Source organism: Lentilactobacillus parafarraginis DSM 18390 = JCM 14109 (assembly GCF_001435895.1).
Classification (GTDB): domain Bacteria; phylum Bacillota; class Bacilli; order Lactobacillales; family Lactobacillaceae; genus Lentilactobacillus; species Lentilactobacillus parafarraginis.
The window spans coordinates 1-42,707 of the sequence record NZ_AZFZ01000021.1 but is presented as its reverse complement, the minus strand read 5'-3'; the positions used below and the strand labels follow the sequence as shown (position 1 = coordinate 42,707).

Annotated in this window: 36 protein-coding genes; 16 read left to right on the top strand and 20 right to left on the bottom strand. The window is 46.5% G+C overall.

The genetic code is table 11. The features are described 5' to 3' along the window. The coding region (locus tag FD47_RS06650; RefSeq protein WP_056980298.1) for an aldo/keto reductase at positions 1-797 on the top strand (797 nt) is incomplete at its 5' end. Between the two features lie 193 nt (positions 798-990). Here FD47_RS06650 and FD47_RS06645 read toward each other — a convergent pair. Genes FD47_RS06645 through FD47_RS06635 form a run of 3 tightly spaced genes read right to left on the bottom strand, consistent with a single transcriptional unit; the run spans position 991 to position 3,730 of the window. After that, entirely contained in the window at positions 991-1,542 is a 552-nt protein-coding gene (locus FD47_RS06645; RefSeq protein ID WP_054734106.1) for a ferritin-like domain-containing protein, read from the bottom strand. 12 nt (positions 1,543-1,554) lie between these two features. Next, positions 1,555-1,779 carry a heavy-metal-associated domain-containing protein gene (locus FD47_RS06640; protein WP_054734103.1) on the bottom strand — a complete coding sequence of 75 codons (225 nt, stop codon included), beginning with the start codon at positions 1,777-1,779 and terminating at the stop codon, positions 1,555-1,557. A 40-nt stretch (positions 1,780-1,819) separates the two neighbouring features. Then, a complete protein-coding gene (locus FD47_RS06635; RefSeq protein WP_054734100.1) occupies positions 1,820-3,730 on the bottom strand; it encodes a heavy metal translocating P-type ATPase in 1,911 nt (636 codons plus the stop codon). Between the two features lie 167 nt (positions 3,731-3,897). Here FD47_RS06635 and FD47_RS06630 point away from each other — a divergent pair, with 167 nt between their 5' ends. From FD47_RS06630 to FD47_RS06615, 4 genes are all read left to right on the top strand, one after another. Then, entirely contained in the window at positions 3,898-4,539 is a 642-nt protein-coding gene (locus tag FD47_RS06630; RefSeq protein WP_008215485.1) for an NAD(P)H-binding protein, read from the top strand. A gap of 259 nt (positions 4,540-4,798) precedes the next feature. Beyond that, positions 4,799-6,139 (top strand): ammonium transporter, encoded by a 1,341-nt coding sequence (locus FD47_RS06625; RefSeq protein WP_054734097.1) that lies wholly within the window; start codon positions 4,799-4,801, stop codon positions 6,137-6,139. Between the two features lie 103 nt (positions 6,140-6,242). Further along, positions 6,243-6,725 (top strand): 8-oxo-dGTP diphosphatase, encoded by a 483-nt coding sequence (locus FD47_RS06620; RefSeq protein ID WP_056980297.1) that lies wholly within the window; start codon positions 6,243-6,245, stop codon positions 6,723-6,725. A gap of 54 nt (positions 6,726-6,779) precedes the next feature. Next, complete coding sequence (locus FD47_RS06615; protein WP_054734090.1) at positions 6,780-7,670, top strand: diacylglycerol/lipid kinase family protein; 891 nt, start codon at positions 6,780-6,782, stop codon at positions 7,668-7,670. A gap of 225 nt (positions 7,671-7,895) precedes the next feature. On the opposite strand, the gene FD47_RS06610 is transcribed toward FD47_RS06615, so the two are convergent. The 9 genes from FD47_RS06610 to FD47_RS06570 form a co-directional block, all read right to left on the bottom strand. Beyond that, positions 7,896-9,323 (bottom strand): NAD-dependent succinate-semialdehyde dehydrogenase, encoded by a 1,428-nt coding sequence (locus FD47_RS06610; RefSeq protein ID WP_056980295.1) that lies wholly within the window; start codon positions 9,321-9,323, stop codon positions 7,896-7,898. Positions 9,324-9,628: 305 nt separating this feature from the next. Beyond that, complete coding sequence (locus FD47_RS06605; protein WP_054734087.1) at positions 9,629-10,990, bottom strand: MFS transporter; 1,362 nt, start codon at positions 10,988-10,990, stop codon at positions 9,629-9,631. Between the two features lie 92 nt (positions 10,991-11,082). Next, complete coding sequence (locus tag FD47_RS06600) at positions 11,083-11,532, bottom strand: universal stress protein (RefSeq protein ID WP_008215476.1); 450 nt, start codon at positions 11,530-11,532, stop codon at positions 11,083-11,085. 35 nt (positions 11,533-11,567) lie between these two features. Next, the gene (locus FD47_RS06595; RefSeq protein ID WP_054734084.1) at positions 11,568-13,163 is read right to left on the bottom strand and encodes an Nramp family divalent metal transporter; all 1,596 of its coding nucleotides are present in this window, start codon (positions 13,161-13,163) and stop codon (positions 11,568-11,570) included. 333 nt (positions 13,164-13,496) lie between these two features. Next, positions 13,497-13,946, bottom strand: a complete 450-nt coding sequence (locus tag FD47_RS06590) for a MarR family winged helix-turn-helix transcriptional regulator (protein WP_054734081.1) — start codon at positions 13,944-13,946, stop codon at positions 13,497-13,499. Between the two features lie 15 nt (positions 13,947-13,961). Beyond that, a complete protein-coding gene (locus FD47_RS06585; protein WP_054734078.1) occupies positions 13,962-15,713 on the bottom strand; it encodes an ABC transporter ATP-binding protein in 1,752 nt (583 codons plus the stop codon). Then, on the bottom strand, positions 15,710-17,476 hold the full coding sequence (locus tag FD47_RS06580; protein ID WP_056980293.1) for an ABC transporter ATP-binding protein: 1,767 nt from the start codon (positions 17,474-17,476) through the stop codon (positions 15,710-15,712). Before FD47_RS06580 ends, FD47_RS06585 begins: the two co-directional genes overlap by 4 nt. 285 nt (positions 17,477-17,761) lie before the next feature. Next, positions 17,762-18,319: a hypothetical protein gene (locus tag FD47_RS06575; RefSeq protein ID WP_054734075.1), complete on the bottom strand. Its 558-nt coding sequence runs from the start codon at positions 18,317-18,319 to the stop codon at positions 17,762-17,764. 89 nt (positions 18,320-18,408) lie between these two features. Further along, positions 18,409-19,260, bottom strand: a complete 852-nt coding sequence (locus FD47_RS06570; protein WP_056980291.1) for a helix-turn-helix domain-containing protein — start codon at positions 19,258-19,260, stop codon at positions 18,409-18,411. Between the two features lie 559 nt (positions 19,261-19,819). Here FD47_RS06570 and FD47_RS06565 point away from each other — a divergent pair. From FD47_RS06565 to epsC, 3 genes are read left to right on the top strand one after another with little or no spacing between them, the layout of a single operon-like run. Further along, positions 19,820-20,731, top strand: coding sequence for a PLP-dependent cysteine synthase family protein (locus FD47_RS06565; RefSeq protein WP_054734072.1), 912 nt, complete (start codon positions 19,820-19,822; stop codon positions 20,729-20,731). Between the two features lie 41 nt (positions 20,732-20,772). Further along, positions 20,773-21,957: a trans-sulfuration enzyme family protein gene (locus tag FD47_RS06560; protein WP_056980289.1), complete on the top strand. Its 1,185-nt coding sequence runs from the start codon at positions 20,773-20,775 to the stop codon at positions 21,955-21,957. Continuing rightward, positions 21,923-22,480 carry a serine O-acetyltransferase EpsC gene (epsC, locus tag FD47_RS06555; protein ID WP_056980287.1) on the top strand — a complete coding sequence of 186 codons (558 nt, stop codon included), beginning with the start codon at positions 21,923-21,925 and terminating at the stop codon, positions 22,478-22,480. The genes FD47_RS06560 and epsC overlap by 35 nt, the downstream gene beginning before the upstream one ends. A gap of 180 nt (positions 22,481-22,660) precedes the next feature. On the opposite strand, the gene uxaC is transcribed toward epsC, so the two are convergent. The 8 genes from uxaC to FD47_RS06515 all read right to left on the bottom strand — a co-directional run bounded on the left by uxaC (position 22,661) and on the right by FD47_RS06515 (position 33,440). Beyond that, positions 22,661-24,073 (bottom strand): glucuronate isomerase, encoded by a 1,413-nt coding sequence (uxaC, locus tag FD47_RS06550; RefSeq protein WP_054734070.1) that lies wholly within the window; start codon positions 24,071-24,073, stop codon positions 22,661-22,663. Continuing rightward, positions 24,073-24,444, bottom strand: coding sequence for a hypothetical protein (locus FD47_RS06545; protein ID WP_054734067.1), 372 nt, complete (start codon positions 24,442-24,444; stop codon positions 24,073-24,075). The genes uxaC and FD47_RS06545 overlap by 1 nt, the downstream gene beginning before the upstream one ends. A 26-nt stretch (positions 24,445-24,470) precedes the next feature. After that, a complete protein-coding gene (locus tag FD47_RS06540) occupies positions 24,471-26,042 on the bottom strand; it encodes an MFS transporter (protein ID WP_404820089.1) in 1,572 nt (523 codons plus the stop codon). 361 nt (positions 26,043-26,403) lie between these two features. Continuing rightward, entirely contained in the window at positions 26,404-27,687 is a 1,284-nt protein-coding gene (gene icd, locus FD47_RS06535) for an NADP-dependent isocitrate dehydrogenase (RefSeq protein WP_082402609.1), read from the bottom strand. Next, complete coding sequence (locus FD47_RS06530; protein WP_054734064.1) at positions 27,680-28,783, bottom strand: citrate/2-methylcitrate synthase; 1,104 nt, start codon at positions 28,781-28,783, stop codon at positions 27,680-27,682. Before FD47_RS06530 ends, icd begins: the two co-directional genes overlap by 8 nt. A 22-nt stretch (positions 28,784-28,805) precedes the next feature. Further along, on the bottom strand, positions 28,806-31,418 hold the full coding sequence (gene acnA, locus FD47_RS06525) for an aconitate hydratase AcnA (protein WP_054734061.1): 2,613 nt from the start codon (positions 31,416-31,418) through the stop codon (positions 28,806-28,808). A gap of 427 nt (positions 31,419-31,845) precedes the next feature. After that, positions 31,846-32,445, bottom strand: a complete 600-nt coding sequence (locus FD47_RS06520; RefSeq protein WP_054734058.1) for a pentapeptide repeat-containing protein — start codon at positions 32,443-32,445, stop codon at positions 31,846-31,848. 236 nt (positions 32,446-32,681) lie between these two features. Then, positions 32,682-33,440: an NADP-dependent (R)-specific alcohol dehydrogenase gene (locus tag FD47_RS06515; RefSeq protein ID WP_008215462.1), complete on the bottom strand. Its 759-nt coding sequence runs from the start codon at positions 33,438-33,440 to the stop codon at positions 32,682-32,684. Positions 33,441-34,122: 682 nt separating this feature from the next. Between FD47_RS06515 and FD47_RS06510 the strand changes: the two genes are divergently transcribed. From FD47_RS06510 to FD47_RS15345, 8 genes are all read left to right on the top strand, one after another. Then, a complete protein-coding gene (locus FD47_RS06510; protein ID WP_054734055.1) occupies positions 34,123-35,238 on the top strand; it encodes a 5-methyltetrahydropteroyltriglutamate--homocysteine S-methyltransferase in 1,116 nt (371 codons plus the stop codon). Between the two features lie 483 nt (positions 35,239-35,721). Next, on the top strand, positions 35,722-36,195 hold the full coding sequence (locus tag FD47_RS06505) for an S-ribosylhomocysteine lyase (protein WP_008215455.1): 474 nt from the start codon (positions 35,722-35,724) through the stop codon (positions 36,193-36,195). A gap of 168 nt (positions 36,196-36,363) precedes the next feature. Continuing rightward, the gene (metE, locus tag FD47_RS06500) at positions 36,364-38,649 is read left to right on the top strand and encodes a 5-methyltetrahydropteroyltriglutamate--homocysteine S-methyltransferase (RefSeq protein ID WP_056980283.1); all 2,286 of its coding nucleotides are present in this window, start codon (positions 36,364-36,366) and stop codon (positions 38,647-38,649) included. Further along, entirely contained in the window at positions 38,627-39,529 is a 903-nt protein-coding gene (gene metF / locus FD47_RS06495) for a methylenetetrahydrofolate reductase [NAD(P)H] (RefSeq protein ID WP_054734052.1), read from the top strand. The genes metE and metF overlap by 23 nt, the downstream gene beginning before the upstream one ends. A gap of 608 nt (positions 39,530-40,137) precedes the next feature. Then, positions 40,138-40,959 (top strand): helix-turn-helix domain-containing protein, encoded by an 822-nt coding sequence (locus FD47_RS06490; RefSeq protein ID WP_056980281.1) that lies wholly within the window; start codon positions 40,138-40,140, stop codon positions 40,957-40,959. A 76-nt stretch (positions 40,960-41,035) separates the two neighbouring features. Then, positions 41,036-41,464, top strand: coding sequence for a hypothetical protein (locus FD47_RS06485; RefSeq protein ID WP_054734048.1), 429 nt, complete (start codon positions 41,036-41,038; stop codon positions 41,462-41,464). Between the two features lie 5 nt (positions 41,465-41,469). After that, complete coding sequence (locus FD47_RS06480) at positions 41,470-42,390, top strand: quinone oxidoreductase family protein (RefSeq protein WP_056980279.1); 921 nt, start codon at positions 41,470-41,472, stop codon at positions 42,388-42,390. 13 nt (positions 42,391-42,403) lie between these two features. Further along, entirely contained in the window at positions 42,404-42,553 is a 150-nt protein-coding gene (locus FD47_RS15345) for a hypothetical protein (RefSeq protein WP_008215447.1), read from the top strand. The last annotated feature ends 154 nt before the right edge of the window (positions 42,554-42,707 follow it).

The following is a 42,707-nucleotide window of genomic DNA, read 5'->3' as shown; positions in this document are numbered from 1 at the left end:
AACTCAATTTAGATCTCAAACAGTTTCTTAGATCCCATCCCGACGTTCATTTCACCACTAAGATCGGTCGGAAAGAAGAACCTCTCTCCATTGAACACTTCAATCCTGCCAATCTGACCCGCTACGTTGAAGAATCGCTTAAGAACATGCAGGTTGATGCTTTGGACATGGTGCTGCTGCACTGCCCGCCGATGCCAACCTACTACATGCCCGAAACCTTCTTTACAATGGATAAACTCAAAAAGGAAGGTAAAATTAAAAACTATGGTGTCAGCGTTGAACGAGTTGAAGAAGGCATCAAGGCCCTCTCATACGACATTTCTGCCGTTGAGATTATCTTCAATATGTTCCGGCTACGCCCTGCCGATCTCTTTTTCAACCTGGCAAAGCATGCCAACGTTGGCATTTTGGCCCGGGTACCGCTAGCAAGTGGTCTGTTGACCGGTAAGTACACCAAGGACACCAAATTTGCGCCGGAAGATCACCGGACAACCAACCGAAATGGTCAGCTCTTCGATAAGGGTGAAACCTTCTCCGGAGTGGATTATTTAACCGGCGTTAAGGCGGCTGATGAACTCAAACGCCGCTTGGGCACCGATAACCTCGCCGCCATGGCGCTGCGCTTCATCCTCATGTACGACGCCGTTTCTGCCGTCATCCCCGGTGCCAGCAACCCAACCCAAATCGATCGCAACACCACGGCTGCCGACTTGCCAGCATTAACTGATGAACAACTGGATATTGTTCGCGATGTTTACGATAAGTACATTAAGAATCCGGTTGAATATTTGTGGTAGTTTAAGATCTATCAAAATAAGGATAATTGGCAATCCACCTAGGGTTGTCAATTATCCTTATTTGTTAATGCCATCGTTTCCATTTCAAACAGTCAATAAAAACATAAAGCAAGCCTCATGATCGTTAGCATAGTGATCATGAAACTTGCTTTAATTTTCCGCTTACAGAGATTCAGTTATCCTTAGAAAAATCTTAGTCATCCTCGTCCTCATCTTCATCCAGTCCTTCCCGCGGCGTCTTGCCGAGAAGTCCCTGGAGGGTGGCGATTTCATGGTTGTTACTGGCAAGCAAAGTCGTCAGGTAGGTGGCCAACACTGGTCGGTCTTCCTTTTCGGCCAACTTGATTGCCCGGGTCACGAACATATTGTCCGTGTCGTAATCGTGCGCGAAATCATTAATCAGCCATTCAGCGTCTTCGTACTTATTCTGGCCGTTTTCCTGGAGCATTGCGTATTCGCCAAACTCTTTTTGCGTCGACGGCGTGATCAGGTTCTCATCCACTAAGACCTGTCCCAAAGCATCCCGCTGCTGCTGGGCTTTGGTTAGCAAGTCGCCAAAGTAACGCTTCAAACTAATGGCGTTTATGCCCTTCACGTACCACTTAGCCTGCTGCAGTTTATCTGCTAGGACTACCAAGTTTGAGACAATGTGGCCGGTCATGGCCCCAGCTGTTGGTGTGTGGTGATCGATATCGGCTTGCTTAACTTCTGCTGCGAATAATTTTTCTGGCGTTGCTGTTGTCATTTTTCCACCCCGTTATGATTTAACTTTGACTGACTTAACTTCGTATCCAAGATCGCTAACCACATTTGATAACTGGTCTGCTGAGACCTGATCGGCATCGAATTCGGTTTTAACCTTTGCGGCGTTAAAGAGAACCTTGACGGTATCAACACCGGCTTGTTTTTCCAGTGCGCCCTGAATTTTTTGCATGCATGACGGGCAGGACAATGCATCCAGTTGTAAGATTGCTTTACTCATATTGAATTCCTCCAATTTCTAAGTTCCTTAACTTCACTTATTAGGATAACTTAACTTCAGTTGCGGATAATTGATCTGAATCAAGTTTTGGGGTTTTAATTCTAAATTTGATCAATCGCATGGCATTGAAAATAACGACCAGGATGCTGGCTTCGTGGACAAACATCCCGCTGGCCATGTAGATAACGCCGACTAGCAAGCCAAGTAACAGGAAGGCCACCGTTCCAACGGCGATCACGATATTTTCCTTGGTGTTCAAAACCGTCTTGCGGGCCAATCCAAACGCATGAACCAATTCGTCAAATCCGGAGGACATCAGCACCACATCAGAAGTTTCAACCGCAACGTCGGTCCCGCTGCCCATGGCAATCCCAATATTGGCAGTTGCCAGCGACGGACTATCGTTAATCCCGTCACCAACAAACGCAACCGTGTGACCGCTCTTCTGGAAATCCTTTACAAAATTAACCTTGTCTTCAGGCATCAATTCAGCGTGAACCTCATCGATTCCGAGCTGACCAGCAACTGACTGCGCCGTGAGCTGGTTATCCCCCGTTAGCATCACCGTTTTCTTGACGCCGGCCTTCTTCAATAACTGAAGACTTTCCTTGACGCCTGGGCGAATCACGTCCGAAATTCCGATAATCGCCTGAACCTTGCCGGCAATCGCAATAATGACTGACGAACTTCCCTGGTGTTGAATTTCCTGTAAATCACTACTTTGGGTTGCGGTTAACTCAATTTGATGGTCAGTCATCAACTGACGATTGCCGATTAACACATCCTGCCCATTAACCTGAGCTAAAATCCCGCGGCCCTTAATGGTATCACTAGCGGTCACTTCAAGCTGATCAAAATCACTACCGTGGGTTTTGGCATATGCCACAACCGCCTTTGCCAACGGGTGATCAGATTCCTTTTCAACGGCGGCGGCATAGGCTAATACGCCATCGTTATCAGAACTGTTCTTGAAATGGGTAACGGCGGTTTTGCCTTCCGTGAGGGTTCCCGTCTTATCAAAGACAATCGTATCAACTTTGCTCAACGTATTCATAACGTCGCCGCCCTTAATCAGGACCCCGTTCTTCGCCCCATTGCCAATTCCGGCAACGTTGGAGACCGGCGCCCCAATCACCAAGGCCCCTGGGCATCCAAGAACCAGAACGGTGATCGCTAAGCGAAAGTCTTGAAAGATTAGGCCAACGAGTAAGGCAATGACTAATACAGCCGGTGTATAGTAAGTTGCAAATTTATCAATAAACTTTTCTGCCGGTGACTTGGTATCCTGAGCATCTTCAACCAGCTCAACGATCTTGCCAAACGTGGTGTCATCGCCAACTTTAGTAGCCCGAACTTGAACGGTTCCGTTGTCCAGCATGGTCCCGGCGTATACCGGATCCCCAGTTGTTTTGGCAGCGAGCTTCGATTCACCATTAATGCTGGCTTCGTTCAAATGACCGGATCCGGAAACAATTTCACCATCAACCGGAACTTGAGCCCCGGTCTTGACTAAAACGACGTCGCCAACATCGACAAAGTCCACGTCGGTTTCTTCAGTCGACCCGTCGTCTTGAACAACATCAGCCGTTGTGGGGGCCATTTCCGTTAAATCCTTAATGGCGTGGCGGGTCTTAGCCAACGTTTTGTCTTCCAAAAACGTTCCGAAGAGAAACAGAAAGGTAACGATTGCCGACTCATTATATTCGCCAATCAGAAAGGCCCCAATAACGGCGATACTCACCAGCAGTTCAATACTGATGGTCCTAAATCGCAGGGCTGAGAAAGCCCGCATCATGATTGGCACCGCTGAGATTACCGACGCGACGATGAAACTGACCGTGTAGATGATATTTGAGCCAATTAGCTTGCCGGCAAAGCCCACGCCGATTAAAATGGCGGTAGCCAACGTAATTTGATTGAGATGTTGATTAATGAATTTTTGGAATTTCATGATTGGTTTACTCCTATCTCTTGATGATGACTCTAGTATAGGAAAGATCCACCAAGAAATAATTGATCGATATCAAGAAAACCGTCATGATTTCAAAAACTTTTCCTTTCATTTAATGGGGAAGAACCGATATACTTAGATTTAGAATACTCACAAGGAGGAATACCATGAAAATTATCGTTATTGGTGCAACCGGTCGGGTTGGTTCCCAAGTTGTCACCAAACTCGCTGCCGACAAGGATAACCTAATTTTTGCCGGCGCCCGCAAGCCGGAAAACATCCATGCACCATCAAACGTGAAACCATTTAAGCTTGATCTGTATGACACTAAGGATGACATTCTGAAGGCACTGCCAGAAGCTGATGCGATTGTCTTCACCGCCGGGTCAGGCGGCAAGGATCTCCTTCAAGTTGACTTAAACGGCGCTGTGAAAGTGATGATTGAAGCTGCCAAACGCGGCATCGATCGCTTCGTCATGCTGAGTTCCCGGGATTCACTAACGCCGGATTCATTTAGCGGCGCCAATCCGTCACCACTGGCTAACTATCTGATTGCCAAGCATTTCGCCGACCTCTGGCTGATTAAGAACACGTCGCTGGATTACACAATCCTGCAACCCACTGCTTTAGTTGAAAAACCAGGATCGGGCAAAGTTTCGCTGGGTGAATTTACCAACTCGGAAAACAGCATCGAAAACGTTGCAGCGGTGCTGGCTAAGATTACGGTATCCAACAACACAATCGGCAAAATCATTGAAATGAGCGATGGCGAAAGCCCAATTGATGATGCAGTCGCTGAAGTTAAATAGTTAATCAAGCAGTTATCCAAATTACGTTGGATAATCGCTTTTTGTTATATTTGTCAGGAGTTCTAACATCTACCGGTTAGCGGTAAAAATATTTTTTAATTGATGACTCAAAGATCAATGATTTAATTTTAAAGCTTTTGGCATCGTTTCCATTTTTTCAACTCTTAAAATATACTAAGAACGTTTCTAACAAAGTCTGGACGAGCCCCAATGATGATGTTAGAATTTATGACATTAAAGAAAAAGGGAAGCGATGCTATTGAATGCTGCAAACACATCTTTTATTATTTTATCCAGTATCCTCGTCCTATTCATGACACCGGGGCTGGCCTTCTTCTACGGGGGCTTGGTGTCGAAGCGCAACGTTGTCAATACCATGTTATCGGTATTCGTCATGACCGGCGTCGCCATTGTCCTCTGGGTCATGGTTGGCTACAGTCTCTCCTTTGAGGGCGACATTCACGGAATTGTCGGGACCCTCCACAACTTCTTCATGAACGGTGTCAAATTAGGAGCGTTAACCGCCACCAAGATTCCGACCGGGATCTATTCGATATTTGAAATGATGTTCGCCATTATTACCCCGGCCCTGTTCGTCGGCGCGGTTGTTGGCCGGATCAAGTTCAACTTTCTGTTGGTCTTCTTAATCCTCTGGTCAATCTTAATCTACTACCCAATGGTCCACTTGGTTTGGAGCGCCCACGGTCTCTTAGCTGGCCTGGGCACGCTGGACTTCGCCGGTGGAACGGTTGTCCATATTAACGCCGGGATTACCGCGTTTGTCTTGTCCGCCTTCTTAGGTAAGCGAATCAAGTTTGGCGATAAGCCACACACCCACTACAACCTGCCATGGGTTCTGTTAGGGGCCACCATTCTTTGGATTGGCTGGTATGGGTTTAACGCCGGGTCCGCCCTGGCCGTTAACAACATTGCCGCTCAGGCAACCATCACCACAACCATGTCAACTGGGACCGCAATGGTTACCTGGATGATTTTGGACATGATTATCTCAGGTAAACCAACTTTGGTTGGGGTATGTACCGGGACATTGTGTGGCCTGGTTGGGATTACCCCTGCCTGTGGCTTTGTCACCATCGCCGGCTCGTTTTGGATCGGCATGTTCTCAACATTCGCCAGTTACTTCTTCGTTAACTACCTCAAAGATCGAATCGGGGTTGATGACGCTTTGGATGCCTTTGGCTGTCACGGTGTCAGTGGGATTGTCGGAAGTATTTTCACCGGCCTGTTCGCTACTAAAGCTGTTAACCCCATCGTCACCCACAACGGTCTCTTCTATGGCGGCGGCTTCCACCAGTTAGGGGTTCAGATCATCGCCACCCTTGCCACCATTATCTTCGTTTCAATTGCGGCATCCATTATTATCAAGCTCCTCGGCCTCGTAATGCCAATGCGGGTTGACCGTAAGGAAGAGGAACTTGGATTGGATAAAGGGGAACACGGTGAGGAAGCTGACTACACCGTTGATATGAGTAACGATGTTGCTGCTTACCAATCTGACTTGAATCTCTATTCCAAGGAGTTCCGGGGGCAGCTGGGAAGTTTGCAGTCGCCGCATGATCCTGGAAATAACCCTCATTAACACACATTCAATAGTATCGTCAAAGTAACCACATCAAAACTGCCTCTGAAGTTTGCTATACTGACTTCAGAGGCAGTTTTAATTTTAAAATGAGGTGATCGAGATGACCTATTCACGTTCAGAACACGTTGAAATGGTGAATATGTGCATGATTTATAACCCGACGACCAAAGAAGTTCTGGTCGAAGATAAAACCGATGTCGCTTGGAAATTTGGCCACACCTTTCCTGGCGGCCATATCGAGAAAAACGAGGGGCTCTATGACGCGATGGTCCGCGAAGTGTATGAAGAAACCGGCTTGCACGTCAGTCACCTAGAATCTTGCGGAACCGTTGAATGGTTCAACCAGGACCCCCTGTATCGCCGATTAGGGTTTCTTTACCGGACGTCTACGTATTCCGGAGCCCTCAAGCAGAGCGACGAAGGCAAGATTTACTGGATGCCGCTGGCTGATCTAAATGAACAGAATACCGCCGAAAGTTTCATGAAGTTTCTCAGGATCTTTACCGATCCCCACGCCGTTGATGCCACATCGCCGGTCATGAATGGATCACTGACCATAATCCCCAAGGAAGCGCCAAAGTAATTTTCACCTTATAATATAGGTACAGGCACCACTTCGATGAAGGAGGCGATTCATGTGGAAAAGAATCTGATTATCTTTAATGCCCAGGCTGGTAAATCTGATAACAACGAAATTGCCAAGAAAGCCAAGGCCGTCCTTGAACGCCATGGCCAAACCGCCGTTCTTAAAGCAACCGATTCGGAGAGTGACGCCATTCATGCGGCTGCGACAGCAACCGATCAATACGACCGCCTTATCACAATCGGCGGAGACGGCTCCATCAACACCGCCTGTGCAGGTTTTTTGCAGGCCGGTAAAGCCATCCCCCTTGGAATTATTCCTGGCGGGACGGTCAATAACTTTGCCAGGGCGCTTAAAATCCCCCTCAATGTTGATCAGGCCATTGATAACCTGGTTTCCGGCATGCCCAAACTCGTCGATTTAGCCACGGTGGGCGACCAGCCCATGGTCAGCAGCCTCACTCTGGGAAAGCTGGCCGATATTTCCCGGGACGTCAAACAATCAGAAAAGCGCCGGTTTGGACCGATTATTTACCTGTTCAAGGGGGTCAAAGCGCTGTTTAAGGATCGCTCCTATAAACTCCGAATAACGGCAAACGGCAAGACGCGGGTTCTAAAAGCACAAATCCTATTAATCACGACCACTAATTCGGTGGGCGGTAACGTTGCCTTTAACCCCGACGCCACCTACGACGATGACTTACTGCAAGTTTTCATCCTGAAGCGGTTCACCCTGCCAAAAATTATCACGTATGGGACGTTCTTTTTAACGGGTAATTTGAAACGGGCCCGCGGCGTTATTTATCTAAAGTGTCGCGAAATTCAGATTGAAAATTTGTCGGCGCAAAAAGTCGAAACCCGCATTGACGGTGATCCCGCCATGAAACTGCCGATTACCGTGAAGGTGAAGCCAAACTTCTTAAGGATCATCCTGCCAAAATCATAGGGTTCTTTGCGTGCCATGCCTTTGAATCAGCACAAGAAATGAAAAAATCGACTAACAGGTTAAACTGTCAGTCGATTTTTCGTTAAGGAGAATGAGAATATCACTTGTAAAGATTGGTATCGCAACACTGGTAAAGAGTCCTCGTGGTCACCCTTGAATATGAGAGCCCAGTGTTACCGACGAGCTGCTCTCAATGAAACAGTTGATAGAATTGGTTATCGAAATTTACTGGTCATCTGGTCCGAAAGCTACCAAGCCACCGGCCGGATTCTTCAGGTTAGGTTTGTCGGCCTTCACAATTAACTGTTCGTTAACAAAAGCAAACTCACCAATGTGACTCATTTCACGCCCGTAACCGGATAACTTAACCCCACCGAATGGTAACTCTGGCAAGGTTGACATGAAGTTGTTGACAAAGACCATCCCGGTTTCAATCTGGGAAGCCACTTCGGCACCGTGGTCAGCGTCGCCGGCGAAGACAATGCCGCCAAGGCCGTAAGGGTTGTCATTGGCAACTTCGATTGCTTCTTCTTCACTGTGAACCTTGTAAACGCAGGCGATTGGGCCAAATAATTCAGTCTTGTAGGCTGGATTGTCTTTGGAAATGTCAGTCAGGATCGTTGGTTTGAAGAATTGTCCCGGCAGATCGATTGGTTCGTTACCATAGACAACCTTTGCCCCATGCGCAATGGCATCATCCAGTTGACCCTGTAATTTTTCCTTAGCCTTCTTAGTATTCATTGGGGCTAAAGTTGTGTTTGGATCAAGCGGATCGCCTGGTTTCAACTGACTGAATTTATCTTTCAAAACATCAACGAACTGATCGTAAACATTATCCATCACAATGAAACGCTTCGATGACGTACATACTTGACCAGTGTTGTAAATCCGTGCCCGCCATGCAATGTCGGCCACGTCATCCATGTTGGCATCTCCCAGTACAACGAATGGGTCCATGCCGCCAAGTTCCATGGTGTTCTTCTTGAGTGCCTTACCGGCAGCCCCGGCAACGGAAGTCCCGCCACGTTCGGAACCGGTCAGAGCGACACCTTGAACCCGTGGATCATCGATTGCTTCGGTTACCTGATCATATGACAGGAATAAGTTGGTCAATGATCCCTTAGGAGCACCAGCTTCAGCGACCACGTCAGCAAACATCTGAGCAGAAGTTGGGGTGTTGGCAGCGTGTTTGAGAATCATCGGGTTCCCAACAATAAAGTTAGGGGCAAATACCCGCATGATTTGGTAGTATGGGAAGTTCCAAGGTTCAACCATCATGATGACCCCGGTTGCGTGGTGCTGAATTTCAGCTTCGCCAGTGGCAATCGTGTCAATCTTTTCCGGTTTCAGAATTTCTTCACCATGATCGGCAAACCAGTCGGCAATAATCGCAACTAATTCGACTTCACCACGGGATTCGCCAATTAACTTTCCCATATCAATGGTACAGGCACGGGCTAATTCATCTTCGTGTTCCCGTAATTTGGCGGCAACGTTATGCAGGATCTTGGCCCGATCCGCAATTGGCTGTTTCTTCATCGTCTCATATAAATCATGCCCAGTTGCCAGGGCATCTTGTAATTGATCATCAGTTGCGAACGGATATTCCTTAACAACCTCGTTGTTGTAAGGGTTAACAGTTCTGTATGCCATGTTATAGCCTCCTAAAAATGACTTTCAATTAAACGACGTCTTATCATCCGAGGTGTCCCAATCGATGGACCACCTATGTAATTTATGAAGACATCTTTAAGCATCTACTAGAAGAATAGCACATTCTGAAAATGGTTACAATTAATTGCCTTGTGATTTTCAAAACCACATTCACTATACCGTTACTGACATAATCTATTGATGAAAATAACTTTCATTCACAATAAAAAAGTGCATAAAAAAAGGATGTAAACCGTATACATCCAAATTAAATTCATTATTTATAAGTAATATCTTTGGAAAAATTAACGTTGGGTGGCATATGCACTGCGCTGCGCGGTGGTGTCCTTGATCATAAATGCCAATCCCAAAGCGGCAATTTCCATGACCAAGAAGGTCGCAAACACCGCGTTAAAGTTCCCGTTCCCCAAAATCACGGTTGCCAGCACAATCGCCGTGGATCCCATGATTTGGCGGAAGGTCGCAATAATGGATGACCCGTGGGGAATCAAATCATTGGTCAATGAATTGGCACCAAGTGTGGTTGCCGGCATCATCGCAAACGCGTTGCCGGCTTCGACAATCATCGTGCAGATAATCCCGACCCAAATATTTCGTAACCCAGATAGCAGCAGTAAACCGCCCCAGCCAATGATGAATAAGCCAAAGCCAATGGCGATAACCGGTTTAAAACCAATTCGGTCGGCTAAACGGCCGCTTCGCCGGTTTAACCATGATAGAAAGGCAGCGGCTGGTACCAGCGCCATCCCGGACCAAAACGGGCTCAGTCCCAAGGCCTGTTGGTAGTATAACGGCATCACGATGGTAATCGTAATCAGGGACATATATGAGAGTGATGTTAACGCAACCCCCAAATCAAAGTTCCCGATCTTCAAAATATCCAATCGCAGAAGCGGCATCGGCATCTTCAGCTGACGACGAACAAATAAGTAAAGCAGAATGACCGACACAATCAGGATTCCCCAATTAACGTAATTGGTAACCGTCATATGAGAAATTTCATTAATAAAGTAAAGTAATCCAATGATTCCTAAAGACATAAAGACGGAAATAAAATCGAAATGTGTCGTTTTTAATTTCAACGGACTGACAACCGTCTTCAAAGCAAGCAAAAATACTGCCGAGAGAACAACCAGGAAGAACCCAAAAATCGCCTGCCAGCTCATCACTTGAAGAATGACCCCGGAAACAATTGGTCCAACGGCGAGCGCCGACCCCATTACCAAGCCAACGGTCCCCATAACCGTTCCCCGTTTATCCTGAGGCGTAATTTCCAGAATAATGGACTGGTAGGAAGGAAAAAGCACCCCGACACTAAAGCCTTCCATCAGCCGGCCAACCATCATAATCAAAAAGTTGGGCGCAAAAATCACGATTAACGTGCCGACGACAAAGTTAATCAGCAGCGTTAAGTACAGCGGCTTGAATCTAAAGTTATCCATGAGCCACGGGGATAACGGCATGACCACTGACATAATCAGCATAAACCCGGTGGTCAGCCAAGCGATCGTGCTCGCCGGCAAATTAAAGTAGCGCATAAAAGTTGGGTACGCCGTCGATAATGACGACTGGCTAATCGACATGGTAAATGTCCCTAACAGCAGTGTTCCCACAAACCACTTTCGACTCTTTTCAGTTAACACCATTTTGATCTTCCCCCAAAAAATGCAAAAGAAGCGAGTACGGTGTGATCGTACCTGCTCCTTTCGCTGAATTGTGATTTAATTATCTATTTCAATTATCGCACAACCATCACTGAAATTGGTGAATATTTTGCCATATAAGCAGCTTGGGAACCAAAGTACTTGCGAACCCCAGTTTTTGACAACGAACCAACAATTAACAAATCAGCCTTAACTGCTGGAATAATCGTCTTAACGATCACTTCACCAGGATCGCCTTCGTCAATGACAGTATCAACCTTTTTAACCCCGGCACGCAGCGCCAAATCACGATACTGATTGAGATGTTGCGCCAGTTCAGCGCGTTCGCCATGCACGTAGTCTTTGCTGAGTGCTTGGTAAACATTCATATCATCGTGCTCCAATACGGAGGTAATGATAAGGTCTGCGTCTGACATCCGGGCTTCGGAAATTGCGTACCGAAAGGCCAGCTGTGCATCAGGTGAGTCATCAACACCAACTAAAATTCGTTTAAATTTTGTGTGTGGCATATCATTATTATCCATTAAATTGTGTCCCTCCCTCTGATTAAATAATAACGCTAATCATTCGCACTTTCATCATAATGTTCAGCCGTTGTTTCAAATCGTTGCGGCATTTTATTGCGACTTTGATAAAGGTCGTAAACGGTCCAAATGAGCAGGAGCACAATGGCAACAATAATGACGTACGCGATGGTATGGGCGAAAGTTAATTGACTCGCCGAAGGGTTATCGCCAAAGAAGCTGGCGATATTATCGGGCAAGCCCTTCATATTCAGAAATGTGAGGGCTAAAACGGAGAACCACCCCAGAACCTTAACCCATAGCGTGTTCTTAAAGCGCTCACCCATTTCCTTTGAATTATCCGTCATCATGAGTAACGGCAACATTGAAAATGGCAGGGCAAACGCCAGAAATACCTGGGAATTATTCATCAATGTGTTCAACGCCTCGTGCTGCCGAATCGGCGATTGGCCGCTGGTCATTGCCACGCAAATTAAAACCGGAATGACTGAAATTAATCGCGTAACCAGACGACGAAGCCACAGCGGCATCTTCATATGAATGAAGCCTTCCATGATAACCTGTCCGGTTAACGTTCCGGTAATAGTTGAATTTTGACCTGAAGCCAGCAACGCAACGGCAAACAGAATTGATAAGATCCCGGACTTGGCAACCGCAATCAAAATCCCGTTGCTGAGCATTGATGTATTCGATAAGGCATCAAACAGCCCAAAGAACGATGGGTCTTTAACGGCCCCGGTCTTGAATACGGCAACTCCCATGATCAATAGCAGTGAGTTGATCACGAACGCAAATGACAGCTGGATATTTGAATCCCAAGTTGAAAAGCGAACCGTTCGAGCAACATCTTCCTGGTCATTATGATCAACCTTTCGCGTTTGCGAAATTGCCGAGTGAAGATACAGGTTATGGGGCATTACGGTGGCCCCGATAATTCCCAAGGCACCCGTTAATGGTGTATCGCCATTGACATGATCGGTACCTGAGAATGTTTGGCCAGTTGGAATCAATCCCTTAAACATCGCCGCGAAGTTTGGTTCGGACAAAGCAACTTCGTAAACAAATACAAATAAAATGACAAGAATCAAACAAACAACAATTGCTTCAATTTTTCGAAACCCAACCTTCGTCAATAATAGCAAAAGCAGCACATCAAATACCGTGATGAATACGGCATACACAAGCGGAATGTGGAACAAGAGATAAAGGGCAATCGCAGCCCCGATAACTTCGGCAATATCCGTCGCCATAATCGCAAACTCGGTCAAAATCCATAAAACGATCCCAAGGGTTTTGCTGGTTCGCGCCCGAATTGCTTGGGCCAAATCCATCTGAGACACAATCCCCAGTTTAGCCGCCATGTACTGAAGCAACATCGCAATTAAACTCGATATCAAGATAACAGACATTAATAGATACTCAAAGTTTTGACCACCGGTGATTGACGTTGACCAGTTTCCGGGATCCATGTACCCTACTGCAACTAACGCACCCGGTCCAGAATACATAAATAACGTTTTCCAAAACCCGCGCCCCTTTGGAACGGAAATGGTTCCGTTAATTTCTTCCAAGGAAGGGCCGTTAGCATAATGAATCAAATGTTGCTTCTTTGGCGCCTTATTCTTTACCATTGTTCATAAGTACCTCCTTTTAATTTCAAATCTAATGTTACCATGATTTAAATGTAAGTAAACCATATTTTAGGAATACCTAACTTAATAATTGTAAGCGTTAAAAATGGAATTTGCAGTAGGTCAGCAATGGAAGCGGTTATCTGAATAGTAAAAAAATCCCCCTAACGTTTCTCATAAAATTCAGAGACGTTAGAGGGATTGGACTATGGTAAGAAAGCACAGCTATTTGAATTTATCTATGCGATCATCATGGCCATATGAATACCTTCGTTATTTAAGCGGCAGTCAATCACTCATCAGGATCATCACTGCCTTAGAAGCAAAATGCCCCTAGCCCTTTAAATTATCCAAGCAGCTTTTAAGCAGGGTCTTCAACGTTCGAACATCCTGCGTTGACATCCCCCTGGTCATTTTGGCTTCCAAATCAATAAAGGCCCTTTCAAATTCAGGCTGGTGTTCGCGCATTTTCGCTTCGGTTTTAGGAGATAACCGGACCTGCTTAAAACGTTTATCTTCTTGAGAAGGGATGACTTCCACGAAACCGCCTTCCCTTAATCGTTTCACCAAGCCGTTAATTGTCGGGCGGCTCAGGTTAAAAACATTTTCTAGATCGCGCTGATAGATCTCCTGATCGGATTGCTGCAACAGATATCCCAGTAACTGGGCCTGCGTTCCCGTTAGCCCGGGTGCGTCTTCACTGTTGGTGAGCTGATTATCAATGTCGCGTTCAAAAAGCGTATTAACCGCTTTAATTAATGGCCCTAGTTGGACATTATCCATTTACCTACCTCTTCTCTATGCCGTCAAGCTCTCAAACTGACTATTGTATAGATTAGCATAAAAGCCGTTTTGCGACATTAGTTCATCGTGGTTGCCGGTTTCGAGGATTTGCCCATCCTTCAAAACGATAATTTTATCAGCGTTCTTAATGGTCGAAAGACGATGGGCAATAACCAGTGATGTTCGGCCCTTCGTGAGGATATCCATTGCCTTTTGAAGCTGTTCCTCAGTCCGCGTGTCCACCGAACTGGTCGCCTCATCCAAAATCAGCATTGGCCGGTTGCGAACCAGCGCTCTGGCAATGGTCATCAACTGCTTTTGGCCAACTGAAAGGGTAACAGAATCATCGAGGACGGTATTGTATCCCTGCGGCAGCGTTCGAATAAAATGATCAATCCCGACAGCTTGAGCCGCTTCGATCACTCGCCGGTCATCAATTTCTGGATGGTTATACTTTAAATTATTCATCACGGTATCTTCAAATAACCACGCATCCTGAAGCACCATGTCAAACTGCTCCCGGATGCTTTCTTTTGTGACGGTTCGGATATCCTGGCCGTCAATTTTAATTGCCCCGCTGTTAAGCGGATAAAAGCCCATCAGCAGGCTGATTAAAGTCGTTTTCCCAGAACCGGTTGGGCCAACAATCGCGACCTTCTGACCCGGTTCAACGACCGCATTAAAGTCCTTAATGATTGGGGTGTCCTTTTGATAGCCAAACGAAACGTGGTCAAATTCGATTCGGCCACCCGTATCGGTCAGCTCATTTGTGGCGTGGTCGTTGTCAGTATCTTCCGGTTCTTCAAGGAATTCGAGAACCCGATACAATCCGGCCTGAGCGGATTGAAGACTCGCAAACGCTTGAGTCACCTGTGAGAGCGGCTGGGTAAAGATCCGAACGTAAACCATGAACGCCACAACGACCCCAATTGAGATCGTGTTGTTTAACACCAACAAGGCGCCAACAACGCTGACGGCCACGTACCCAAAATTGCCAATGAAGTTCATCAGCGGCTGCATAATTCCGGAAATGAACTGCGATTTCCAAACGCTGGTTGCCAATTTTTCATTCCGGTTCGAAAATTCTTTCCTGGCATTCTCGGTGTTATTGTATGTTTTAACCACTTGGTGGCCGGTGTATGTTTCTTCAACGTACCCGGAAACGGCTGCCAAATTATTCTGCTGCTGATTAAAGTACTTTTGTGAATGCTGCATCAGCAAAATTGTTCCAATCATTCCGATCACCGCGGAAACAATCGCCGTTAAACTTAAGATCCAATTTGTAACTGACATCATCACGATCGTCCCGACAATCAGAACTACAGACGAAATCAGGGTCCCCAAACTTTGGTTCAGGGCCTGCCCAAACGTATCCAAATCGTTTGTGACCCGACTGAGTGTATCACCTTCGTCATGCTTGTCATAGTATGAAATTGGCAGGTGGTTGATTTTCTGACTAATCTTAGCCCGTAAATCGCGGGTGAAATTTTGCGATACGTTAGCCATTAAGAATCCCTGACCATACGACATTAATGCGCCGGCACCATAAATGATCGCTAAAATGATGACGATTTTCATGACGTGGTTCACATCCACGCTGCCGCGTAATCCTTTGGCAATCAAATTGGTAATTTTACTCAGCTGATTGGGGCCGATGATGGTCGTGATACTTCCTAAAGCGGCCAAAACAATCGCAATAATCAGCTGGGGAAAATACGAATGACCATACTTTCGAATTCCGGCAAGAATTCCTGTTTTCTTCTTCATTCGGCCAGTTCCTCCTTTGATAATTGAGAATATGCAATTTCTTGGTAAACCTGATTATTCTTTAATAAGGCTTCATGGGTTCCCTTACCGGCAACCCGTCCATTTTCAAGCACCACAATCTGGTCAGCATCCATAATCGTGCTAATTCGCTGGGCAACAATCAGTTTGGTTGTCTGGCGACGATCTTTTTTCAGCGCATCCCGCAACTGACGGTCAGTGGCATAATCCAGCGCTGAAAATGAATCATCAAACATCAAGATTTCCGGATCCCGCGCAATTGCCCGAGCGATTGCGAGTCGTTGTTTTTGACCACCGGAGAAATTATCCCCGTGTTGGGCAACCGGCGCGTCTAAGCCCCGCTCATCGGCATCAATGAAGTCACGGGCCTGAGCAATGTCCAAGGCCGCATAGATGGTTTGATCGGTCATCTTTTTAGCGCGGGCGTTTTCACCAAAATCAATGTTTGATCGCACGGTCCCGCTGAACAAAACGGCCTTTTGCGGAATGTATCCCATCAGATTATTCAAATCGGATTCGGAATAGTCTCGAATATCAACCCCATCGACCAAAATCCTTCCTGAAGTGACGTCGGCCTGCCGTGCCAGCAAATTCAGCACCGTGCTCTTCCCGCTACCAGTAGAGCCAATAAACGCAATGGTTTGGCCCGGTTCTGCCTTGAACGACAGGTGCTCGATCGCGTTGGCCTCGGCATCCTTAAACTTAAAGGAGACATCCTGAAATTCCACGGTCCCCTTACTGCGAATTGGGGCCTTGGTCTTGGTTTCGTAGTGGATGCCGGGACGCACGGCCAACACGTTGTTAACCCGACCAGCAGAAACCGTTACTCTTGGCAGGATCACAAAGATGATTGACAGCAGCAGGAACGCGAGAATTACCTGCATGGCATATGATGAAAATACGATCATGTTACTGAAAAGTGTGAGTCGGCCCACGCCCATTGCGGCATTTTCAATTAGAATGGCGCCAATTGCATAAACGGCCAGCGTCAATCCATTTGAAATTAACGTCATCACTGGATTCATCAGGGCTAACACCCGATTAGCAAACAGGTTGGTTGAGGTTAACCGATCGTTGGCCTGATCAAACTTCTTATTTTGGAAGTTCTCGGCGTTAAATGCGTGAACCACTCGTAGACCGCTCAAGTTTTCGCGGGTGGTTTGGTTCAATGCATCTGTTAGGCGCTGGACAATCTTGAATCGCGGTTGAACCAGTACCAGAACGAATGTCAGCATGACAACCAACAACAGAACCGCAATCCCGGTTGCCATGGTCCACTGCCACCCCTTATTGGCAATCTTAGTGATCGCCCAGACTGCCATAATTGGCGCCTTGATAATGACCTGAAGCCCCATAGCGATAAATTGTTGAATCTGGGTAATATCATTTGTTGATCGCGTCAGTAAACTAGGAATTGAAAATTGGTTGATGTCCTCAGTCGAGTAATCCATGACCTGATTAAAGACGTTTCCCCGAAGCCGGGCACTAAAGCCGGCGGCAACCCTAGCGGCAAAGTATCCCACAATCACCGCCGAAATCATACTCAGAATTGACAGGCCCAACATAATACTACCGGGTTTTAAAATATCCATTGTTGTGGATCCCCGGGTTCCCAGAGCGTTGGTAATCTGAGTCATATAATCCGGAATTTTCAATTCAAGCCACACCTGCGCCGCAATGAAAACGGTGCTAATGACAATCATTGAATATTCCCGCTTATTGAAGCGTCTTAATAGTTTGAACATTCCGTCATCTCCAATCGACTTGTTAGCATGCTAATCTTTATTGCTCAAGTATTTTGAAAATCAAGCAGCTTTGTTTCATTTAATTAGCATGCTAATCATTATAGCAAGTGGGATTTAAAAGTCAATCATTTAGCGATGATTTTGTTAACCGCCTGACCAGGCAATAAAAAATCGGTTGTCCAATTCAGAAGGACTAACCGATTGTGCGATTAATTTTCATTGATTTTTCACATCATAAAAGCATCAAGGGGCCGACGCTTCTAGAATCTCTGAGCGTCATTTTTGCTAAGCCCGTTCAATCTTTCCAGTTGCAATTGGTAAAGTGGTATGCGGATCATAGTGCATCACACTGCCCTGCACCGTGTCAGGTAACTCCACGGAATCCGGGATGCCGTGAATATAAATCACCCGTTTATCCAATCGGAGATCATCATCGTTAAAGGTTTCTTTGAATTTCTTCTGAATATCAGCTAACGGCACTTTCTTTACGTAATGGAAATGACCGTTCGCATCCGAAGTCGGGTAGGTATCAGTTGGAATGTTCATGTCTTCGGGCTTGTCGTTAAACGGCACCATTGTGGTTCCCGAAACTGGTTCGGTTTCTGGTAAATCAACGTAACCATCATAGTTAGTGTCCTGAGCAGCGGTTGCCGGTTGGGCATCCTGACCATCCGGAAAGCCATGGAAATGCATCCAATGCTGAGTATTTGGTGATGTATGATCCATCGTAATTTCAACGGTTAAGGTATCGCCATCAATCGTAAAGTCAGCTTCCCCCGTTGGCTGATAGCCCAATTTGTCACCATTCAATGCGGTAATCTTTGCTTGATATTTCGTTGCCATTTCAAAAATCCCCTTTATTCGAAAATTGTGTAACCGGTATCAATTGATTACAACTTAAATATACCATGATCCCTTTGACTGGGCACAATTTAGTTTTTCAATCGGTATTCGTTGATCCGGGCAATTAGCTTTTGATTGCCGTTGAATTTCGCGAACACGTATGCCTCGTCGACCGCATCCTGAATTTGCTGGCTGTCGGCCCCCTGCCGGGAATAATTTTGGGCAAGACGAAACTTCGCCCGGGCAACGTAGAAGGTGACATGCTGGGCGGCGCTGAGGTCAACGAGTGATTCCAGCAGCATAGTTCCGGTGGCTGTCTCGCCCCGTTTCGAATAGTAGTCGCCCGTATAAAACAGCATCGTCAGCGATTTCCAAGTGGTCTCAACATCATTAGTCGTAATTGTCTTCAGCCAGGCGGGCATCTTGGCAAAGTAGAATTCGGCACGATCAAACTTCTCCTGTTGCTCAAATGAAAGTCCCAAGCCAACATAGGCCAACTGGGAATAGATTGTTTGGTGGGTTTCATCGTAGCCGTCCAAAATCTGGTCGAAACAAAAGGCGGCATCACTTGGCTGATTGTTTAACGCTAATAAATATCCCTTGATAAACAGATATTCCATTTTTGTATCGTCATTGCCCATTTCTTCCAGAGCCAGGCCGTCGAGGATGCCCAGGGCTTCATCATATTCCATGGTAATTAGGTCAAATTCTGCCCTGGCTAATTTCTCAAACATCTTTGAATCGTGATCAACCGGGCCGGGGAAGATATCACTTAATGAGAGGTTTAATCGCTGGCATAGCTGGGTGAGAATCTTAGTGGAAATCATCTTCCCGCCATTTTCAAATTTACTAATGGTTGCCTGGGTACAGATGCCCCTGGCCAACTCACTCTGAGAGTAGCCCAATTCTTTTCGTCTGGCGATAAATTTCTCAATATTCACCCCAAAAGCCCCATTTCCGTATTAATCACGCATCTACTAATTACCCTTATTTTACTTGACCCACCGCAGAATATCAAAATTATTGATAATCGGCAATTCACAATCATGATGATCTTCATATAATTATATGATGGCTTAATCATCACCCAAAACGGTCATTTTCAACATTTTTTAATTATCTTCTCACCATTATTTCATTTTTATTTCGAAAAATCCTTGACACCTGCACCGGGATTGTGTATATTTATGGCAACAGAAAATTCGGAGGTGTCACTATGACTCAATCAATGTTTAATGCGATTAATTGTTGCTGTCGAACAACGCGTTTTTGGCGATGTTCGGCCTGTTAGCATTGACATTTTTTGAGGAATAATGACCTTAAAGAAGTTCAATGTCCACTTGGCTGGAGTTGAACTAAGGGCGCGAAAATTCTGATTTTTCAGAGTTTCGCGCCCTTTTTCTATTTTCTACCAACCAATGACCGTTCAACGATTCATCAAGATCATCTTTCCTGAACCCAAGCTAACAGCCACAGCACTCATTCAGAAAGGATCTTACCATGCTTATTCAATCCGTTTCCCAACTCATTGGCAACACGCCAATAATCGACCTGCAAATTGACATTCCCCACCACAGTCACATTTACGCCAAGTTAGAAATGTTTAATCCCGGCGGCAGTATTAAAGACCGCCTGGGCCAATACATGATTCAAGACGCCATCGACCGCGGTAAAGTAACTGAAGGAGAGACCACCATTATTGAACCAACCGCCGGAAATACCGGCATTGGCGTCGCCCTCGCTGCTCAGGAACACCGCTTGCCAACCATCCTCATTGTTCCTGAAAAGTTCAGTTTTGAAAAGCAGCAGCTGATGAAGGCTTTGGGGGCAACCCTCATCAATACCCCGAGCGACCAGGGAATCAAGGGCGCCATTAAAAGAGCCCGCGAGTTGGCAGCGAAGACGCCAAACAGTTTTGTGCCAATGCAGTTTGAAAATCCAGCCAATCCGGCGACTTATTACAACACCCTGGCGCCTGAGCTGGTAGCGGACGTCCCCGCCCAAATTGATGCGTTCGTTGCGGGCGCAGGCAGCGGCGGCACATTTGCCGGTGTCGCCCGATATCTGAAGGAACAGAATCCGGCAACCCGAACGGTGGTTGTTGAACCCGAGGGTTCCATTCTAAACGGTGGGCCAGCCCATCCGCACAAAACGGAAGGGATTGGCGTCGAATTTGTCCCGCCCTTCTTCAAGGACGTCCAAATTGACGAAACCCTCACCATTGCCGACAGTGACGCGTTCGATCAAGTTAAACAAATGGCCAAAACGCAGGGACTCTTCATTGGCAGTTCCAGCGGGGCCGCGTTAGCAGCCAGTCTCAAAGTAGCCAATGATTTGCCGGAAAACAGTTCAATCGTGACGGTCTTTCCAGACAGCAGTGAGCGTTACATGAGTGAAAATATTTACAACTAATCAACTTAAATCTAACAACTAAAAAAGTGAGGTCAATTATTATGGAATTCGATACAAAATTAATTCACGGCGGCATCAGCGAAGACAAGCACACGGGCGCAACATCAGTGCCAATTTACATGGCATCCACCTTTCACCAACAAAAGATTGGCGAAAACGAATATGAATATTCTCGTTCAGGGAATCCAACCCGAGACGCGGTTGAAAAATTGATTGCCGACCTGGAAAACGGGACCGCTGGATTTGCGTTTGCTTCTGGCTCGGCAGCCATCGATACGGTATTCTCACTATTCTCTGCCGGTGATCATTTCGTCATTGGTAATGATGTCTACGGTGGAACCTTCCGCTTGATTGACGCGGTTTTAAAACGCTTCGGCATGACGTTTACCGTCGTTGATACCCGCGATCTTCAAGCAGTTGAGGCCGCCATCACCCCCGCCACAAAAGCCATTTATCTGGAAACGCCAACCAATCCACTGCTGCGGGTGACTGATATCGCCGCTGTGGCTAAAATCGCGAAAAGCCATGGCATCCTGAGCATTATCGATAATACTTTCTCATCGCCATACATTCAACGGCCCTTAGATCTTGGTGTCGATATCGTTTTGCACAGTGCTTCTAAATATTTAGGCGGCCATAGTGATCTGGTTGCCGGCCTGGTGGTCACGAAAGATCAGGCCCTTGGTGAAAAAATTGGCTACCTGCAAAATGCCATCGGCGGCATTTTGGCCCCGCAGGAGAGCTGGTTATTGCAACGCGGCATGAAGACCCTCTCGCTTCGGATGCGGGCCCATTTAGCCAACGCGGAAGCCATTTTCAACTACTTGGAAAATCAGCCGCTGGTCAGCAAGATTTACTATCCTGGCGACCCTAATAATCCAGATTACGAGGTTGCCAAGAAGCAGATGCATGGATTTGGCGCAATGATCTCGTTTGAATTACAAGACGGTCTTGATCCCAAACAATTTGTCGAACAGCTCCAAGTCATCACCCTGGCTGAAAGTTTGGGCGCGCTTGAAAGCCTCATCGAAATTCCAGCCTTGATGACTCACGGTTCAATTCCCCGTGACATCCGACTTAAGAACGGCATCAAGGACGAATTAATTCGCCTGTCAGTTGGTGTTGAAGATCAAAAGGACTTATTAGCCGACCTGGAACGCGGATTCGATCAACTAAAGGGGAGTCATCAAGATGTTTCAAACAGCAAGGTCCATTCTCAAGCGTGATCCGGCGGCTCATAGTCTGCTTCAAGTGATTCTAACGTACCCCGGAATCCGGGCACTGTTTTGGTATCGGATTGCCCACCAACTCGTCCGCTGGCATCAATACGTTCTCGCAACTTTACTGAGTCAGCACGCCGCTAAAATCACCGGAATTACCATCGCGCCCGAAGCAACCATTGGTAAGCGTGTCTTCATTGATCATGGAGTAGGTACGGTTATTGGGGCAACGGCCATCATTGAGGACGACGTCACCATTCTTCATGGCGTAACCCTTGGGACGCGGCGCATGACGGATCAGGGCCGGCGTCATCCTTACGTCAGGCAGGGAGCTTTCATTGGCGCCAATGCCCAGATACTCGGACCAATCGAAATTGGGCAATACAGCAAAGTTGGCGCTGGTGCCGTTGTGCTGACAAACGTTCCCAGCCATTTGACGGTCGTTGGCAATCCGGCGACGATTGCGCCACACCCAGCTTCAAAAGTCGTAACTGTTTCCTTCAATTACCAAGCGACAAAATCACGATAAAGACGACAAAGTGCGACAAAAAGCGGTTATACTCTGGAAGCTGCTTTTTGTCGCACTCTGTCGTCAATATAAGATTCGGATAGATAAGAAAGGGCTGAGACAAGATATTCTTTTGTCTCAGCCACTTTTTGTCACAATCAGCCCTCATCTGCAGGAACTTCATGTTAATCGAATTCGTTATTAATCGAAAAATCCAAAGTAATCACGAGCATTACTGTAACTAATTTGCTTCACAATTTTGCCAAGGTACTCAAGATCATCTGGTGCCTGGCCATCATTTACCCATTGGGCGATCACATCACATAATACCCGTCGGAAATATTCGTGCCGCGGATACGAGAGAAATGATCGGCTATCCGTCAACATTCCAAGAAAGTTCGGAAACATCCCCACGTTGGCATAAAGCTTCATCTGACTCTCCATGCCATCCCGAGTGTCGTTAAACCACCAGCCAGCGCCAAGATGCATCTTTTGAACCCGACCTTCTTGGAAATTACCCAGAAGCGTTGCAATAGCCATCCAATCATTCGGATTTAATGAATAAAAGATTGTCTTTGGCAAAATTTCGTGCGCCTGGGCATTGTAGAAGAGGCGGCGAATCTGTTCAGTTAAATCAGCCTGCGTCCCAACTGAATCAAATCCCGTGTTGGGGCCGATTTTATCAAACATTGGTTTATTTTGAGAACGGGCAACATTGACGTGATACTGCAATACCCAATCGTGCGTTTTCGCAAGCTTCATCATCGTTTCAACCAATGCGGTTGTAAATTGATTAATCTCTTGAGCCGTTAAGCCGTCATTCGCAATTCCTTTTTTGAAAATATCTTCCAACTCATCGTTAGTTGCATCCGCATAGAAATATGAATTTAAGCCAAGATCGGCAATCCGGCCGCCGTGGTCTGAAAAGAACTGCACGCGCTGTGCCATTGCGTCTTGGAGGTCCTTGATGCTGTTAATTGAAATCCCTGCTGCGGATCCCAATCGTTTCAGATACTCCCCATAGTTTTCGGCAGTGATATTGAACGCATCATCAGGACGCATCCCTGGCAATACCTTGAACGCTAAGTTCTCTTTGGCAAGCAGCTGATGGTACTTCAGATCAGACTCTGGCGCGTCGGTAGTAACAACCACCTGAACGTTGGATCGCGAGATAAGGGCCCGGGGAGTAAAAGCCGGCGTTGCAAGTTGCCGGTTGGCTTCATCCCAGATTTCCTTAGCTGTCGAAGCGTCCAAACGCTTATTGATTCCGAAGAAGCGCCGCAGTTCCAGATGTGACCATTCATATAATGGCGATCCCAACGAATTATCAATTGTTTCAGCCCAAGCAACAAACTTATCGTAATCGTCGGCGTCACCGGTAATCAAGTCCTCGGGAACCCCGTGATCACGTTCGAGCCGCCATTTATAATGATCGCCATACAAGCCTTCATTAATCCAAATCTGGGAAATGTTGGCATAATTTTTATTTTCATAAATCTCTTTTGGCTCAAGATGGCAGTGATAATCAATGATTGGCTGATCTTCAGCATATTCATGAAATAATTTCCGGGCCACATCTGATTTCAACAGAAAGTCATCGTTTATTAATCCCATTACTTATCACCCTCGATTTCTTTGCCAAGTTCATCTAACAGTTCAACCCACGATTTCTTGCCCTGATATTTAACGTCCATACTGCTAACAAAGTGCGTCAAAATAGCCTGGGTGGGTTGGGTAAACTGATTCTTAACGGCTTTCAAAGCTTCATTAATTCGTAAGTCCTCCCACTGCATATAGGTCTGACTAGCCCAACTTTTCCCATCAAAAACCAGGGCAAAGGATTCTGGCGTCATCAAATGGCTGACGTCAACGGAATCTGATAAAGCAATCGTTGCCAGGTCAACTTGGGTGAGATCCTGGTCTGCTAGTGATAAGTTCAATAATTTTTGCTCCGGTTGGTTATAAATAATAATTGATTCAGACATGGTAGAAACATTCCTTTCTCGTGAAATCACTTATTGTGACTGGTTTGTGACTCTTCGTAAGTTTCGCTCGGCCAGAGCTTATCGTACGGATGGCCGGTCAGCTCTTCAGCAACCTTCTTTGCTTCGGGCGTGACATCTTTCTTGGCACCCCCATTTTCCAATCGGCTAATTTCCAGCTGCAGCACCTTATGTGTCTGCCGGTTCAATTGGAAGGTCCATGACACGAGCAGGGCGATCAAAATAAGCACAATCGGCGCAACGACAAACAACCAAGCAACCCGATCAGTAACCCCAGCCGTCTGGGTAGTCGCTGTCGAAACGTATCCCAACTCCTCCAAGAGAATCCCAGCAAGCCAGGTTGCCAAAGCCCCCGTGGATTTACGGAAGAAGGTCATCACTGCCGCATACGTGCCGGCTTTATCGTCCCGGGTCATGATATGGTCTACATCGGGAATAAATGGGAAAACGTTCCATGGTGTGAATTCCAAGATTCCTCGAGATAATTGATAGACAATCGTGATGATGATCAAGATTGTTAATGGGTTGTGAATGTGTAAGAAATAGGTTAATCCATAACCGATTAATGCCACGATGATGCCAATGTACGAAATGCTATATAAGAAACGCGGCCCGTGGGTGATCATCAGTTTTGCGGCAAGCAGCGTGGATAAAATGCCGAAGACGGCAAATGCGTTCAGCACCCAGGGAATGTTCGAAGCCATTCCCATACAAACAACGATGAACGTCGGAAGAAGGGTGGCATAGAAGTCCTTGCCGGTGAAGGAGAAAATGTAGATTGTTAAATGTTTCCGGAAGGCTGAGTTACGGAAAGTTTGGCCGTAATCATGCAGCGTTTCCTTAATGTACTGACCAACAGTGAGCTTGGGTCTGGCATCTAATTCTGCGATGAATTCCTTTGTCAAAGGCCGTTCCCACGTCATTCGATAAGATGTATAGATTGCAACAACAAAGAGAATCGTCCATAAAATGCCAGCGAACAAGTAGGCATTCTTTTTGGCCTCGGCACTCGGCAGAGATTGAAGAATTGCTAAAATAAAGAATACCAATGACGTTCCGGTTGCGGAAATAAACATTCTGGAACCGGATAGAATCGTTCGCTTCGTGTAATCAGTGGTCATTTCAGTTGGCAATGTTTCCCACGGAATGAGGATCATCCCAACAAATAATTCAGTGAGCGTATAAACCACAAGGTAATAAACAAAATCATGGCCGGGACCAAAGATAGCGGTTGCCGGTACCCAAAACGCCAAGAATGAAATTGCAAACCCAATTAATCCGACAAACATCCAAAAGTGGCGGCGACCATACTTCTTGCCTAATTTTGTTTTATAAAAGCCGTCAGTAATGGTTCCGAAAAGCAGTGAAAAAATAGCATCAAAAATCCGGGCAACCCCAGTGATCGCCCCAGCCATAGCGGGATTAAGTCCAACCGACAAAGTCAGGTAGGCAAAAATAACCCCTGAAACAATATTGTTCCACCCGCCACCCATCAAGTCGGTTAATCCATAGGCGACTCCTCGTTTCACATCAATTTTCTTTGGGGTATAAACCCAGCGATTATTATTCATATCGTCCATCCTTTCATGAAAACGGTAACAATATTCTGGTTGATGCCAACTAGAATATTAGTATATCTTAGATATTAATATTGTAATCGTTTCCAAGAAAAAGTCAATGTATTTGCTGAATTGTTCACAATTTAAGGGTTACGGCTCATAAAAGGGGCGGGCTATTTCAGTCAATTATCCCGTTATAGCGGAGATTGATCACCACCTGAAAATTTCGATAAATAGTGAGCACAGCAACCATTTGAACCGGCCCGGTCCACGCAGCTCCGTTAATATGAAGGATCATTTTTCAGATAAAAAAAGCCGCCGCATTTTTCAAAAATGAAAAATACGGCAGCCATTAACCAGGTTTATTAAGTTGTTAATCAGGCTAAATTGTTTCTAGGGAACCTTTACCAATTAAATCTGCCACGTACTCACCAAATCCAGTCGTGCTCAACACCGTTGCATCCGGAGTCTTGGCAAAGTCAACCGTTACATGATGTGATTCGATCGCCGTGGTAATGCCCGTTCGAATGAGCTTGGCAACTTCCGACCACCCGAGATAATCAAACATCATCGCCCCGGATAGGATGATCGACGTTGGATTCAGTTTATTTTGGCCGGCAAACTGAGGCGCAGTGCCATGAGTTGCTTCAAAAATGGCATGCCCGGTTTCATAGTTAATATTGCCGCCGGGAGCAATCCCAATACCGCCAACTTGTGCGGCCAGCGCATCAGAAATATAGTCACCATTCAAATTCATCGTGGCAACGACCTGAAAATGTTCTGGGTACAAGAGTGCCTGTTGGAAAAAGTTATCGGTAATCACATCGTTAACAATCAATTTGCCGGCGTCTTTGGCGGCCTTATAAGCAGCATCTGCTGCAGCAGCCCCCTTCTGATCCTTAATTTGATTGTATTGATGCCAAGTGAATACTTGGTCACCGTAACTTTCGGCCAGTTCGTAACCCCAAGTTTTAAAGCTGCCCTCGGTCTTTTTCATGATATTGCCCTTATGAACCAAGGTTAAAACGTGTTTATGATTGGCAAACGCATAGTCCAGCGCTGCTTTCACAAGCCGATTTGAGCCCTGCTTGGAAATTGGCTTGATGCCAAAGGCGGCCGTGTCAGGGAAGCGGACCTCATCAAGCTTACCCTGTTTCTTTAATAGTTGCTTCCATTCTTCGGCTTCAGCGGTGTTGACGTCCGCCTCAATGCCGGCATAAATATCCTCGGTATTTTCCCGAAAAACGTCAATGTTGACGTTCTCAGGATGAACAACCGGCGAAGGCGTCCCTGGATAGTAGGTCACCGGCCGAAAGCAGGCGTACAGATCCAGCTTCTGTCTGAAGGTGACGTTAATGGAGCGGTGGCCAACGCCGATCGGGGTGGTTAACGGCCCCTTAATGCCAACCAGATAATCCTTCAAAGACTGAAGCGTTTCGTCCGGCAGCCATTGGCCGGTCTTTTGGAAAGCAGCCTCACCAGCCAGAAGCGGCAGCCAATTAATTTGCCGCCGACCATCGTACGCCTTTGAAACGGCGGCATCAAAAACAATCTTGGCCGCTTTCCAAATTTCCGGGCCAATGCCATCTCCTTGAATAAACGGAATGGTCGGATTATCCGGTACCTTTAAGTGGCCATTTGCCATGGTAATTTTTTGTTCAGTCAATCGCGTTTTCCTCCTTGCCAGTTGGGTAATGCCGATTCGTTTGCCCAACATACTCAGATGATGGGCGAATCAGGCATCCCCTTGCCTGTTGTTCAATAATGTGGGCGAGCCAGCCAGCCGTTCGACAAGCCGCAAACATCGGCGTGAACGTCTCGGCGTCCAGGTTAAAGCAATGATAAATCAGTGCGGTGTAGTAATCAACGTTAGGGTGCAGGTGGGTCTTTTCAGCCATCACCTGAGAAATCTGTTCCTGCAGGTCAAAGTAGGCCATGTTATCAGTATCCCGGGCTAATGTCTTGGCAATTTCTCGCAAAATGACAGCTCTGGGATCCCCATTTTTATAAACCCGGTGGCCGAATCCCATGATCTTATCACCGGCGACCAATCGTTGGTTCACAAATTCAACCGGATCCTGGTGGTTGTGATGAATCGTCTCCAACATATGAAAGACCTGCTCATTCGCGCCCCCATGCAAGGGACCCTTCAGTGCGCACACTGCCGCTGTCAAACACGAATAGTAGTCTGATTGGGTGGACGCCACCACCCGGGCGGTAAAGGTTGATGCATTGAATTCATGATCGGCATGTAAAATCATGACCGTGTTCAACATCTTCACCTCACTAGCAGTGGGCCGTTTGCCGGAGAACAGGTAAATAAAATTCTCGACAACGCCCCATTGCCGGTGGGCATGCTTAATCGGTTGGTCATTGCGAATTCGAATAATCGCCGCAATTGCCGCCAGCATCTTTCCTAAAATCCGCGGCGGCTCATCACGTTTCACATCGTTGGTCGTTCCCAGAAGTGACACGGTTGTTCTTAGGATACTCATGGGATGCTGAGGTTCTCTGGCGATTCTTGCCATCAATTGAACCGTTTCGTAGGGTAACGCCATTTGAGAAACAAGTTCAAAACGAAAGGCAGCCAACTCATCTCGGCTGGGCAGCTGGCCATGCCAGAGAAGATAAACGATTTCCTCAAACGGCGCATCCTTCAACTCATTAATGGGGTAACCGGCGTATGACAGAATCGCGTTATGCGTTGAACTGATTCTGGTTTGATCCGCAATTACACCTGCCAGTCCTTTTGATAGGGCCATAGGGCACCTCCGCGTTAATTTTTTATTGGGTTACTTTATTTGTCACGATCATCGGCATAATGCCACCGTCTTTGTAGTATGTCCAATCAGCTGGAGTATCAAAGCGGACCGTCGCGTCAAACGTCGTTGTGTGGCCATCCTTTTCAGCAGCCACGTGAGCGGTTTGCCCATCAACGTTAATTTTGAAAGTTTCCGTCCCGTCCAGGCCCAAAGAATCAGCGTTCTCGCCGGGTAAAAATTGCAACGGCAACACGCCCATCATTGCAAGGTTGGCCCGATGGATTCTTTCAAAGCTCTGGGCAATAATGGCTTTTACGCCAAGAAGCTTAACGCCCTTTGCCGCCCAGTCCCGGGACGAGCCCATCCCGTAATCTTTGCCGGCTAGAACCACTAAACCGGTTCCATCGGCTTGATACTTTTGAGCGGCATCAAAAATCGCCATCTCTTCACCAGTCGGCAGGTACCGCGTGTACCCACCGGTTTTATCGGGTGTTAATTGATTCCGCAAGCGAATATTGGCAAGGGTGCCGCGCATCATTACTTCATGATTGCCGCGTCGGGAACCGTACGAGTTGAAGTCCTTGGCAGCAATTCCCTTCTGTTTCAGATAGCGGCCAGCTGGGGTTTGTGAGCCAATGTATCCGGCTGGAGAGATATGATCGGTTGTAATTGAGTCCCCCAGTTTGGCAAGGACCCGAAGACCACTGAGTTGCTTTTCACCAGCAACCCCGTCAAAAAATGGCGGTGCGGCGATATACGTGGAGTTGGCATCCCAATCGTAGGTGGCCGATTTGGGAGCCGGCAGGTCGTTCCAGGTCTGGTTTTGATTGAGAATTGAATCATAATTTTTCTGGAATTCACCCGGTTTTAAATATTTGTCGTTAAGGTCGGCCACTTCCTGATCGCTCGGCCAGAGATCCTTCAAGTAAACTGGCTGGCCGTCTTTGGCGGTCCCAACCGGTTGGCTAGTCAGGTCGATATCACAGGTTCCGGCTAACGCGTAGATCACAACTAGTGGCGGCGATGCCAAATAGGTATCTTTAATCAGTGGGTTTACCCGGCCTTCGAAATTCCGGTTACCACTTTCAACGGCGGCAAGTGGATAAGGATCGGCACTCACGCGGGACTGCAAGTCTTCTTTGAGCTGACCGGAGTTTCCGATACAGGTTGTACATCCATAGCCAACCAGGTTAAAGCCCAGTTGATCCAAATAAGGCTGCAGACCCGATGCCTGAAGATACTGCGTGACCACCCGGGAACCGGGAGCCAGCGACGTTTTAACGTAGGATGGCACCTTTAGGCCCAATGCCACCGCCTTTTTTGCAATTAACCCCGCAGCCAGCAGAACCTGAGGATTTGACGTGTTTGTACAGCTCGTAATGGCGGCAATTCCCAGTGAACCAACCCGAATATTAAAGTCGTGTTGATCGACGGTCACCGGGTAATCCGGCAGATCACGCCGATCATCAAATTGCTTGGGCATGTCCTTTAAATAAACCGTATCTTGCGGCCGATTGGGTCCGGCAACACTGCTTTGAACGCTGCCAAGATCCAAGCTGTCGGTTTCACTGTAGTGCCGGTCAGCGTTTGGCGTGTAGAAGAAGTGGTTGGCTTTCGCGTATGCGGTCACCAATTCAATGGTTTCAGCCGGGCGATTGGTTAATTTCAAATAAGAAATTGTCTGGTCGTCAATCGGGAAGAAACCACAGGTTGCCCCATATTCAGGCGCCATGTTGGCAATCGTTGCCCGGTAAGCTAACGGCAACGTTTCAACTCCATCGCCATAGAATTCGACGAACTTTCCAACCACCCCGTGCTCCCGTAAAAGATGGGTTAAGGCTAAGGCCAAATCAGTGGCGGTAATGCCTTCACTCAATTGGCCGGTTAACTTGACGCCAACTACCTTGGGCATTGGCATGTAAGTCGCTTCACCCAGCATGCTGGATTCAGCTTCAATTCCGCCGACACCCCAGCCGAGCACGCCCAAGCCATTGATCATCGTCGTGTGGGAGTCCGTCCCAACCAACGTATCAGGAAAGGCCTCGTACGAGCCGTCGTCAAGCTGCTTGGCATGGATGACATCTGCTAAGTGTTCCAGGTTCACCTGGTGAATAATCCCGGTGTCAGGTGGAATCACCGTCAAATTTTCAAAACTGTTTTGGGCCCATTTTAAAAATGTGTACCGCTCACGGTTACGCTTAAATTCCTGCTGGATATTATAGGAAAATGCTTCGTCGTTGCCGGAATGATCAACTTGGACAGAATGGTCGATCACCAAATGAACGGGCACTTCAGGGTTGATTTTATTCACATCGCCCCCCTGCTGGGCAACCGCGTCCCGCATTGCGGCAAGGTCAACCAGCGCCGGAACCCCCGTCAGGTCTTGAAGGATCACCCGTTCAGGCTGGTGGGGAATATCCTGATCATGGGCATTATCCCAATCATTGAACGCCGTTAAGACTGACTGTCGTTCAGGATCTTTATCCGCATGTCTGAGCGCCTCCTCCAGCAAAACCCGAACACTATAGGGAACCGTCTCGACGTCTTGACCATGGTCTGCCAAATACGCCGCAATGTCATAAAACCGGTACTGTCTGTCAGCCAGGCTTAATTGTTGCCGGTAAGATTTATCCATAAAATGATCCACCATCTTTCTAAAAATCGCCGTTTATCTAACGAGATATCGCCCAATTACCGTGACATATCAGGGTTAAATAAAGGGACCGTCAATGTTCAAAATTGCCACCATGATTGGCGGCGTGATTAATCAATAATCCGAACATTCAAAGCATTTAACAATTAAATCGTATGCAACTCATTCTAATCTAATGGTAATTTCATGTAACCTTAATCTTGCCGTAAAATTGAAAGACTGTCAAGATAATTTCGCTAGTTATGAATAAATATTTCAAATAAAGCTATAAATATGTATAATAACAGCTTTTACTTAGGGATGTTAGGAACACCAAAAAAGCTGGGGTAAAGTCATCGTTTACCACCAGCCAGGATGCCATTTCAATTGTTTGTCCCGAGAACGCCGGTCACCACATTCCGTTAGGCAACTAATCAACCACTTCAACGCCTAATAATCCGATCAATAAGCTCGCCTGCCACGAATTGATCTTTAAACCTTTGATCAACTCTGGATTGACCAGCAATGTCTCAAATTTGGCTTTTGATAAGTCAACGCCCTTTAAATTGGTATCTAAAAAATCAATTTGATCTAACTCACTTTGGTCAAAACTGATCTGTTTTTTGAACGTGACCGCCTGAAAGCTTGATTCGGTCAAATTAGAATTGGTAAATTTAACCACCGTCATCTTTGTTTCACTAAGGTTGGCATAGCGGAGGTTCGAATCAACGAACTGACAGTTAACAATCCGCGTCCCGACGGAAAAGTCGGCACCCATTAATTGGCCGCCAATAAATTGGCTGTTGGACAGGTAGCTTTCATGGAAGCTGGCATTCAAAAATGAACAGCCTTTGAAAATCACGAAATTCCAATCGCTGCGGTCAAAGTTATCCTGAAGAAACTTACAATGATCAAACGTCACATCGCTTACCCGAATGGGCGCGTTGGAGACCGCAAACGTGCAGTTAAAATAAGTGTTGTCTGGTTCAATATCATCAAATTTTAGGGATTGATTTTTAATTTGGGTCAAGGCAGTCTCCTTACTCACTCGTTTTGGGTTATGCGCCAGTGACTTACACTAACGCCCATTGAAAATAAGAGATGCCCAACTCCCCATGAGTTGGGCATCTCTTATCAGATATATTTCTGAAAACAATATTCATTAATGGCATTCCTTGACAGACTCACCGGGCTATATTTAAAGGAGTACATTTTTCCTAGCCTTAATTATAAGGGAGCCCGCATCAAAATGCAATTTGAAGTCGTTTATTGAGCGGTGTAACCACCATCAACGGTGAATTCTGAACCAGTGGCAAATTTCGATTCGTCGGATGCCAAGTAAACACAGATCCAGGCGATATCATCAGGTTCACCAATGTGGCCCATTGGGGTCTTGGTGCGGGCAGACATGGCTGCTTCGGCCCCTTCCAGATTATCAACCAATGGTGTCTTGATATACCCTGGGTGAACGGTGTTAACCCGAACGCCATAGTCCTTTAAAGCACAGTCAACGGCAGCTGACTTGGACATAATCCGCACAGCCCCTTTGGTTGCGTTGTAGGCCCCTAATGTTGGGTCACCCACAAAGCCTTCGATTGAGGACATGTTAATAATTGAAGCGCCCAAATTCTTGTTCTTCATCCGTTGAATTCCCAGACGAGTCCCAAAGAAGACGCCATCCAAGTTAACGGCAAGCACGTTACGCCACTCTTCAGTCGTGGTGTTTTCAACACTCTTGCTAACGGCAATCCCAGCATTATTGACAACCGTCGTTACCGGGCCAAATGCTTCTTCGGTTTTGTCCCAAGTATCAACCCAACCATCTTCATCAGATGCATCTTGACGCATAAACCGAATGACATCCGGGCCACCAATTGACTTGGCCGCTTTTTCACCGATGTCTGCGTGACGACCGGTAATGACAACCTTTGCCCCTTCATCAACAAATCGGTGGGCAACTGCCAGTCCAATTCCCAATGTGCCGCCGGTGACAATTGCAACCTTTCCCTTTAGACGATTACTCATAGTGTTAGCCTACTTTCCTTAAATTTATTTACATGTGAATTATATCACTTTATTAAGGCCAATGAAAGCGTTTATTTTTTAAAAAGCATTTGGTTGACATTTCGGGAAATATATGTAATTATGATTGGAAATTTTCAAATCTTTAGCTCAATTCTCATTGCTACTTAACACTAAATTTCACAACTGAATACGACTCAATCCGATAGTTGGCGGGGTGGCCTTCATCTTGACAAGCTGCCCGCTTCCAGTTAACATGCTTGTTATCGAATGAAATAATTAGAAAGCAATGAGAAGATGAGTAGCAGTAGCGCAGTCCAGAGAGTTCGCGGTGATGAAAGCGAGCCTGCAACGCTGTGAAGATGGTCTTTGAGCAGAACGGAATCAAGCTTCGGCAAAGTTCCGCTGGCAGGCGTCCATTAACACGCCGGAATGAGGTTGAGACAAAGGGATCACTTGTTCTTATCTATCTGAATCTTGGACTGACAAAACAGGCGACTAAGAGCAATTCCTTCCGGATGAGCGAATCATCTGGATGTTAACCGCTTTTTGTTTCACTCTCACTCCCTGAGTTGGCCGGCGTGAGTTGGTCAAAAATTAAGGTGGCACCGCGAATAATCGTCCTTGGAAGTTTGATTTCCAAGGATTTTTTTATTGACTTAAATAGCTAAAGGAGCGATTTTTAATGACAGTTGCAGCTAAAATTAAGTACCCTAATCGATATGACATTGTTGGTAGTTTTCTCCGGCCCGAGAAGTTAAAGCGGGCCCGCGACGCGTATCACGCCCACCAGATTTCCCGTGACGCCCTTACTCAGGTTGAAAACAGTGAAATCAATCGGCTCGTGAAAAAAGAGGTCGAACTGGGCCTGACTGACGTGACCTCAGGTGAATTTCGGCGGAGCTGGTGGCATCTGGACTTCCTGGACGGTTTAAGCGGCGCCCACTTCTTCACCCCGGATCACGGATTCATCTTCAATGGCCAGGAAACCAGAAGGGGCGGTATCAAGATTACCAACAAGATCGCTTATAATCCCAACCACCCCTTCTTTGACGACTTTGCCTACCTTAATGGAGTCGTACCGGAAGGCATCACCGCAAAGCAAACGATCCCAAGCCCATCCGTGCTTTTCCCTAACAAGGATGCCGAAATTTACGACGACTATTATAAAAACGATCTGAACGCCTTTTTGGAAGATGAAATCAAGGCTTATCAGCAAACCGTTCGGCACTTTTATGACATTGGCTGTCGTTACCTGCAAATTGATGACACCTCGTGGGGAATGTGGGCATCCTTCTCCAAGGGCACCATTAATCCAGACTTAAAGCCGTTATGTGAAGCAGCTGTCAAAGCGATCAACGCGATCGCCGACAACAAGCCGGATGATCTGGTCCTTACCATGCATATTTGCCGAGGAAATTACGATTCCAACTGGGCTGGTGCCGGGGCCTATGATCCCGTGGCCGACTATTTGGCCCAGCTCCACATTGACGGCTACTTCTTAGAATATGACGATGAGCGCTCCGGCGGGTTCGAACCGCTTAAGAAGATCGCGGAAAATGGCCGCGATCAGCGGATTGTGTTAGGATTGGTCACCACCAAGAAACCAGAACTGGAATCTCAATCTGATTTAAAACGGCGGATTAAGTTGGCAAGTCAGTTTGCCCCGTTAGAAGACCTCTGCTTGTCGCCTCAGTGTGGTTTTGCCTCCACCGAAGAGGGCAATCACTTAACGGAAAATGAGCAGTGGCAAAAAATAAAATTAGTGGTCGATACCGCTAAGCAGGTTTGGCCTCACTAGGCCACAGACAGTCCCCACTCAACTTAATTGTGGAGTTATTGTTGACAAACATTAAAGACCCGTCTATTATTATCATTAAATTTTAATGCTAATCCGAAACGAAATAAAACTCTGAAGAGAAGAGTAGCTGATTTGATATAAGGTTCACAGAGAATCCGGTTGGTGAGAAAGGATCCCTTAACGGTCAGTGAATATGAACTCTGAATAGTGTTGTCAAGTTAACGCTTGACTGCCGGCTGTGACCGTTACATCACGGGGTTTCAAAAGTAAGTGATCACTTATTTTTGGTACCTTCAGAGGTGTTGCTTGCGAGAGTAACACGAATTCAGGGTGGTACAGCGAGACATTCGCCCCTCCGTCAGATTATTCTGATGTGTGGGCGAATGTCTTTTTACTTGCCGTACCTCCGAAATATCTTTATTATTTACTCGTGGCTGTTAAGATAGTAACTGTAAATATAATTTTAAGGAGATTTGATAATTTATGGCAAAAGTTGAAAGTTTTACGTTAGATCATACAAAGGTAAAGGCACCTTACGTTCGTCTCATCACTGAAGAAACTGGTAAAAAAGGCGACGTCATTTCTAATTATGACTTACGACTTGTTCAACCGAACACCAATGCCATTCCGACCGCCGGTTTGCATACGATTGAACATCTCTTGGCTGGATTGCTGAGAGACCGAATGGACGGCGTCATTGATTGCTCACCATTCGGATGCCGAACCGGCTTTCATCTGATCACTTGGGGCGAACACAGCACGACTGAAGTTGCCAAAGCCTTGAAGAGTTCTCTTGAAGCCATCGCCAATGACATCGAATGGAAGGATGTTCAGGGTACTGACAAGTACAGTTGCGGTAACTACCGTGACCACTCATTGTTCTCCGCAAAGGAATGGAGCAAAGAGATCTTGTCACAGGGAATCTCCGACAAGCCATTCGAACGCCACGTTATCTAGTTTCTGAAGGCTCACATTACGAAATGAACAGGGATGTTCTAATCTGACAAAGATTAGAACATCCCTTTTTCTTTAGAGGGTTATTTCGCGGGTTAGTCATGAACCACTTGAACCATCAGTTAGGGAGTATTGGAACAGGAATATTTTAAAATCTAGGAGGATTCATTTATGACAACAACAATCATCGGCTTTCCACGGATCGGCCACCATCGAGAATTAAAATTTGCGACCGAGCATTACTGGAAAAACAAAATTAATCAGGAAGAATTACAGCAAACCGCTTATCAAATTCGTCAAAACCATTGGCAAGCCCAACAAGATGCCGGTATCGACCTTATCCCGGTTGGCGACTTCTCATTTTTTGACGGGGTGCTTGATACCGCCAACTTATTAAACATCGTCCCTGCTCGCTACAAGGCGCTTAACCTTTCCGAATTGGATGAGTACTTTGCGCAGGCCAGAGGCTATCAAAATGGCAGTGAAACTGTAAAGGCTCTTCCAATGAAGAAGTGGTTTAACACCAACTATCACTACATTGTTCCTGAATTTTCAAAGGACATTAACGTGAAGTTAGTGGGTAACAAACTCTTCAACGAAATTAACGAAGCCCTCGCACTGGGAATCAATGCAAAGGCCGTTATCACTGGCCCATACACCCTCTTAAAGCTTAGTCGATTTATTGACGGCACAAAGCCGCGGGACTTCGTTGACCAGCTAATCACCGCCTATCAGCAGGTTCTTGCCCGATTAAGCGAAAAGAACGTCAAGTGGCTCCAAATCGACGAACCGGCGTTGAGTTTTGACGTAACCGCAGCTGAAAAATCGCTGTTCGACGACCTATACGACGGCATTCTCGCCAAAAAGCACACCACCAAAGTTCTCCTGCAGAACTACTTTGGCGACATCCGTGATATTTACAACGATGTCGTTTCAAAGGACTTCGATGGCATTGGTTTGGATTTTGTGGAAGGCAAATATAATAACCATCTTCTCCAAGACAATGGCTTCCCAGCTGACAAAGTTTTGTTTGCCGGGGTCGTTAATGGTAAAAACATCTGGCGCAACCACTACGAAAACACCATTAACTTTTTAAACCAGCTCAATACAAAGGGCGACGTGGTCCTGAGCAGTTCAACCTCCCTGCTTCACGTCCCGTATACCGCTGAAGACGAAACCAAACTGCCTTCAGACGTTAAGCAACACTTAGCATTTGCCATTCAAAAATTAGCCGAAATTAAAGAACTTGATACCATTTACCGTGATGAAGCTGCCGGTCAGGACGCCCTCGTTAAGAACAATGATCTGTTCAAAAACATCAAGCACCCCTCAAACCCAACTGTTCACCAGCGAATTGACAGCTTAACGGATTCTGATTACACCCGCTTACCAAAACGAAGCGATCGGGAAAAAATCCAAAAGAAGGAATTCAACCTACCCCTTCTGCCAACCACGACAATCGGGTCATTCCCTCAAACCAAGGATGTCCGCCAAAATCGTTCCAAATTACGAAAGGGTGAAATCACCCGCGAACAATATGACAAGTTCAATGAGGATAAGATCGTTCGGATCCTTCGAAAACAGGAAGAAATCGGCTTAGATGTACTGGTTCATGGCGAATACGAACGAAACGACATGGTTGAGTACTTCGGTGAAAAGCTGGACGGCTTTGTCTTCACGCAAAACGGCTGGGTCCAATCATACGGAACCCGGGGCGTTAAGCCGCCAATCATCTGGGGAGATATTTCCAGAACCGCGCCAATCACCGTTGCCGCTTCGGTATTTGCCAAGAACCATACCGACAAATTGATTAAGGGAATGCTGACGGGACCGGTGACCATCTTCAACTGGTCATTCCCTCGCGAAGACGTTTCTGCCAAGGAATCCGTCACTCAAATTGCCCTGGCCCTTCAAGATGAAGTGTTGGATCTCGAAAAGCACGACATTAAAATCATCCAAATTGACGAACCGGCTCTCCGTGAAAATCTGCCGCTCCGGAAGTCCAACTGGGACTCAGAATATCTCGACTGGGCGGTTCCCGCATTCCGGCTGGTTCACAGCAAAGTTCAACCATCGACTCAAATTCACACCCATATGTGCTACAGTGAATTTGGCGATATCATCAAGGCGATTGACGCTCTTGATGCCGACGTCATTTCGTTTGAAGCATCCCGGGCAGACTTCACCTTAATCGATCAATTGGTTGCCGCTAACTTCCAAACCGAAGTTGGCCCCGGCGTCTATGATATTCATTCACCGCGAATTCCTTCCGAACAAGAAGTTGAAGATCTAATCAAACAGTTGATTCACAAACTGCCGATCGATAAAATTTGGATCAACCCTGACTGCGGCCTTAAGACCCGAACCGAAAAGGAGTCCTTCGAAAGCCTTCAGAACATCGTTGACGCAACCAAGAAAGTAAGAAGTGAGATTAATGAGCCTAACAGCGTTATTTAAAGATAAAACCGTTTTTTCACTGGAGGTCTTTCCACCTAAGAAAGACTCACCAAAAGAAGCAATTTTACCCACACTCCAACAGCTTCAGGCAATCAATCCGGACTTCATTTCCGTCACCCTGGGTGCTGGTGGGTCAACCCATTCTAGCGGCACGGTTCAGATTACCGACCTCATTCAAAATCAGCTGAACATTCCGGCGGTCGCCCACGTGCCCGGCTTATACCAAACCAAGGAGCAGGTTCTAAACCTCCTGGATCATCTGGCCGAAAACAACGTGAAGAACATCCTGGCGCTTCGGGGTGACCGCATTCCGGGAAAGGAACCAGCTGGCGTCTTCAACCACGCAAATGAATTAATCTCATTTGTCCACGAGAAGCGCCCCGACTTCAGCATTGCCAGTGCGTGTTATCCAGATTGCCATGCCGAGGCTGCCAGCTTCGTTGACGACATTGCGCACTTACGCCAAAAAGTAGATGCCGGCGCCGACCATCTGATTTCCCAACTCTTCTTTGATAACCAATCCTTCTATGATTTTAAAGAAAAGACAGAAATTGCTGGGATTCACGTTCCAATTGAAGCTGGCATTATGCCATGCACCAATAAGAAGCAGATTGAACGAATTGCTTCCATTACTGGCGTGCCGCTGCCAAAGAAATTTGTTGCCATCCTTGACCGTTACGCAGATAGCAAGGAAGCCATGCGTGACGCCGGGATTGCCTTTGCCGTTGATCAAATCATCGACCTCGTTTCTGAAGGCGTTGACGGCATTCATCTCTATACAATGAATCGGGCTGACATTGCCGAACGAATTTGGGACGCCACCAAGTCGGTCTTCGCCGCCGCAAATTCAAAAAAGCAGCAACGCGCGAGTAGTCATTAACCACCAATCATAACGTGATGCAAAAAACCGCCGAGCTTTCTTGGACCTTATATGGTCAGAAGCTCAGCGGTTTTTGTTGTCTTGGATGGTCACCTTTCCTAGCTGGCATGGACACTCCGGCGTCTTCGACCAACATATTGGGTAACCAACGCCAGCACCGTCACCATCGCGACGAGGCCGGTTGTAATCGGCACGTGTTTAGACTTCATTTCTGTAAATTCCTTTCATGGATTCATCCCTTTTGTGGCAAAGCATATCATTGGAGGAGATTCGCTTTGTTTTTGACAATCAATCTTCGGTTGCAGCTCACGGACTGCCATTAACCGGGGAGTCACTTCCTTTCCGATTGAATGGCCCTAGATTACTGAAACCAACTTAACCGAAGCTTAAAGTGGCCCGCCAGAAACCTCGCTTTACCAAACCATAACCTTCGATAGGGTTTCTTAAGGTAAATGACGCTCCCCCTATCTATGATTCTGTTAACAGCTGGTAAAATTGATTGGTCTAAAGACTGCTTTTTTGGTAACCCGCCCAAGAACCGGCCATTCGGTGGTATAATGGCTTAAATTTCGGTTCGAAACTCCCAGATATTTCAGAAAGGCCTTCTTATGAAACTTGGCAGCACCTTAAAGAAAATTAGAAAGCAGCAACACCTATCGCAAAAAGAGGTCTCCGAGGGGATTTGTGCGCAATCGATGCTTTCAGCCGTTGAGAACGACCAATACGTTCCCAACGCGGCGTTGCTGATTAAACTGTGCAAGCGCCTTTCCATTTCTTTAGATCGTTTTAGTCTTGCCGATAATTTCGATATTAGTTCGGCCGCAAAATTCAATCAAATCGTTGAAACGCTATGTAATCAGCATGAATACCTCAAACTAAAAACTTTCTTGCTCGATCCTTCAACCGCCAACCAAGTGGAAACGGCTGCCCAAACCCAGGCTTATTACTATTACCTGGGGGTTGCCCAATTTCAAGCTGATCAAAATTTAGACGCCGCCCAAGCGAACTTTCGCCTATCTATCAGCAGCGCGGAAGAAAAGGGCCGCTTATCAACGCTGACCCGGTTGGGGTTGATTTCCCTAGCCGTCATTAAAGCCAAATATCGTCAGCAAGTCAGCACTGATAAACTGGTTAAGCAATCTCTAGATGGCATCAAGACGGCAACCTACGAAGAAAATCTCAACATTCTTTTCTATTTGTCGGCGTTCATCGCTTACGAATTTCAGAAAAACACCCTGGCTCTTAGCCGCGTTAACCAAGCAATTGACTTTATTACCCAACATAATTCCCACTATATGCTGGCAAATTGTTACCGCCTGATTGCGCAAATTGCGGCTGATGCCGGCGATCGTGAGCGCCAGTTAGAAGCAACGCAGCGCCAAAAGTTTTTAACCGAGCTTTTTCACGAACACGTTAATAATCAATTTTAAAATATCAGTATTCTGATTTTTCAATTAACCCAATATTTAGTAAATTAAGGCCATTCAATTAAGGAGGTCTTTTTTTATGGAAGCAAAACTATTTACAAACATGGTGATGGTTACGACAGGCGCTGACAGAGTAAAGCAAGTCTTAATGAAACCACAGAACATGCCTCAATGGGTCCCGGAAATTTCGATCGTGGATGAACAGCCGGATGGTTTCCGAATCCAGCGCAACGAAGCCGCATTAAATCAGACAGAACTCATTCGGGTAACGGCTGAAAATAACCAGATAACCTACATGAGCACCGAGGGTCGCCTTGAATATCGATTGGTATTTACGCTGACTAATGAAAATAATCAAACTGTCATTCAAGAAGATTTCTACATCCCCGATGATACAGACCGCCATCTGCCAGTCAGATTATTAGCGCCGATTGCCAAGCACGCTTTTCACACCAATCTGATCAACCTCGGATCCCTCGTTGAATCGATGGCGTCAGGAAAGGAATGAGGAGCATGGAGGCAATCGTTCAAGCAAATTATGATGGCATTGACGGCCTGCAGATCGCAAACCTTGCCAATCCGGAAAAAAGTCCCGTTTCGGCAATCATCAAAACTCAATACACGCCGGTGCTGCCTTACGATATCCTAACGGAAGAGGGAAAGCTGAAGGGCTTGCGGCCAACAAAACTGCCCATGATCGTCGGCTACGGATTTGGCGGCCAGGTTAAGGAAGTCGGTTTGTTACGCGATAGTCACCTAGTTGGCCAAAATGTGATTGGCGCCAATCTTGGCGGATCAAATAGTGAAATCATCAATTCGTCGATACCGCCATTGTTATTCCAAGTCCCCGAAAATGTGTCGCTTGCAGCGGCTACAACCATTATCGGTGGTGCCGACGCCGCGTTATACGCAACCCAACAAATTAATGCCACCACTCATGAAACCGTGCTGATTACGGGAGCAGCCGGCAGCGTCGGAACTTATCTCATTCAACTTCTCGCTCGCCAAGGCGTCACAGTCGTCGCGGTGGGACATTCAAGCAGCCATGGCTTTTTACAGTCAGTTGGGGCAGATTACGTTATCGATTATGATCAACCACTGGTTCCGCAACTAAATCAAGTTCCCAACGTTACTAAAGTCATCGATTCGGCTGGATCAATCAACCTGTTAAATCAGCTGGCAAACTTTTACGACGGACTGACAATCTTTTCGCTTTCAGTAACCGACTATCGCCCGGCTAAACCAATTCAGCGATTTTCCTTTGGCAATGGCGGCATTGGTCCTAACGATTACCATCAGCTGTTAACGGCCCTCGCAAATGGCACGCTGACCGCCTATATTCAGGATCAATATTATTTTAAAGATGTGAAAAAAGCCCAGCACGCGCTGCAGGACCAGCATTCGCAGGGCAGGATGTTACTGACGTACCATTAAGGAGGTTTTCTAGATGACTCATTTAGGACTCGAAAGTGACTTGCTCACCCATTTGATTGCGACCGTCTTAACAGCCGCGCTCGTGGGATGGGTCATCAGAGCGATCGGCATCGTTATAATCGGGATTCTCTTGTATAAAGAACTAAAGCGCCATCGGATCTAATAGGTGGGTTTGAATGGGCCAATATTGAATCGGGGTTATTTTCCGGCTTCTTTCCCTTTCAAAATAATGGCAGCTCATGCCTTAAAGAAGCTCTCAGCGAAGTTGCTAGGGAGCTTTTTTGTAATTAACGCGTTGTGCTAGTTATGAAATATTG

Excerpts from the sequence above, each read along its gene's own strand:
- metE (WP_056980283.1), top strand. The coding sequence starts at position 36,364 with ATGACAACAACAATCATCGGCTTTCCACGGATCGGCCACCATCGAGAA.
- FD47_RS06600 (WP_008215476.1), bottom strand. The coding sequence starts at position 11,532 with ATGGATAATAATGATATGCCACACACAAAATTTAAACGAATTTTAGTT.
- FD47_RS06590 (WP_054734081.1), bottom strand. The coding sequence starts at position 13,946 with ATGGATAATGTCCAACTAGGGCCATTAATTAAAGCGGTTAATACGCTT.
- FD47_RS06515 (WP_008215462.1), bottom strand. The coding sequence starts at position 33,440 with ATGAGTAATCGTCTAAAGGGAAAGGTTGCAATTGTCACCGGCGGCACA.
- FD47_RS06640 (WP_054734103.1), bottom strand. The coding sequence starts at position 1,779 with ATGAGTAAAGCAATCTTACAACTGGATGCATTGTCCTGCCCGTCATGC.
- FD47_RS06595 (WP_054734084.1), bottom strand. The coding sequence starts at position 13,163 with ATGGTAAAGAATAAGGCGCCAAAGAAGCAACATTTGATTCATTATGCT.
- FD47_RS06545 (WP_054734067.1), bottom strand. The coding sequence starts at position 24,444 with ATGTCTGAATCAATTATTATTTATAACCAACCGGAGCAAAAATTATTG.
- FD47_RS06575 (WP_054734075.1), bottom strand. The coding sequence starts at position 18,319 with ATGGCAACGAAATATCAAGCAAAGATTACCGCATTGAATGGTGACAAA.
- FD47_RS06505 (WP_008215455.1), top strand. The coding sequence starts at position 35,722 with ATGGCAAAAGTTGAAAGTTTTACGTTAGATCATACAAAGGTAAAGGCA.
- FD47_RS06490 (WP_056980281.1), top strand. The coding sequence starts at position 40,138 with ATGAAACTTGGCAGCACCTTAAAGAAAATTAGAAAGCAGCAACACCTA.
- FD47_RS06480 (WP_056980279.1), top strand. The coding sequence starts at position 41,470 with ATGGAGGCAATCGTTCAAGCAAATTATGATGGCATTGACGGCCTGCAG.
- uxaC (WP_054734070.1), bottom strand. The coding sequence starts at position 24,073 with ATGGGATTAATAAACGATGACTTTCTGTTGAAATCAGATGTGGCCCGG.
- metF (WP_054734052.1), top strand. The coding sequence starts at position 38,627 with ATGAGCCTAACAGCGTTATTTAAAGATAAAACCGTTTTTTCACTGGAG.
- FD47_RS06610 (WP_056980295.1), bottom strand. The coding sequence starts at position 9,323 with ATGGCATACAGAACTGTTAACCCTTACAACAACGAGGTTGTTAAGGAA.
- FD47_RS06605 (WP_054734087.1), bottom strand. The coding sequence starts at position 10,990 with ATGGTGTTAACTGAAAAGAGTCGAAAGTGGTTTGTGGGAACACTGCTG.
- FD47_RS15345 (WP_008215447.1), top strand. The coding sequence starts at position 42,404 with ATGACTCATTTAGGACTCGAAAGTGACTTGCTCACCCATTTGATTGCG.
- FD47_RS06560 (WP_056980289.1), top strand. The coding sequence starts at position 20,773 with ATGGAATTCGATACAAAATTAATTCACGGCGGCATCAGCGAAGACAAG.
- FD47_RS06485 (WP_054734048.1), top strand. The coding sequence starts at position 41,036 with ATGGAAGCAAAACTATTTACAAACATGGTGATGGTTACGACAGGCGCT.
- FD47_RS06540 (WP_404820089.1), bottom strand. The coding sequence starts at position 26,042 with ATGGACGATATGAATAATAATCGCTGGGTTTATACCCCAAAGAAAATT.
- acnA (WP_054734061.1), bottom strand. The coding sequence starts at position 31,418 with ATGGATAAATCTTACCGGCAACAATTAAGCCTGGCTGACAGACAGTAC.
- FD47_RS06645 (WP_054734106.1), bottom strand. The coding sequence starts at position 1,542 with ATGACAACAGCAACGCCAGAAAAATTATTCGCAGCAGAAGTTAAGCAA.
- epsC (WP_056980287.1), top strand. The coding sequence starts at position 21,923 with ATGTTTCAAACAGCAAGGTCCATTCTCAAGCGTGATCCGGCGGCTCAT.
- FD47_RS06620 (WP_056980297.1), top strand. The coding sequence starts at position 6,243 with ATGACCTATTCACGTTCAGAACACGTTGAAATGGTGAATATGTGCATG.
- FD47_RS06510 (WP_054734055.1), top strand. The coding sequence starts at position 34,123 with ATGACAGTTGCAGCTAAAATTAAGTACCCTAATCGATATGACATTGTT.
- FD47_RS06635 (WP_054734100.1), bottom strand. The coding sequence starts at position 3,730 with ATGAAATTCCAAAAATTCATTAATCAACATCTCAATCAAATTACGTTG.
- FD47_RS06530 (WP_054734064.1), bottom strand. The coding sequence starts at position 28,783 with ATGGCCCTATCAAAAGGACTGGCAGGTGTAATTGCGGATCAAACCAGA.
- FD47_RS06585 (WP_054734078.1), bottom strand. The coding sequence starts at position 15,713 with ATGAAGAAGAAAACAGGAATTCTTGCCGGAATTCGAAAGTATGGTCAT.
- FD47_RS06565 (WP_054734072.1), top strand. The coding sequence starts at position 19,820 with ATGCTTATTCAATCCGTTTCCCAACTCATTGGCAACACGCCAATAATC.
- FD47_RS06580 (WP_056980293.1), bottom strand. The coding sequence starts at position 17,476 with ATGTTCAAACTATTAAGACGCTTCAATAAGCGGGAATATTCAATGATT.
- FD47_RS06630 (WP_008215485.1), top strand. The coding sequence starts at position 3,898 with ATGAAAATTATCGTTATTGGTGCAACCGGTCGGGTTGGTTCCCAAGTT.